This is a genomic window from Rhodanobacter sp. G2-10 (assembly GCF_055809185.1).
Genome location: NZ_CM147900.1, coordinates 857521 through 913914, shown reverse-complemented (window position 1 = coordinate 913914; position 56394 = coordinate 857521). Strand labels below are relative to the sequence as shown.

Annotated in this window: 58 protein-coding genes and 1 tRNA gene (2 of these 59 cut by a window edge); 13 read left to right on the top strand and 46 right to left on the bottom strand. The window is 64.6% G+C overall.

What is annotated here, in order from left to right:
• Both AC0L58_RS04020 and AC0L58_RS04015 read left to right on the top strand, forming a co-directional pair.
• Positions 1-938, top strand: partial view of a proline--tRNA ligase gene (locus AC0L58_RS04020; protein WP_473688558.1) — the 3' portion only. Its footprint begins 769 nt before the window's first position; only the last 938 of its 1707 coding nucleotides appear in the window; its start codon lies off the left edge, out of view; it ends in the stop codon at positions 936-938.
• 191 nt (positions 939-1129) lie between these two features.
• Positions 1130-1450: an H-NS histone family protein gene (locus AC0L58_RS04015; protein ID WP_473686928.1), complete on the top strand. Its 321-nt coding sequence runs from the start codon at positions 1130-1132 to the stop codon at positions 1448-1450.
• 247 nt (positions 1451-1697) lie between these two features.
• Here the strand turns inward: AC0L58_RS04015 and AC0L58_RS04010 are convergent, their stop codons facing one another.
• From AC0L58_RS04010 to AC0L58_RS04000, 3 genes are read right to left on the bottom strand one after another with little or no spacing between them, the layout of a single operon-like run.
• Positions 1698-2975 (bottom strand): threonine/serine exporter family protein, encoded by a 1278-nt coding sequence (locus AC0L58_RS04010; protein ID WP_473686926.1) that lies wholly within the window; start codon positions 2973-2975, stop codon positions 1698-1700.
• Positions 2972-3418, bottom strand: coding sequence for an NfeD family protein (locus AC0L58_RS04005; RefSeq protein WP_473686924.1), 447 nt, complete (start codon positions 3416-3418; stop codon positions 2972-2974). The genes AC0L58_RS04010 and AC0L58_RS04005 overlap by 4 nt, the downstream gene beginning before the upstream one ends.
• Before the next feature lie 19 nt (positions 3419-3437).
• Complete coding sequence (locus AC0L58_RS04000) at positions 3438-4382, bottom strand: SPFH domain-containing protein (protein ID WP_473686922.1); 945 nt, start codon at positions 4380-4382, stop codon at positions 3438-3440.
• A gap of 188 nt (positions 4383-4570) precedes the next feature.
• On the opposite strand from AC0L58_RS04000, the gene phoB reads away from it, so the two are divergent.
• Positions 4571-5275, top strand: a complete 705-nt coding sequence (gene phoB, locus AC0L58_RS03995) for a phosphate regulon transcriptional regulator PhoB (protein ID WP_473686920.1) — start codon at positions 4571-4573, stop codon at positions 5273-5275.
• A gap of 24 nt (positions 5276-5299) precedes the next feature.
• Positions 5300-6550, top strand: coding sequence for a phosphate regulon sensor histidine kinase PhoR (phoR, locus tag AC0L58_RS03990; protein WP_473686918.1), 1251 nt, complete (start codon positions 5300-5302; stop codon positions 6548-6550).
• 24 nt (positions 6551-6574) lie between these two features.
• On the opposite strand, the gene AC0L58_RS03985 is transcribed toward phoR, so the two are convergent.
• Entirely contained in the window at positions 6575-7804 is a 1230-nt protein-coding gene (locus AC0L58_RS03985) for a porin (protein WP_473686916.1), read from the bottom strand.
• Positions 7805-7963: 159 nt separating this feature from the next.
• Between AC0L58_RS03985 and pstS the strand changes: the two genes are divergently transcribed.
• The 5 genes from pstS (at position 7964) to phoU (ending at position 12644) form a co-directional block, all read left to right on the top strand.
• Positions 7964-9028 (top strand): phosphate ABC transporter substrate-binding protein PstS, encoded by a 1065-nt coding sequence (gene pstS / locus AC0L58_RS03980; protein WP_473686914.1) that lies wholly within the window; start codon positions 7964-7966, stop codon positions 9026-9028.
• A gap of 48 nt (positions 9029-9076) precedes the next feature.
• The gene (pstC, locus tag AC0L58_RS03975) at positions 9077-10096 is read left to right on the top strand and encodes a phosphate ABC transporter permease subunit PstC (protein ID WP_473688557.1); all 1020 of its coding nucleotides are present in this window, start codon (positions 9077-9079) and stop codon (positions 10094-10096) included.
• Positions 10093-10959 (top strand): phosphate ABC transporter permease PstA, encoded by an 867-nt coding sequence (gene pstA, locus AC0L58_RS03970; protein ID WP_473686912.1) that lies wholly within the window; start codon positions 10093-10095, stop codon positions 10957-10959. Before pstC ends, pstA begins: the two co-directional genes overlap by 4 nt.
• Complete coding sequence (gene pstB / locus AC0L58_RS03965) at positions 10952-11767, top strand: phosphate ABC transporter ATP-binding protein PstB (RefSeq protein WP_473686910.1); 816 nt, start codon at positions 10952-10954, stop codon at positions 11765-11767. Before pstA ends, pstB begins: the two co-directional genes overlap by 8 nt.
• A 139-nt stretch (positions 11768-11906) precedes the next feature.
• Positions 11907-12644, top strand: coding sequence for a phosphate signaling complex protein PhoU (phoU, locus tag AC0L58_RS03960; RefSeq protein WP_473686908.1), 738 nt, complete (start codon positions 11907-11909; stop codon positions 12642-12644).
• Here the strand turns inward: phoU and AC0L58_RS03955 are convergent, their stop codons facing one another.
• From AC0L58_RS03955 to AC0L58_RS03810, 30 genes are all read right to left on the bottom strand, one after another.
• The gene (locus AC0L58_RS03955; protein WP_473686906.1) at positions 12645-14066 is read right to left on the bottom strand and encodes a sensor histidine kinase; all 1422 of its coding nucleotides are present in this window, start codon (positions 14064-14066) and stop codon (positions 12645-12647) included. It abuts the gene before it with no gap.
• A gap of 31 nt (positions 14067-14097) precedes the next feature.
• Positions 14098-14436, bottom strand: coding sequence for a hypothetical protein (locus AC0L58_RS03950; RefSeq protein ID WP_473686904.1), 339 nt, complete (start codon positions 14434-14436; stop codon positions 14098-14100).
• Positions 14437-14503: 67 nt separating this feature from the next.
• A complete protein-coding gene (locus tag AC0L58_RS03945) occupies positions 14504-15847 on the bottom strand; it encodes a sigma-54-dependent transcriptional regulator (RefSeq protein WP_473686902.1) in 1344 nt (447 codons plus the stop codon).
• Positions 15848-16048: 201 nt separating this feature from the next.
• The gene (locus AC0L58_RS03940; protein ID WP_473686900.1) at positions 16049-16765 is read right to left on the bottom strand and encodes a DUF4097 family beta strand repeat-containing protein; all 717 of its coding nucleotides are present in this window, start codon (positions 16763-16765) and stop codon (positions 16049-16051) included.
• A 120-nt stretch (positions 16766-16885) separates the two neighbouring features.
• Positions 16886-18718 carry a DUF885 domain-containing protein gene (locus AC0L58_RS03935; protein WP_473686898.1) on the bottom strand — a complete coding sequence of 611 codons (1833 nt, stop codon included), beginning with the start codon at positions 18716-18718 and terminating at the stop codon, positions 16886-16888.
• Between the two features lie 221 nt (positions 18719-18939).
• Positions 18940-20208: an ABC transporter permease gene (locus AC0L58_RS03930; protein ID WP_473686896.1), complete on the bottom strand. Its 1269-nt coding sequence runs from the start codon at positions 20206-20208 to the stop codon at positions 18940-18942.
• 9 nt (positions 20209-20217) lie between these two features.
• The gene (locus tag AC0L58_RS03925; RefSeq protein WP_473686894.1) at positions 20218-21519 is read right to left on the bottom strand and encodes an ABC transporter permease; all 1302 of its coding nucleotides are present in this window, start codon (positions 21517-21519) and stop codon (positions 20218-20220) included.
• A 136-nt stretch (positions 21520-21655) separates the two neighbouring features.
• Positions 21656-22870 (bottom strand): ABC transporter permease, encoded by a 1215-nt coding sequence (locus AC0L58_RS03920; RefSeq protein WP_473686892.1) that lies wholly within the window; start codon positions 22868-22870, stop codon positions 21656-21658.
• 11 nt (positions 22871-22881) lie between these two features.
• A complete protein-coding gene (locus AC0L58_RS03915; protein WP_473686890.1) occupies positions 22882-24204 on the bottom strand; it encodes an ABC transporter permease in 1323 nt (440 codons plus the stop codon).
• Between the two features lie 136 nt (positions 24205-24340).
• Positions 24341-25573 (bottom strand): ABC transporter permease, encoded by a 1233-nt coding sequence (locus tag AC0L58_RS03910; RefSeq protein ID WP_473686888.1) that lies wholly within the window; start codon positions 25571-25573, stop codon positions 24341-24343.
• Positions 25574-25582: 9 nt separating this feature from the next.
• Complete coding sequence (locus tag AC0L58_RS03905) at positions 25583-26890, bottom strand: ABC transporter permease (RefSeq protein WP_473686886.1); 1308 nt, start codon at positions 26888-26890, stop codon at positions 25583-25585.
• A gap of 148 nt (positions 26891-27038) precedes the next feature.
• A complete protein-coding gene (locus AC0L58_RS03900; RefSeq protein ID WP_473686884.1) occupies positions 27039-28259 on the bottom strand; it encodes an ABC transporter permease in 1221 nt (406 codons plus the stop codon).
• Between the two features lie 9 nt (positions 28260-28268).
• Positions 28269-29570: an ABC transporter permease gene (locus AC0L58_RS03895; RefSeq protein WP_473686882.1), complete on the bottom strand. Its 1302-nt coding sequence runs from the start codon at positions 29568-29570 to the stop codon at positions 28269-28271.
• 150 nt (positions 29571-29720) lie between these two features.
• Positions 29721-30977: an ABC transporter permease gene (locus AC0L58_RS03890; protein WP_473686880.1), complete on the bottom strand. Its 1257-nt coding sequence runs from the start codon at positions 30975-30977 to the stop codon at positions 29721-29723.
• A 10-nt stretch (positions 30978-30987) separates the two neighbouring features.
• The gene (locus tag AC0L58_RS03885) at positions 30988-32304 is read right to left on the bottom strand and encodes an ABC transporter permease (RefSeq protein WP_473686878.1); all 1317 of its coding nucleotides are present in this window, start codon (positions 32302-32304) and stop codon (positions 30988-30990) included.
• Between the two features lie 141 nt (positions 32305-32445).
• The gene (locus tag AC0L58_RS03880; RefSeq protein ID WP_473686877.1) at positions 32446-33165 is read right to left on the bottom strand and encodes an ABC transporter ATP-binding protein; all 720 of its coding nucleotides are present in this window, start codon (positions 33163-33165) and stop codon (positions 32446-32448) included.
• A gap of 121 nt (positions 33166-33286) precedes the next feature.
• Entirely contained in the window at positions 33287-34558 is a 1272-nt protein-coding gene (locus AC0L58_RS03875; RefSeq protein ID WP_473686875.1) for an efflux RND transporter periplasmic adaptor subunit, read from the bottom strand.
• 209 nt (positions 34559-34767) lie between these two features.
• Positions 34768-35373, bottom strand: coding sequence for a hypothetical protein (locus tag AC0L58_RS03870; RefSeq protein WP_473686873.1), 606 nt, complete (start codon positions 35371-35373; stop codon positions 34768-34770).
• A gap of 8 nt (positions 35374-35381) precedes the next feature.
• The gene (gene hemP, locus AC0L58_RS03865) at positions 35382-35579 is read right to left on the bottom strand and encodes a hemin uptake protein HemP (protein ID WP_473686871.1); all 198 of its coding nucleotides are present in this window, start codon (positions 35577-35579) and stop codon (positions 35382-35384) included.
• A 211-nt stretch (positions 35580-35790) separates the two neighbouring features.
• Positions 35791-36762, bottom strand: coding sequence for a potassium channel beta subunit family protein (locus tag AC0L58_RS03860; RefSeq protein WP_473686869.1), 972 nt, complete (start codon positions 36760-36762; stop codon positions 35791-35793).
• Between the two features lie 326 nt (positions 36763-37088).
• Positions 37089-37478 carry a VOC family protein gene (locus tag AC0L58_RS03855; protein WP_473686867.1) on the bottom strand — a complete coding sequence of 130 codons (390 nt, stop codon included), beginning with the start codon at positions 37476-37478 and terminating at the stop codon, positions 37089-37091.
• Between the two features lie 122 nt (positions 37479-37600).
• The gene (locus tag AC0L58_RS03850) at positions 37601-37819 is read right to left on the bottom strand and encodes a hypothetical protein (RefSeq protein WP_473686865.1); all 219 of its coding nucleotides are present in this window, start codon (positions 37817-37819) and stop codon (positions 37601-37603) included.
• A gap of 79 nt (positions 37820-37898) precedes the next feature.
• Complete coding sequence (locus AC0L58_RS03845; protein WP_473686863.1) at positions 37899-38105, bottom strand: addiction module protein; 207 nt, start codon at positions 38103-38105, stop codon at positions 37899-37901.
• 58 nt (positions 38106-38163) lie between these two features.
• Positions 38164-38688, bottom strand: a complete 525-nt coding sequence (locus AC0L58_RS03840; RefSeq protein WP_473686861.1) for a phosphatidylglycerophosphatase A family protein — start codon at positions 38686-38688, stop codon at positions 38164-38166.
• Complete coding sequence (thiL, locus tag AC0L58_RS03835) at positions 38685-39653, bottom strand: thiamine-phosphate kinase (protein ID WP_473686859.1); 969 nt, start codon at positions 39651-39653, stop codon at positions 38685-38687. Before thiL ends, AC0L58_RS03840 begins: the two co-directional genes overlap by 4 nt.
• A 38-nt stretch (positions 39654-39691) precedes the next feature.
• Positions 39692-40195, bottom strand: coding sequence for a GNAT family N-acetyltransferase (locus AC0L58_RS03830; protein ID WP_473686857.1), 504 nt, complete (start codon positions 40193-40195; stop codon positions 39692-39694).
• Between the two features lie 44 nt (positions 40196-40239).
• The gene (gene nusB, locus AC0L58_RS03825) at positions 40240-40686 is read right to left on the bottom strand and encodes a transcription antitermination factor NusB (RefSeq protein ID WP_473686855.1); all 447 of its coding nucleotides are present in this window, start codon (positions 40684-40686) and stop codon (positions 40240-40242) included.
• A complete protein-coding gene (gene ribH, locus AC0L58_RS03820) occupies positions 40686-41147 on the bottom strand; it encodes a 6,7-dimethyl-8-ribityllumazine synthase (RefSeq protein ID WP_473686853.1) in 462 nt (153 codons plus the stop codon). The genes nusB and ribH overlap by 1 nt, the downstream gene beginning before the upstream one ends.
• A 41-nt stretch (positions 41148-41188) precedes the next feature.
• The gene (ldcA, locus tag AC0L58_RS03815; protein WP_473686851.1) at positions 41189-42139 is read right to left on the bottom strand and encodes a muramoyltetrapeptide carboxypeptidase; all 951 of its coding nucleotides are present in this window, start codon (positions 42137-42139) and stop codon (positions 41189-41191) included.
• A 32-nt stretch (positions 42140-42171) separates the two neighbouring features.
• Complete coding sequence (locus AC0L58_RS03810) at positions 42172-42450, bottom strand: putative signal transducing protein (protein WP_473686849.1); 279 nt, start codon at positions 42448-42450, stop codon at positions 42172-42174.
• A 120-nt stretch (positions 42451-42570) separates the two neighbouring features.
• On the opposite strand from AC0L58_RS03810, the gene AC0L58_RS03805 reads away from it, so the two are divergent.
• The 4 genes from AC0L58_RS03805 to AC0L58_RS03790 all read left to right on the top strand — a co-directional run bounded on the left by AC0L58_RS03805 (position 42571) and on the right by AC0L58_RS03790 (position 47633).
• Positions 42571-44334 (top strand): glutamine--tRNA ligase/YqeY domain fusion protein, encoded by a 1764-nt coding sequence (locus tag AC0L58_RS03805; protein WP_473686847.1) that lies wholly within the window; start codon positions 42571-42573, stop codon positions 44332-44334.
• A 12-nt stretch (positions 44335-44346) separates the two neighbouring features.
• Positions 44347-44907 (top strand): nucleoside deaminase, encoded by a 561-nt coding sequence (locus AC0L58_RS03800; protein WP_473686845.1) that lies wholly within the window; start codon positions 44347-44349, stop codon positions 44905-44907.
• Entirely contained in the window at positions 44904-45617 is a 714-nt protein-coding gene (locus tag AC0L58_RS03795; protein WP_473686843.1) for a TVP38/TMEM64 family protein, read from the top strand. The genes AC0L58_RS03800 and AC0L58_RS03795 overlap by 4 nt, the downstream gene beginning before the upstream one ends.
• 114 nt (positions 45618-45731) lie before the next feature.
• Positions 45732-47633: an ATP-binding response regulator gene (locus AC0L58_RS03790; RefSeq protein ID WP_473686841.1), complete on the top strand. Its 1902-nt coding sequence runs from the start codon at positions 45732-45734 to the stop codon at positions 47631-47633.
• Between the two features lie 42 nt (positions 47634-47675).
• On the opposite strand, the gene AC0L58_RS03785 is transcribed toward AC0L58_RS03790, so the two are convergent.
• From AC0L58_RS03785 to AC0L58_RS03730, 12 genes are all read right to left on the bottom strand, one after another.
• Positions 47676-47751 (bottom strand) — tRNA-Lys (locus AC0L58_RS03785).
• 85 nt (positions 47752-47836) lie between these two features.
• Positions 47837-48523, bottom strand: coding sequence for a 7-cyano-7-deazaguanine synthase QueC (gene queC, locus AC0L58_RS03780; protein WP_473686839.1), 687 nt, complete (start codon positions 48521-48523; stop codon positions 47837-47839).
• Positions 48524-48668: 145 nt separating this feature from the next.
• Positions 48669-49361, bottom strand: a complete 693-nt coding sequence (gene queE, locus AC0L58_RS03775) for a 7-carboxy-7-deazaguanine synthase QueE (RefSeq protein WP_473686837.1) — start codon at positions 49359-49361, stop codon at positions 48669-48671.
• An 8-nt stretch (positions 49362-49369) separates the two neighbouring features.
• Positions 49370-50179, bottom strand: a complete 810-nt coding sequence (gene ybgF, locus AC0L58_RS03770; protein ID WP_473686835.1) for a tol-pal system protein YbgF — start codon at positions 50177-50179, stop codon at positions 49370-49372.
• Positions 50180-50220: 41 nt separating this feature from the next.
• Positions 50221-50730, bottom strand: a complete 510-nt coding sequence (gene pal, locus AC0L58_RS03765) for a peptidoglycan-associated lipoprotein Pal (protein ID WP_473686833.1) — start codon at positions 50728-50730, stop codon at positions 50221-50223.
• A 253-nt stretch (positions 50731-50983) separates the two neighbouring features.
• Complete coding sequence (tolB, locus tag AC0L58_RS03760; RefSeq protein WP_473686831.1) at positions 50984-52300, bottom strand: Tol-Pal system beta propeller repeat protein TolB; 1317 nt, start codon at positions 52298-52300, stop codon at positions 50984-50986.
• A gap of 8 nt (positions 52301-52308) precedes the next feature.
• A complete protein-coding gene (gene tolA, locus AC0L58_RS03755; protein ID WP_473686829.1) occupies positions 52309-53253 on the bottom strand; it encodes a cell envelope integrity protein TolA in 945 nt (314 codons plus the stop codon).
• Positions 53240-53704 (bottom strand): protein TolR, encoded by a 465-nt coding sequence (tolR, locus tag AC0L58_RS03750; protein WP_473686827.1) that lies wholly within the window; start codon positions 53702-53704, stop codon positions 53240-53242. Before tolR ends, tolA begins: the two co-directional genes overlap by 14 nt.
• Before the next feature lie 14 nt (positions 53705-53718).
• Positions 53719-54405, bottom strand: coding sequence for a protein TolQ (gene tolQ / locus AC0L58_RS03745; protein WP_473686825.1), 687 nt, complete (start codon positions 54403-54405; stop codon positions 53719-53721).
• A 39-nt stretch (positions 54406-54444) separates the two neighbouring features.
• Positions 54445-54861, bottom strand: coding sequence for a tol-pal system-associated acyl-CoA thioesterase (ybgC, locus tag AC0L58_RS03740; protein ID WP_473686823.1), 417 nt, complete (start codon positions 54859-54861; stop codon positions 54445-54447).
• The gene (ruvB, locus tag AC0L58_RS03735) at positions 54854-55900 is read right to left on the bottom strand and encodes a Holliday junction branch migration DNA helicase RuvB (RefSeq protein WP_473686821.1); all 1047 of its coding nucleotides are present in this window, start codon (positions 55898-55900) and stop codon (positions 54854-54856) included. The genes ybgC and ruvB overlap by 8 nt, the downstream gene beginning before the upstream one ends.
• Positions 55901-56016: 116 nt before the next feature.
• A protein-coding gene (locus tag AC0L58_RS03730; protein ID WP_473686819.1) for a potassium transporter Kup crosses the window boundary here: on the bottom strand, positions 56017-56394 show its final stretch. The gene runs 1545 nt beyond the window's last position; the window shows 378 of its 1923 coding nt (coding positions 1546-1923); the start codon falls outside the window, past its right edge — the gene reads right to left on this strand; the stop codon is at positions 56017-56019.

The window sequence follows — 56394 nt, the reverse complement described above, 5'->3', positions numbered from 1 at the left end:
CCCCCACCCAGAAAACCATCAATGACGTTGCGGGTTTCCTCAAGGTGTCGCCGCAGCAATGCATCAAGACCCTGCTGGTACGGGGCAACGATGGCCTGGTGGCGCTTTGCCTGCGTGGCGACCATGAAATCAATGAGGTGAAAGCCGGCAAGCTGGCCGAGCTTCCTGGCATCTCCGTGCTGGCCAGCGAAGAGGAGATCCTCGCCGCCTGCGGCACCCGTCCCGGCTTCATCGGCCCGGTCGGCCTGCCCGATTCGGTTCCCGTCATCGTCGATCGCGATGCCGCGCTGCTGGCGGACTTCGTTTGCGGCGGCAATGCCGATGGCACGCACTACATCGGCGCGAACTGGGAGCGTGATGCCCGGATCAGTCGCATCGTCGACCTGCGCAACGTGGTCGAGGGCGATGCCTCGCCCGACGGCAAGGGCATCCTGCACATGGCACGCGGCATCGAGGTCGGCCACGTTTTCCAGCTTGGCCAGAAATACGCCGAGGCACTGAACGCCACCGTGATCGACGAGGAAGGCAAGGCCAAGGTGATGACCATGGGCTGCTACGGCGTGGGGGTCAGCCGCATCGTCGCCGCCGCCATCGAGCAGCGCCACGACGATGCCGGCATCATCTGGCCCGAGGCGATGGCCCCGTGGCGGGTGGCGGTGTGCGTGATCAATCCGAAGAATGCGTCCGCCGCCGTCAATGAAGCTGCCGAAACCCTCTACCAGGCACTGAATCAGCGCGGCATCGAAACCCTGCTGGACGACCGCGGCTTGCGTCCCGGCAGCATGTTTGCCGACATGGAATTGATCGGCATTCCGCACCGCGTCGTGGTGAGCGAGCGCGGATTGACCGCCGGCACGCTCGAATATCGCGCGCGGGAAGAGAGTGAAAACCGCACGGTCAGTCAGGACGAGTTGTTTGCATTGCTGGAAACACCCTGATTTATTCAACGCAGTCGTTCCTGCCTCGTTTGATAATCGCCGCGAAGATGAACCCGCGCGTACGGTAAACGGCGGTTTGCTTTACAATGATTTGACACGCGACGATAATCCGGCGTGTATCGGCGTACAGCGTGCCGGTATCGCCTCGATAATCGTCATCCCGCATTAATCAATCATTCCCGGAGTTTCGCATGGCCGTCGATATCAAGTCGCTCAACCACAACCAGCTCAATGACCTGATTGCCAAGGCACAGCAGCGCCAGGACGAAATGCGCAAGGAAAAGGTCGTCAAGCTGCGTCAAAAGATCAACAGCCTGATCAAGGCCGAGGGGTATACCTTCGAAGACATCTTCGGCACGGCGCGCAAGGCAAAACGCAGCGGCGGCAAGGTTGCACCGAAGTACCGCAATCCCGCCAACCCGGCGCAGACCTGGTCTGGTCGCGGCAAGCGTCCGCACTGGTTCAACGACGCGCTGAAGGCCGGCAAGAAGGAAAAGGATCTGGCGATCTGATTTTTCCCGCCATCGCTTGATGAAAACGCCGGCTTCGAGCCGGCGTTTTTGTGCGTATTGGGCATGGCGCATCGACATGCTGACAAGGGCCGGCGGGCAGAGCCCGCCCTACGCCATAACGATGCGAGAATTGAGGAATATCCGCGACACGAGACTGCAGGGCGGGCTCTGCCCGCCGGCCTTTATCCCAACGTCGATACCGATCAAGGAACAATCCTCGGAGAAGCGCCCCAAGGCGTCACATGTTCTACAACGACCGCCGGGGCGACACCAGCAGTTCACCGAACATCAGCCCCGCCACCAGCGACACCAGCAAGGTCAGCAACAACAGCGCGGTGTCCATGCCCAGATCAGTGTTGCGATCGAGCAGAAACGACATGCTCTGGAATCCGACGCTGCCGGGCACCAGCAGGATGATGCCGGGTTCGCGGATCACCGCACCAGGGCGATGCGCATAGCGTGCGTAGGCGTTCGCCATCGAGCTCAGCAGGAAGCCGCCGATGAATACACCGAAGGCGGCACCCGGCACCTTGCCCGAGATCTGCCCTCCCCAGCGCGTGGCCAGGTAGCCGACCACGACGGCGAACATCACCACCAGCCAGTCGCGCCGCGCGGCGCGGAACAGGATGGCGAAGCCGAACGCGCCAAGCAGCAGGACCGGGGCGTCCAGCCAGGCCGGCAGGGGCGGCAGCACGTAGTCCCGCGAGTGGATACCTGCAGCGGCGCACAGTTGCGTGGCAGCCACGGTACCGAAAGTCAGTTTGAGCATGGTGGTTACCGCACCACCCATCCTCGCCACGCCGGAGACCAGATGCTGGCTGGAAAGCTCGCGCACCGCGGTGGTCAGCGACATGCCCGGCACCAGCACGATCAGGCCGGCCAGCACTACCGCCTTGATCGCCAGAGGCACAATGAACGCGCTCACCAGGATGGCAATGAACGTTGCCGCCATCGCGCTGAGTGCCTCGCTGGCGATGGCCAGCCGCGGACGGCGTGCCGCCAGCACCGTGATGCTGCCGATGACCAGGCCGATGAAGCCCGCCGTGACCAGGTCGGGCCAGGAGCTGTGCAGGAACAAGGCCACGATGCTGGCCGCGGACAGGCCGTAGCTGGCGATCACCGCCGCCTGCGAAAGTCGGCTTTCCGGTCGGCTCAACTCGCGCAGTCGATGAAACCCTTCGCGCAGATCGAGGTCGCCGGTGATCACCTGGTCGGCGATCTCGTCAGCCTCGCACAGCCGCATCAGGTTCACGTCACCCGGCGCCAGCCGCATCACCTGGGTGCTCTGCGCCACGCCCTCTTCGCCCTGGGCCAGGTCGGCGAAGGAAATGATGATGGCGGTGGGACTGGACCACACGTCGGCCGCCAGACCCATCCGCTGCGCCGCGCCGGCGATCGCAATCTCCAGTCGCGGCGCGGTGGTGCCGTACTGGTGCAACCGGCGCGCCAGTTCAAGCAGGAACGCGATGCGCGTGTTGAGCGCAGCGGTGGCGAACAGCGGCGACATGGCCTCGCCCGGACTCATGCGGTCGCGCGTACCTTCAGCGTGCCGCCGTCGACGGCTATCACTTCCACCGTGCTGCCGACCGGCAGATCCGGCCCGCTGACCAGCCACTGGCCATCGCCCACGCGGGCCTTGCCGCGCCCGTTGACGATGGCCTCGATCAACTCGTAGCGCTGGCCGATCATCTGCTCGGCGCGACGATTCAGGCGCTCGCCGCCCGGGGCGCGCCGCTCCAGTTTCGGCCGCAGCCAGCGCGCGTAGGCAACACAGAAGGCAAATGCCAGCACGCCGAACACGATCGCCTGCGCCAGCAGGCCCATCGACGGCACGATCCACAGCAACACGCCCATCGCCGCGGCGGCGAGGCCTATCCACAACAGGAAATAGCCCGGCACCAGCAATTCGCTGGCAATCAACAGCAGGGCCAGAATCCACCACAGGTAATGCGCAGCCAGTTGCCACATGGTTGAAGGCTCCCGGTGATCAGCGCAGCGGCGGCTGGGCCGCCATGGATGTCTTTTGCTGACCCAGCGACTCCTTCGCCAGCTCGGCAATGCCGGCCATCGCACCGATCACGCCGGTGGCCTCGATCGGCAGCAGCAGCATTTTCTGGTTGGGCGAGTGGGCCATTTCCTTCAGCGCCTCGATGTAGTTGTTGGCGACAAAGTAGTTCAGCGCGTTGACGTTGCCGCTGGCAATCGCCTCGGAAACCATGGTGGTGGCCTTGGCCTCCGCCTCGGCAGTGCGCTCGCGCGCCTCGGCAGCCCGGAACGCGGCCTCCTTCTCGCCTTCAGCGGACAGGATCGCCGACTGCTTCTCGCCCTCGGCCTTGAGGATCGCGGCCTGGCGGAAGCCTTCGGCGTCCAGGATGTTCGCGCGCTTCTCGCGCTCGGCCTTCATCTGCCGCGCCATCGCGTCGATCAGGTCGCGCGGTGGCGCGATGTCCTTGATCTCGATCCGGTTGACCTTGACGCCCCACGGATGGGTCGCCTCGTCCACCACGCGCAGCAGCCGTGCGTTGATCTCGTCGCGCTTGCTCAGGCTTTCGTCCAGATCCATCGAGCCCAGCACGGTACGGATATTGGTCATCACCAGCGCCAGCGACGCCTGCTCCAGGTTCGCCACTTCATAGGCCGCCTTGGACGCGTCCAGCACCTGGTAGAACACCACGCCGTCGACACGCACCACGGCGTTGTCCTTGGTGATCACGTCCTGCGAGGGCACGTCGAGCACCTGTTCCATCATGTTCATCTTGTGCCCGATCGCCTGATAGATCGGAATCAGGAAATGCAGGCCGGGGCTCAACGTGCCGGTGTACTTGCCGAACGTCTCCACCGTCCACTCGAAACCCTGCGGCACGATGCGTACCAGCTTGACGATCGCCACCACCACCAGAAAAACGATGACCAGTGCAAGAATCTGTCCCATGTCTCCACCCCTTTCCCTGTAAGAAGCCTGCAGTATAGGCGAGTGCGCGGCTGTCGAGCAGCGGATTCCCGCGGCACGGCCCCTCGGCCGGATCATGCGCAGCGCCGCATGAGCATTGCTCCGCCCATGCGGTCATCGTCGCGTAACATGGTCATGCTGCAATAACGTGCGTAAACATCGGGCGACACATGCAAAAGCGCATCCTGATCATCGAAGACGAGGCTCCGATCCGCGACATGGTGGCGTTCGCGCTGCGCAGGGCGGACATGCTGCCGGTGGTCGCCGGCGACGCCGCCGCGGCTCAGCTGGCGATTGCCGAGGCGATGCCTGACCTGATCCTGCTCGACTGGATGCTGCCGGGCATCAGTGGCATGGATCTGGCCCGGCGCCTGCGTCGCGACAAACTGACCCGCGAGCTGCCGATCATCATGCTCACGGCGCGCGGCGAGGAAACCGACCGGGTTGCCGGCCTCGAGGCCGGCGTCGACGATTACGTGGTCAAGCCGTTTTCCACGCGCGAGCTGGTGGCACGGATCAAGGCGGTGCTGCGTCGCAGTCAGGGCGAAGACAGCTCCGGTGTGATCGAGCTCGGCGGTCTGCGCCTGGACGGCCTGGCGCACCGCCTGTTTGTCGGCGACGAGCAGGTGCACCTGGGGCCGACGGAGTACCGGCTGCTGCACTTCTTCATGACCCACGCCGAACGCGCGTACTCCCGCGCGCAGTTGCTCGACCATGTCTGGGGCGGCAGCGTGTACGTCGAGGAGCGCACCGTCGACGTGCATATCCGGCGCCTGCGCAAGGCACTGCAGGTCTGGAGCCTGGACAGCCTGATCCAGACCGTGCGCGGCACCGGTTATCGGTTTTCCGCCCAACCTGCGGCCACCCGGCCGTAGCGGCGAAGCCGTCGCATGCACAGCATGAACCCTCGAATTCCCGCATGGCCGGCGATCGTCCTGTGCCTCGTTCTGGCGCTGTCAGCCTCCATCGCGGCACTGCGCGGGCAGATGTGGTGGGCCTTCGGGATGGCGCTCGGCGGCCAGGTCGTCGTGCTGGCGTGGCTGGTCTTCGGGTCGAGAGCAAGGCGCCACGGCGCACACGACGCATGGCTGCGCTCGCGCACCCGGCGCGCGCGCCAGCATCGTCTGCTGGCGCAGCTGCGCGATGTCCGTGACGCCACGGGCTCCTTGCCGGATGCCGTGGTGCTGCTCGATCACCGGGGCAAGGTGCGCTGGCACAACGCGGCGGCCACCCGTCTGCTGGGCTTGCACCCGCGGCATACCGACGCGCCGCTGGCCGAACGACTGGTGGGTACCGAACTCGGCGCCTGGCTGCTCACCGACACCCGCCAGCCAGCCACCGACATGCCCGCGCCGGCCGATGCCTCGCTGCGCCTCGGTGTGACCATCATGCGGTTCGGAACCCATCTGCGCCTGCTGCTGGCCCGCGACATCAGCATGCTCAGTCGACTGGAACAGGTACGACGTGATTTCGTGGCCAACGTATCCCACGAGTTGCGCACGCCGCTGACGGTCATCCACGGTTATCTGGAGGCACTCGATCCGTCGGATATGCCGGAACTGGCGCCGGTACTCGGGGAAATGCGCCTGCAGTCGCGGCGGATGGGGCAGATCGTCGAGGATTTGCTGACCCTGTCGCGGCTGGAAACACGCGAGGCGCTTCCCGACGAAGAGGTGGACATGCCGCGACTGCTGGAGACCTTGCGGCGCGAGGCCGAAGCGCTGAGCCAGGGCCGCCACGTCATCACCGTCGATGCGGCCACCCGGGCCAACCTGCGTGGCTCGATCCACGACCTGCACAGCGCCTTCTCCAACCTGGTCAGCAACGCGGTCCGTTACACACCCGGCGGCGGCGAGATCGTCATCGGCTGGCGGCAGCGCGCAGACGGTGGCGCCGCCTTCTCGGTGCGCGACAGCGGGCTGGGCATTTCCGCTGAACATCTCAACCGTCTCACCGAGCGCTTCTACCGCGTATCGTCCAGTCGCTCGCGTGAGTCCGGCGGCACCGGCCTGGGGCTTTCGATCGTCAAACACATACTCAACCTGCACCAGGCACGCCTGGTGGTGGAAAGTGAGCCGGGACGCGGCTCGACGTTCTCCTGCCTGCTGGAGGCCTCGCGCGTATTGCCGCCCGGTGATGCGGTCCAGTGATATCGCGTTGGCTTGCGACCGTGGTCAGAACTTGACCTCGCCGAACAGGCCCACTTCGTCGGTTTTCACGTTTTGCACGTGCGGAAGGATCGGGGCCGTCACCGATCGGTCGCGCTTCTCGTGCTTGTACACGGCGGCGAGTTTGAAGCCCCGCGTAACCTGGTACTCGAGACCGAAGTTGTAATAGACGTCCGTGGCCTCCGGGTCGAGATGTTTGCTCAGCCGCGCGTGGTCGTAGCGCGCAAACAAGGCGAAATCGTCGGCCAGCTTCGCGCTGCTCCAGAACGAGTAGCCATCGGCCTTGTCGGTCAGCGGGCTCAGCACGTTGTTCCAGTTTCTGGCGGTGAAGTACTCGCCACCGAGGCGGAATTTCTCCCCGGCGTAGGCCACCAGCACATCGCCGCGCCGCGCCGTGTGGATGGCGTCGACACTCTGCGTTTCCTGTCCGCGATGACCGCTGTAGCCGCCCACGGCAATCACCATGTTCTCGAACGGCACGAAGCCGACCCGGCCCTCGACATCCATGCCCCTGCTTCGGCCCGGATTCTTGTAGCCGTTGCCGTTGACGACCGACACCGCATAGTTGAGGGATTTGCGCGCACCGATGTCGCCACCCAGGTGCAGGCCCCAGTCGGCCGAATTGGCGTACTTCAGGCGATCGGTGATCGAGTTTTCGACATAGCGAAAGCCGTAGTAGTGATCGACGAAGCCGATCCACGGCATGTCCGCCGAACCGGCACGAAACACCAGCGCCTGATCGAACCTGCCCTGCACATAGGCCTTCTTCACGAACAGGTTGGTCTGGCCGTCGTGGCTGACGTAGTTGAAATCGGTGGTGAGGTTGGCCGACCAGATGTCGTTGAACTCGTGGTCGATACCAAGATAGAAGCGCTTCACATCGAGGCCGATGCCCGACTTGTCGGTCTTGCCGGTATCGCTGTTGCGCTGGCTGATGTGGCTGAAATCGGCGTACATCTTGCCGGAGACCGATGTGTCGTCCACGATCTTTTCCAACCGGGCAAGGCGATCATCGTCGGCCGCCGCGACCCTGTGGCCGGCCGTGGGCGTTGCCTTGTCGCGCTGCTCCAGCATGTCGACCTGCGCCTGCAGCCGCGCCAGCTGTGCCTTCAACTGGGCCAGCTCGCCGCTGCTGGCCGATGCTGTCGTCTGATCCCCTGTCGGCGCGGCATGTACACCGAAGCTGCCTGTCCCCAGGGCAGCAACAACGGCGGCCACGAGCAATCTGGAACGCATGTGATTCTCCACGGTTGGGTTGTCTGAACGAACAGCGGCAGCTTGCCTGCGCCGGTTTACCGTTCCGTGCGAACACGATGACAGATTGATGACAGTTTTCGACCACTGTCATCTGCCTGAAACATTCCCCTCATTCCATTGCAACACGAAAGCCTTCCAATGGCGGTGTCATTTCAGCGACCCAGCCTAGGAGCCATCGTGTCGATCTCATCCAGAACCATCGCCGCAACCGCCCTGCTCGCCGTGACCTGCTCGCTCGGCGTAACCGCCCACGCCACCAGCATCACCGGCGCAGGGTCGAGCTTCGTCTATCCCGTGATGTCGAAATGGGCAGCCGCCTTCGCTGAAAAAACCGGCAACCGCCTCAACTACCAATCGGTCGGCTCGGGTGCGGGCATCGCCCAGATCAAGGCCGGCACCATCGATTTCGGTGCCTCCGACGCCCCGCTGAGTCCGCAGGAACTTGAGAAATCGGGCCTGGGCCAGTTCCCGCTGGTGGTCGGCGGCATCGTGCCGGTGGTCAACCTCGCCGGCATCCAGTCCGATCAGCTCACCCTCGACGGCCCGACGCTGGCTGCCATCTTCATGGGCAGGATCACCCGTTGGAACGACCCGAAGATTGCAGCGCTCAACGGCAACCTGGACTTGCCGGCGGGCCAGATCACCGTCGTCCATCGCTCCGATGGTTCGGGCACCAGCTACAACTTCACCAATTACCTGTCCAAGGTCAGTCCCGCATGGGCCGCGCAGGTGAAGTTCGGTACCGCCGTCGACTGGCCCACGGGCGTGGGTGGCAAGGGCAACGAAGGCGTGTCTCAGTACGTCAAGCAGATCAAGGGATCCATCGGCTACGTGGAATACGCCTACGCGCTGAAAAACAAGATCAGCTGGATCGACCTGAAGAACGCCAGCGGCAAGGTAATCAAACCCGGCGCCGAAGCGTTTGCCGCTGCCGCGGCCACCGCCGACTGGTCGCAGGCGCAGGACTTCAACCTGGTGATGACCAACGCGCCTGGCAGCGAGGCGTGGCCGATCACCGCCACCACGTGGGTGATCATGTACAAGCAGCCGCGCAACCCCGAGCGCAGCGCCGTCGCTCTCGATTTTTTCCGATGGGCCTTTGCGCATGGCCAGGCCGACGCCGCCTCGCTCGACTACGTGCCGCTGCCGGCCAACCTGACCAATCAGATCGAGGCGTACTGGACCGCCGAGTTCAAGCGGTAAGCGCTCCCGCACCGTCAACGATCACACCGACAGGGTATTTCCGTGGCCATTCCAGCCATCAGCATCCACTCCAGCACAGACGTGCTGGAACGGCGCAGTCGCCGTGACGCGCGTCATGACCGGCATTTCGGCTGGCTGCTCAAGGCATGTGCATTGCTGGTGCTGGCCTCGCTGCTCGGTGCTGCCGGCGCCACCTTGTGGGGAGGTCGCGAAGCCTTCGCCACGTTCGGCTGGCACTTCCTGGTCAGCGCGGAGTGGGATCCGGGCAACAATGTCTTCGGTGCCCTGGTGCCGGTCTACGGCACCCTGGTCACCTCGTTCATCGCCCTGCTCATCGCCGTGCCGATCAGTTTCGGGATTGCGCTGTATCTGTCCGAAGTCGCGCCAGCGTGGTTGCGCACGCCGGTCGCGGCGGCGATCGAGTTGCTGGCAGGGATTCCCTCGATCATCTACGGCATGTGGGGCCTGTTCATTTTCGCGCCGTTCTTCGCGACCCATATCAAACCCTGGCTGACCAACTATCTGGGCAACGATCCGGACGACGGCAAGCTTTCCTGGGTGGCGCAGCACGTGCCCTTCGTCGGTGAGCTGTTCGGCACCAGCTACCCGTTTGGCGCCAGCGTACTGACGGCCGGCATCGTGCTGGCAGTCATGATCATCCCGTTCATCACCTCGGTGATGCGCGAGGTATTCCTGACCGTGCCGGCGCGGCTGAAGGAGTCGGCCTACGCGCTGGGCTCGACCACGTGGGAAGTCTCCTGGGACATCGTGCTGCCCTACACCCGTTCGGCGGTGATCGGCGGCATCTTCCTGGGGCTGGGGCGGGCACTGGGCGAAACCATGGCCGTGACCTTCGTGCTCGGCAACGCGATGAACCTGTCGGCCTCGCTGCTCGATCCGGGTGCCTCGATCGCCTCGACCATCGCCAATCAGTTCGGGGAAGCCGTGGGTCTGCAGATGTCCACGCTGATGGCGCTGGCCTTCCTGCTGTTCGTGGTCACCTTCATCGTGCTGCTGATCGCACGGCTGATGCTGGGTCGGCTGGCCCGGCGCGAGGGCACACGATGAGCGCGCGCTACCTGCGCCGACGCATCAGCAACGGCATCGCGATGGTGCTGAGCGTGACCGCCACGCTGATCGGGCTGGGCTTCCTGGGCTGGATACTGTGGGAGACCCTGCGCCAGGGCATCAGCGCGCTCAACCTGAAACTGTTCACCACGATTACCGCCCATGGCGCTGACGGCGGCTTGTCCAACGCCATCGTGGGCAGCCTGGTCATCGACCTGATCGGTATCGTCATCGCCACGCCGATCGGCGTGCTGGCGGGCACCTGGCTGGCCGAGTATGCCAACCGCACGCGGCTGGGCGAGACGATCCGTTTCCTCAACGACATCCTGCTCTCGGCGCCGTCGATCGTGATGGGCTTGTTCGTCTACGCCATCATCGTGCTGCCAAGTACCGCATTGAGCGATGGCGCAACCACGTTCTCCGGCCTTGCCGGCGGCGTGGCCCTCGCGCTGATTGCGCTGCCCGTGATCGTGCGCACTACCGACGAGATGTTGCGGCTGGTGCCTTCCACCCTGCGCGAAGCCGCGCTGTCACTGGGCGTGCCGCAGTGGAAGCTGACCACGCAGATCCTGATCCGCTCCGCCCGCTCCGGCATCGTCACCGGCGTGCTGCTGGCGCTGGCGCGGATCAGCGGCGAAACCGCGCCGCTGCTGTTCACCGCGTTCGGCAACAACTTCATGACCTTCAACCCGCTGGACAAGATGTCCAGCCTGCCGCAGATCATCTATCAGTACGCCAACGACCCCGGCGCCGACATGCATGCCCTGGCGTGGGCCGGCGCGTTCGTGGTGACGATGTTCGTGTTGCTGCTCAGCCTCGTTTCCCGCCTGATCTTCTCTCGTACCAGGGTGTCCCATGACTGAGACCGCCATCGCCGACAGGCCCGCACAGATTGCCGGTTCGATCCAACCGTCCGCGCCACCCAAGCTCACGGTGAGCGACCTGCACTTCCATTACCACGGCTTCCGGGCGCTGAAAGGGATCAGCATGAACATCCCGGAGCATCGGGTAACCGCCATCATCGGCCCGTCCGGCTGCGGCAAGTCCACCCTGCTGCGGGTGTTCAACCGTATCTACGCCATCTATCCCGGACTTCAAGCCACCGGCGAGATACGCATGGGCGGCGAGAACATCCTGGACTCCCGCTATTCGATGAACCGGCTGCGCAGCAAGATCGGCATGGTGTTCCAGAAGCCGGTGCCTTTCCCGATGACCATTTTCGAGAACGTCGCTTACGGCATCCGCCACCATCAGAAACTATCGAAGATGGACATGGCCGAACGGGTGGAAGAAGCACTGCGCAGCGCCGCGCTGTGGGACGAGGTCAAGGACAAGCTGAAGCAGAATGCGCTGAGCCTGTCCGGCGGCCAGCAGCAACGGCTGTGCATTGCCCGCGCGATTGCCCTCAAGCCCGAGGTGTTGTTGCTCGACGAGCCGACCTCCGCCCTCGATCCGATCGCCACCGGCCGCATCGAACAACTGGTGGAAGAACTGAAGAGTCGGTTCACCATCGTCATGGTCACCCACAACATGCAGCAGGCCGCGCGCTGTTCCGACCAGACTGCGTTGATGTACCTGGGCGAGTTGGTCGAATTCGACCAGACCGAAAAAATCTTCACCAAGCCGGACAAGAAGCAGACCGAGGATTACATCACCGGGCGGTTTGGGTGACATTCGCCTCACCGGGCAAGAGCCGGCGGGCAGAGCCCGCCCTACGGCGCGGCGATCGTAGGGCGGGCTCTGCCCGCCGGCTCTTGCCAGGTGAAAGATCCGACCGTCACGCGTACCAACCTGATACAGGCAAATCATGATGAATATCCACAAAGACCACATCATCAAAAGCTACGACACCGAACTGGGCCGGCTCACCACCGAGATCGTGCGCATGGGCGAGTTGTCCGTGAAGCAGCTGGAGGCGGCGATCGACGTCGTCGGGCGTCGCGACGAGCGTGCCGCGCAGCGCGTGGTTGACAACGACGACGCGATCGACCAGATGGAACAGGACATCAGCCACGATGTGGTGCGGTTGCTGGCACTGCGGGCACCGATGGCTGGCGACCTGCGCAACGTGTTCGCCGCGCTGCGCATCGCGGCGGATATCGAGCGGATCGGTGACTACGCCGCCAACGTGGCCAAGCGCTCGATCCCGCTGTCGATGGTGGCGCCGGTGCAGCCGGCCGCAGGGCTCGAACAGCTGGCGAGACTGGCAGCCATCGGCGTGCGTGATGTGCTGGTGGCCTATCAGGATCGCGACGCCGAACGCGCACACGCGGTGTGGAAAAACGATACCGTGCTGGACGAGGCCTATACCGGCTACTTCCGCCAATTGCTGACCTACATGATGGAAGATCCGCGCAACATCACGCCGTGCACGCACCTGTTGTTCATGGCCAAGAACATCGAACGCATCGGCGACCACGCCACCAACATTGCCGAGAACGTGTGGTTCCAGGTCACCGGCGAGCCCTTGTCGGCCCAGCGCAAGAAGCTGGACCAAACCGCCAGCGCGGATTTCTCCGGTCTCGCGGTCAAGCCCGACAAATCGTAGTCAACTCCGATGCAGCCGGCTGGTGGTTGGCAGCAACAACGTCACCCGCAGGCCACCACCCTCGCGATTGGCCAGCAACACGCGCCCGCCGTGCGCCTCGCTGATCTCGCGCGCCAGCGCCAGGCCCAGGCCGGTGCCGGAGCGCTTGGTCGAATAGAACGGCAGCAGGGCCTGCGAAAGCACGGCCTCGCTCATGCCCGGCCCGCGGTCGGCCACCTCGATGCGCAGCTCGTTGGCTGATTCCATGATGGCCAGCGTGACTTCGTCGTCCGCGCCGCCAGCCTCATGCGCGTTCTTGATCAGGTTGATCAGCACCTGCTCGATCTGCACCGGGTCGAAACGCCCGGGCCGTTGCGGCAATGGCGTGGCCAGACGGTAGTGGCAATGCAGCGACAGGCCATCGAGGAATGACTGCCAGTCGACGGCCGCCACCTGCGGCGTGGGCAGCTTGGCGAAACTCGCGTAGCCGGCAATGAATCCGTGCAGATGGCGGGCGCGTTCGCCGATGGTGGCAAACACGCTGGGCAGCCGCTCCACGTTGCCGCGCCGCGCCAGTTCGGCACCGGAATGGGCCAGCGACGAGATCGGCGCCAGCGAATTGTTGAGCTCGTGACTGATCACCCGGATCACCCGCTTCCAGGTCGCCACCTCCTGTCGAGACAACTCGCGCGTCATGCGCCGGAACGATTGCAGCCGGTGCGGCCGTCCCTGCAGCCGGAACGTGCGCTGCGACAGGTGAAAGGTTTCCTCGCCGCCGTCCATCTCCACCGTGAGCAAGGCGTCTTCGCCGCTGTCCACCGCCTGCCGCAGCACCTCCGGCGCATCGGCCAGCAATTCGGAGAAATCGAGCCCGGTGAGGCTGCGGCCTTCGTTGAACAGATGCCGCGAAGCAATATTCGCGTAGGCGACGCGACCGGACGCATCGGTCAACACCAGCGCTACCGGCGTGTTCTGCACCACCGTATCCAGCAGCAGTTCGCGCTGCGCCAGATGCTGGCGCTGCTCGCGCAGGGTGCTGCCCAGATCGTTGTGCATGCGGATCAACTGGCCCAGCTCGTCGCGCCGGGTGGCGGCGATGGAGAAACTGAAATCCCCGTCGCGATAGCTGGCCACGGCACCTTCCAGCGCGCGCAGCAGGCGACTCACCGGGGCCATCGCCCTCCCGCCCAGCCAGATCGCAGCCAGCAGCAGCAGGATCAGTCCCACGGCCAGCGCGGTATAGGAATCCAGATGGGGCTCGGAGACCGCCTTGGCTGGCGCGATTGCCGCGTCACCCTTGACCGCCAACAGGGCCTGCAACCAGCCCAGGAATTGCGGCAGCGGCCACTGCATCACCGCTGCGTAGATCAGCGCACCCGCCACGCCGGCGGCGAACAGCAGCAGGCTCAGGCGTGCACGCAGCGAATTCAGGGAGCGCCACATGGCCCGTGACTCCCGAACCGGAACAAACCGCTCAATGGCATGCCGGATCCCTCGGATCCAGCGCGCAGTCCACCGGGGGGCGCCCGTTCTGCCATGGCCGTTGCTTGCCCATGATGGCGGCCTTGTCATTGGCCTGCGGCGGCGGCTTGTAGGCCGGGCCGGTCTTGGCCGGCTCCCTGAACTTGAACGGACTCTCACTGCTGGCGGCCGTACCCGGCAGTACCCGATCGGCCCGATAGCCGGTCGAACTGGCCGCCGGCGGCATCTCCCAACGGTCTTCTTGGGTGGTGGGGCTGGGCGCCGTGGATTGTGCGGCGACACTTCCGGCCAGCAGGGTGGCGCAGACCATCAGCAGACCTCGGAACAGCATGGCATTTCTCCTGCGTTTCAATCACTCATCTTTCTACGCCAATCGCGCCGCAGCAAGCACGCCGTGCTCAGCTCGAAGACGCCAGCCCATAGCGTTCCATCCGCCGGTACAACGCCTGCCGCGACAGGCCGAGTTGCCGTGCCGCGCGACTGACCACGCCGCCGGCCTGCAGCAACGCCTCCTCGACCACGTCGCGACTGGGCTCGTCCAGATCACGACTGGCGGCCGAAACATGCTGCGGCAGGTTGAGCAGCTCGGGTGTGATCGGGTTGCCGCCCGCCAGCAAGGCCGCACGCTCGATCGCATTTTTCAGCTCGCGCACATTGCCCGGCCACGGATAGCCGAGCAAGGCCTCGCGCGCGGCATCGCCCAGTTCACCCCGGCCATCGAGAAAGAATTCGGCCAGCGGCAGGATGTCATCGTTGCGCTCGCTCAGAGGCGGCAGGTTCACCTCGATCACGTTGAGGCGGTAGTACAGATCCTCGCGAAAGGTGCCGGCGCGGATCATTCCCTTGAGGTCGGCATTGGTCGCACTGAGCACCCGCACCTTGGCCTGGCGTGTCTTGCCGGAACCGAGCCGCTCGAACTGGCCGGTTTCCAGCACGCGCAGCAGCTTCATCTGGCCAGGCAGCGGCAGGTTGCCAATCTCGTCCAGGAACAGCGTGCCGCCATCGGCGAGTTCGAAGCGGCCCTCGCGCGCCTTGTTCGCACCGGTATAGGCGCCCGCCTCCGCCCCGAACAGCTCCGCCTCGATCAGCTCGCCCGGCAGCGCACCGCAATTGACCGCAACGAACGGGCCACGCGACACCGGCGAATTGGCATGCATGATCGTGGCAATGCGCTCCTTGCCGGTGCCATTGGGACCGGTGATCAGCACCGACACGTCGGAACGGGCCACCTGGCAGGCCAGGTCCAGCGTGCGCGCCATCGCCTCGGAAGCGAACACCAGGCCGTCCAGCTCGTACTTCTTGCGCAACTGTTCGCGCCGCTGACGGCGCTCCCGCCGGCTGCGGCTGATCTCGCGGCTGGATTCGGACAACTCCAGCAGGTTCTCCACCGTGGCCAGCAGCTTGTTGTCGTCCCACGGCTTGGCCAGGTAATCGGCTGCGCCGGCCTTGACCAGTTCCACCGCGGTTTCCAGATGCGTCCACGCGGTGAGCAGGATCACCGGCAGATCGGGATGGCGCTCGCGGATCGAACGGAACAACGCCACCCCTTCCTTGCCCGAGGTGGTGTCGGCGGTGAAGTTCATGTCCTGGATCACCACGTCGACTGCCTCGCGCTCCAGCGTGGCCAGCCCGTCCTTCGGCGTGAGCGCCGTCAACGGGTTGATCTCGTGCAGCGACAGCGCCAGCGACAATGCCTCGCCCACGGCCGGGTTGTCATCGATGATCAGTACGGTACGGGTCATTCGTTTTCTGCACATGTGGACATGGATGCCGCTCCTGCCGACAAGGTTGCCATGACTAGTGGACTATGCAAGGAACGGCAGATGGCAGGTGCGAGATTGATGGCAGAACAATATTGATGCAAACCGGAAGCGCAGCCGCGCCAGACAGTGACTCGCGCTCCCGCGGACGTTCAGCACATGGTGAGGGTTGCGCGGGCCAAGTCATCGCGAGACAGCGGTCTCCTTGTGCACCGCCCAATCACCGTGTGCAGGATCAGGCTCACCCTGCAACGCCGGAGCCGCACCATCGAACCATTCCACTGAAATACCGCTGACCGCACCGATCTTCGCCTTTCGGCTCACCTTGAGCACGCCACCGCGAGTGGCCACGATAGGACCGTCCACGACCACGCCCGGCCCGATCACCAATACCGGCAATCGTCGCTCCTCATGATGGTTCACCGTCATCGACGGGTCCGGCTTGGGTAACACGATACCCTTCGCCACGTGGGTGGTCCCGGTCAGCCGCACGCGACCGGCGACCGTTTCCAACTGGCCACCGATGTAAGCGTTGTCGGCATCGATGGTGCCGGTCACGGTATGCACGCCTCCGTCGACCCGCACGCCATCCGCCAGCTGGATATGGCCCGTCACCGATTTGACGTCGCCGGTGCAAACGACGCCGCGGTCGAGCTCGATGCGTCCGTCGACGCTGCGCAGGCCCGATGCGTGAGCTCCGCTGCCGAGCAAAATGTCACCGTCCACCACACTGATCTTGCGCACGTGCGCCATGGGCTGCACGCGCACGTTGCCGTCCACGGAATACACCGAACCATGAAGCTCGCCGCTTTTCAGCGTCGTGGCGCGGTCGATGTGAAACGAACATCCAACCAGGGTCAGCACACTCAACGGTATGACCAGCCGCAGCATCCGAATCATCTTTGAACTCCTTTTGCGGGCGAGAGAGTCGGCCGCAGCCACGCATTGCGCGTTCGCATCGCCGTCCCGTGCCCGCTGAACAAACGCGCTGCCCGGCATCATCCGGGCAGCGCCGTCATGTCACCCCGCCACAGCCACCGGATGCGCGGGTGCCTTGCCCGCCTTCACCGCCGCGATCCAGTTGTCGACGCGGGCTTCCAGCACGTCCAGCGGCAGCGCACCGCCGCTCAGGATCTCGTCGTGGAAGGCACGGATGTCGAACTGGTCGCCCAGCGCCTTTTTCGCCCGCGCACGCAGTTCGAGGATCTTCAACTCGCCGGTCTTGTAGGCCAGCGCCTGGCCGGGCCAGGTGATGTAGCGATCCGTCTCGGCCTGCACGTCCGGCTCATCCTCGCTGGAATGGGCGTGGAAAAAGTCGACCATCTGCTGACGCGTCCAGTGCTTGTAGTGCACGCCGGTGTCCAGCACCAGCCGGTCGGCGCGCAGCAATTCGTCGGACAGGCGGCCGTAGTCGGACAGCGGGTCCTTGTAAAAACCGACCTCCTTGCCCAGTTGTTCGGCATACAGCGCCCAGCCCTCGATGTATGCGTTGTAGCCAGCCTGCTGGCGGAATGGCGGCAGCTTCGGCAGCGTCTGCGCGATCGAAAGTTGCAGGTGATGACCGGGGATGCCTTCGTGATACGCGGTCGATTCGATGGTCAGTATGCTGCGGTTGGCGAAGTCGCCGGTGTTGACGAAAATCTGCCCTGGCCGCGAGCCGTCCGGCGTGCCGGGATGGTACTCGGCCGCTGCGGCCTCCTTCTCGCGGAACTTCTCCACCGGCTTGACCACGACCTCGGTCTTCGGCAACAGACCGAACAGCTTGGGCAGCTCCGGCTCCATGCCGGCGATGTAGGCGCGGTAGCGGTCGAGAATGCCCTCGCGTGATTTGGCATGCGTCTTTGGATTCGTCTTCAGCGAGGCGCGGAAGCTGGCCAGATCCTTGAAGCCCTGGGCGTGGGCGATCTTGGTCATCTCGCCTTCGATGCGCTTGACCTCGGCCAGGCCGATCTGGTGGATTTGCTCCGGCGTCTCGTTGGTGGTGGTCATCTGCGCAACGTCATAGCGGTAGATCTCATCGCCATTTGGCAAATCCCACACGCCCGGATGGCTGCGTCCGTGCGGCGCGTAGTCATCCGCCACGAACTTGCCGAGCTTTGCGTAGGCCGGGCGTACATCGTTGTCGATCGCCGCAAGAATCTCATCGTGCAGCCGCTTCTGATCCGCTGCCGACACCGATTTCGGGAAATGCTTCAGCGGCTCGGCAAACACGCTGTCCATGCCGGCCGGCTTCTCGATGCTGTCGATCTGCGTCACCACCTTTTCCAGCAGGTACTTCGGCGGCATCATCTTGTCGCGCATGCCCAGGCGCGCCACCTCGGTGACTTGGTCGAACAGCTTCGGCACCGCCTTCAGGCGCGCCAGGTAATCCTCGTACTCCTTGGTATTGTGGAACGGGATCGAGCTGACAAAACCGGCCAGCGCAATATGCACACCGCTCATCTGGTCCAGTGGCATCTCGTAGAGCTTGAGCTGGTAACCGCGCAGCTCATCCTTCAGCTGACGCACCATCAATTGCTGGTTGAGCTTGTCGCTGTCCGAAAAACCGGTGGTGTCGATCGCCTCGAAACGCTTGAGAAAATCCTGCGTCGCCTTGTGGTCGGCGGCCATGTGCGCCAACGAAGCGTCGGTCCAGCGATCGTTGTAGCGCAGGTCGCCCAACATGGTGGCGAACTCGGGGCTGTTCTTCAGGTTGTACTGCCACTGCTCGGTCAGCAGCGCATTAAGCGCCTGCACCCGGCTGCCGACATCGCCCTTGGCGATGGATTGCTGCGCGGGCGCAGCATGCAATGGGGCAGCGAAGGTCACCGAGCCCATCAGGGCCGCACAGATCAGCAATGGCAAGGTTTTCATCAGGCAGCATCCTTGAGGGGTTGTGGTGGATGAATACGGTGGATTGTGACGCCGACCGGGCCCGGACAGCCCGTGCCAGAGTGCATGGATTCATATGGACCCCGCCACTGGTGGGCCAGTACGTAGGGCGGGCTCCGCCCGCCGCTCGGCCCCGGCGCAAACCGATATTCCTCCGGCGGCCAGAGCCCGCCCTGCGCGTGGGTGATTCATGTGCTCATTCATCACACGCTCCGCGTCGCCACCACCGGCGGCACCGCGCTGGCGCGTAGCGCCGGGCTCAGCACCGCCAGCTGGCCCAGCAACCACATCGCCGCGGCGCCGATCGGCAGATAGAACAACGGCAGCCGTGGCAACTCGTACTGGCGCATCAGCAGAAGATTCAATGCCAGCGCCAGCAGCACGCCAAGCACCACGCCAGCGCCCACGATCAGGAAGTTCTCGGTCTGGAAATAGTGAAGGATGTCGCCGCGTCGGGCACCGATCGCGCGGCGGATGCCGATGCTGCGGGTGCGTTGCTGCACCCAGAAGCTGGCCAGTCCGGCAATACCCAGTGCGGTGACGAAAAGCAGGCCAAGGCCCGACGCCAGCAGCAGGCTGATCATGGTGGTGTCGCCTTGAAAGTAGCTGGCACGCATGTGCTCGTAGGTTTGCGCATCATCGGCGGCAACCTGTCGACCCGGATTGCTCTTGTTGAGCGCAGCCACGGCTGCCTTCATCACCGCGCTCCGCTGCGAAGGCTTGCTGCGCAAGGCGAACAGCGCGCGTCCTTCATTCGGCTCCAGTGGCAGCAGTGCCGACTGGTCGTCACTGCCATTGCCGGACACATTGGCCTGGTGCAGGTGCGCGACCACACCCACGATGCGGGTCGGCTGGCCTTGCATCAGTCCCTCACCGAAATACACGTCGCGACCGACGACGTGATCCGGATGTTCGGGGTACAGGCGCCGCGCAAACGCCTGCGTGACGATCATCGCGGAGGTGACCACGGACTGGCCGGCGGGTTTGTCCGGCACATACTCGTCGGCAGCAAACATTCGCCCTGCTACCAGCGTCAGGCCCAGCGTGCGCAGCGTGTCGGGCGTACCGGAGTAGACATCCGCCTGCGCACAACCGGGCACGTTCAGGGATTGTGCCTTCATGACGGCATGAACAGCGGCAAGCGAGGTGCAACCACCCGAGCCGTGCTCACTGTTCGAAAAGGGCACGTTGCTGATCAGTGCCGCCGATGCGACCCCTGAAAGCTTGCGCAGTGCAGCAAGATCAGCCTCGTGCAGCGCCAGCGCGTTGACACCGGCATCCAGGTCGTCGACTTCCAACAGCGACAAGGTGCGCTCGTCCAGCCCGCTCGGCGTGGTCACTCGCTGTACCCGCTGGACAACCAGGAACACCGCGTTGGTGATGATGGCGCAGCTGAAGGCCACCTGCAGCACCAGCAGCAGCGCCGTCAATTTATGGTGTTTGAGCGAGGCGAGTACCGGTTTCAGTTGCATGGCCGTTCCCTATAGCGCTTTCAATCGCAAGGCCGGCGCAATGCGGCAGGCCCGCCACGCCGGCAACAAGCCGGCCAGCAGGCTGACGACGATGGCCAGCACGACGGTGGCAATCAACATGGCACCGTTCATCCGTGCCAGATGGGCATAATCGTTGGGCCGCTGACGCACTGCCCAAAGGCCCAACTCAGCCAGGCCAATGCCGAGCACGCCGCCGGCCAGCCCGATCAGCGCCGACTCGACCCCCAACTGGCGAAAGACATCGCGGCGACGCGCACCCAACGCACGACGCACGCTGATTTCGCCGCCCTTGCGCAGGAACTTGGCCAGTAGCAGGGCGACGATGTTGACCAGGCAGACGAAAAGAAAGCCCAGCGCCAGCCATGTCTGCAGCAACACGTCGTTCGGCACCAGGCCCTCGTGATGCAGCCACTGCGTCAGGCCATAAAGTTTGGCCTCGCTCGCAGGGCGCTCGTAGCGTCCCAGCTCCTTTTGCCGTGCCGAGTAGTCGACCAGGAATCGCCGATACGCGCTGACCTGCGCCGGGCTGTCCAGCTCCACCCAGAACGATAGCCAGCTCACGGTCGGACTGGTCGGCGAAGAATCCTTGCCCCATCCGTTGTCCCAATTGTGGTCCAGGCGCAACGCCATGGCGGTGGACAAGGGCAGGAAAAACTGGTCGCCGTCATCGAAGTTGGTGCCGATGATGGCGTAAAAGAGAGGCTGCGGATGCCAGTCGTCGACCACGCCGATCACCTGGAAATCATGCTTGCCCAGATGGGCCGTCCTGCCCACGGCGGATGCGGTTCCGAACAATCGTTCCGCCAGCTTCCTGGTCACCACCACCACCGGGGCGGCATCGACATCGTCCTGCCCTGACCACCCGCGGCCTGCCACGAACGGCACGCCAAACATGGAGAAGAAATCATGCGTGGTGAAACTGCCAGCGACGGATTTTGGGGCCGCGCCGGAATGATCGGACCGCGCCGTCAGGTACCCACGCGCCATCGCCGCCTGGCGCACGCCCCTGTGCGCGTCAAGCAACGCCTTTGCATCGGGCCAGGTCAACGCCGTCGTGGGGCCGCCGACCGTGCCGGGCTTGTAGTGATAATCCAGCGGCAACGGATTGAGCCGAGGCCGGTAGATATGTGCGCTTCGCCCCGGCAACGGATCGCGCGTCATGACGTTGAGCACGGTCAGCATGGTCATCGACGCGCCAATCCCCAGCCCGATCGCCAGCACCATCAACGAAGTGAGGATCGGGCTGCGCCTCAAGCTGCGCAGGGCCATGGCGATGTAGTAACCAAACATCATTGGCCTCCTTCGCAGACGAGAACAGACAATGCGCGTAGGGCGGGCTCTGCCCGCCACACGGGCTCGACGCGACCCGGGGCACCTTTGGCGGGCAGAGCCCGCCCTACGGGTGAGCGGACCATTGGCGTATTCATCACACGCTTCTGGTCGCGACCACTGGCGGCACCGCCGCCGCGCGGAGTGCGGGACCAAGTACCGCCAGTTGACCAAGCGTCCACAACACCGATGCGCCTATCGGCAGGTAGTACAGCGGCAGGCGCGCCAGTTCGTAATGCTGCATCAACAGCAGGTTGAGCACGTAGGCCAGCGCCATGCCCAGCACGATGCCGAAGCTGACGATGAGAAAGTTCTCGGTCTGGAAGTAATGCAGGATGTCGCCGCGCGTCGCGCCGATGGCGCGGCGGATCCCGATCTGTCGTCGTCGCTGCTGCACCCAGAAGCTGGCCAGGCCGATGATGCCCAGCGCGGTAACCAGCAGCAGCGCGGCGATCACGCCAACGAGGATGCCGGCCATCAGGCGATCCTGCCGGAAATAGTTCTCGCGCAGTGTGCCAATGGTCTGGCTGGCCTTGCTGTCCACCACCGTCTCCGGCGCAATGGTGGCGATCGCGGTCCGTGCGTCGCGCAAGACGCGCGGCAAGTCAGCCGGTTCAGCCCGCAACAGATAGACGCCCGCGAGTTGATCGCCCGGCTCGGCGGGCACGTAGACGGACCATTCGATCGTGCTCGGACCGCCTTCTCCGCCATACGGCCGCGCCAGGTGCGCCAGCACGCCGCCCACGCGGAAGTGGAGTTTGCCGGTCCAGAACTCCTTGCCCAGCGGGTCGGCGCCCGGCCACAGATGCTCGGCCAGCGCGCGGGTTACCCACACGGTGGCATCCTTCGGGAAGTAGGTGCCGATAGGTCGGAAGTCGCTGGCTTGCGGCGCGCTTCCGGCAACCAGCTGCAAACCCAGGGCCTTGAAGCTGCCGGGGCCACCGACATAGAAGTCCACCACGCCGGCCTGGCGCTTGCCCTCGGCATCGGTGCTGATGCCGGCGGTGCCCGCATGGTCGCCGAACGGCACCGCGTTGATCACGTTGACCGATTGCACGCCGGGAATCTTCGCCAGACCGCTGAGTACGCGCGCGTTGAGGTCGATATTGTTCGCCTTGTCGAAACCGGTCAGCTTCACCACCGCCAACGCGTTTTCGTCAACGCCGCTGTTGACGCGGGACTGCTGCATGCGGGTGATGATGAGGAACGTGGCATTGCACAGCACTGCACAGGCCAGCGCGATCTCCAGCGCGATCAGCAAGGTGGCCAGACGATGCTTGCGCAGCGCGGCGAGAATGGGTTGGATCTGCATAGGGCCTGTCCTCACAGCGTCTTGAGTTGAATCGCCGGCGTGATGCGACTGGCGCGCAGCGCCGGCAGCAACCCGGCCAGCAGGCTGGCCGCGATCGCCAGCACGAAAGTGACCAGGAACATCGTCGGATCCAGACGCACCAGGTCGGCATACTCGATCGGCTGACGGCGGATCAGCCACAGCCCGAGCTGGGTCAGCAACAAACCACCGAGGCCGCCCAGCAAACCGATCAGCCCCGCCTCGACCAGGCATTGCGCGAACACCGCCGAACGACTCGCACCCAGCGCGCGGCGTACGCCGATCTCGCCGGAGCGACGCAGGAATTTCGCCAGCAGCAGGCCGACCGTGTTGAACAGGCAGATCGCCAGGAACGCGAACGCGAGCCAGGTCTGCAGGCGCACGTCGCTGGGCACCACCTGGTTGAGGTCAAGCCACTGCATCAGGCTGGGCATGTCGGTGTTGTCCGCATGCACGAAGCGGCCGAGCGCCTTCTGCTGGGCGGCGTACGACGCAATGTAACGCCGATACGCGTCAACTTTGGCCGGGGTATCCAGTTGCACCCACAACGCCACCCACACGCACGGTGAGTTCCTCAGGTCCGTGAGGTCTTCCGGCATGCGCCAGCAGGTGAACGCATTCAAGCTGCCAGGATCCACATCCAGTGCGCTCTGGAACGGCATGAACACGTCTTCCGGCGAGCTGTAGAAGCTGGCCGTATCGCCGTCGGCGTAGCGGCCGCCCGCCACATCGTAAAATTGCGGCGATGGCCGCCAGGGGGCCAGCACGCCGATGATGCGCACGTCGCTGTCCTTCAATCGCAAGGTGCGGCCGACGCTGTCCTCGCCGTGGAACAGCTTGTCGTTGAGATCGGCCGAGATGACAGCCACCCTTGCGCGGCTGGTATCGTCCTGCGCCGTCCACGCATTGCCGTAGCGAAACGGCACCTCGAACATCGGAAAGAAGTCACTGGTGGTTGCCAGCATCTGCGCCATCAGCGGTGGCTGGTTCACACCGGGCACCGTCATCCGCACCGCACCGTTCGCGACCATCGCCTGCCGGTCGGCGCGATGAGCACTCCACAGATCCAGTGCCGAGCGATAGTCCATCTTGTCCCACGGTTTGTGGTTCTTGCCGGGGTGCGGACTCGGATCCACCTGCGGATAGAAGATGTGCTGGCTGCGCCCCGGCAGCGGATCACCGGACAGCAGGTGCATCACGGTCAGCGTGGTCATGCTGGCACCGATGCCCACCGCGATGGCGAGGATCATCAACGCCGTGAGCATCCTGTTGCGCTTGAGGCTGCGCAGTGCGAGGTCAAGGTAATAGCCAAACATCATTGACCCCCATGGAAAACAGAAACAAGCAATGCACGTAGGGCGGGCTCTGCCCGCCATGGGCGCATCGGACAGCGTCGGGCACATGCGGCGGGCAGAGCCCGCCCTGCGGGTGGATGATCGATGCGGGTCGTCATCACACGCTCCGCGTCGCAACGACGGGCGGGACTGCCGCGGCCCGCAGCGCCGGGCCCAACACCGCGAGTTGCCCGATCAGCCACAGCGCGATGGCGCCGACCGGAAAATAGATGGCGGGCAAGCGCGGCAATTCGTAATGCAGCATCAGGAACAGGTTGATGGCGTAGGCGAGCACCATGCCGAGCGCAATACCGATCGTGGCCAGCAGGAAGTTCTCGGTCTGGAAGTAATGCAGGATGTTGCTGCGGGTGGCGCCCAGGGCACGACGCACGCCGATAGTGCGACGCCGCTGAGAGACCCAGAAGCTGGCCAGGCCGACGATGCCCAGCGCAGTCACGACAAGCAGCGCCGCAATCACGCCCACCAGGATGCCGGCCATGGCGCGGTCATCCCGGAAGAACCTGCGCCTGATCTCGTCGAACGTGCGCTGGGTGGTCACCACGCGTCTGGGGTCGACCTTTTTCAACGCAGCCACGGCGGCGGCCAACACTTGCGCGCGCTGTTGCGGTTGGGTCCGGAGGATGTAGCTCTGGTCCTTGTTGGCGCCCATGCGCAGTGGCGCCACCATGGTGTATTGGGCTGTCCCGATATCGTAGGCGTTCGGCCGGACCAGGCTGTCCAGCACACCAACGACCCGCAGACCCACCGTCGGCGTGAGGTACATGATGCGGCCCAGCGGGTTCTCCCCCGGCCACAAACGCTCGCCCAATGCCTGCGTAATCAGGGCCACGCCGGGCAGGTCCTTGGTGTCGCCGCTGGCCAGCGCCTTCATGACCACGTCCGCATCCATGAAGTCATCCGACCGCAGATCGCGACCGGCGATCAGATGCGTACCCAGCGTCTCGGGCAGGTTCTCGCCGAAATAGGTAGTCGCACTCAGGGTACGGTCTTGCTGGCCGGGAGTAAGCCGAATGTTGGCATTGGAAGAGGAGAAGCCGAAGGGAACCTGATTGGAGGTGGCGACCGAAATCACCCCCGGCACCCGCCGAAGTGCGGCAACATCCTCTGCCGCGCGTGCATACGGATTGGCGGAACGTGTCACGTCGGCCACCTGGATCTGCAGCAATTCGTGCTCGGCCACGCCGCTCGGCATGTCCATGCGATCCAGACGCTGACCGATCAGGAACACGGCATTGCACACGATGGCGCAGGTGAGCGCGATCTCCATGATCAGCAGCCACGCGGTCAGTTTGTGCCTGCGCAGGGTCGAAAGAATGGGCAGTATGTCCATGGCAGGCTCCTAATTGCTTTTCAGTTGCAAGGCCGGCGCAACCTGGCAGGCGCGCAACGCGGGCAACAGGCCGGCCAGCAAGGTGGCAAGCACGGCCATAACGAAGGTGGTGAACAGCATGCCCAGGTCCAGGTGCGCCAGCGCCGCGTATTCGGAGGGTCGCTGCCTTACCAGCCACAAACCGAACACGGCCAGCAACAACCCGCCCACGCCGCCGGCCAGCCCGATCACGCCAGACTCCATCAGCAGCTGCGCAAACAAGGCCTTTCTCGACGCACCCAGCGCCCGCCGCACGCTCAGCTCGCCCGCGTAGCGCATGAACTTGGCCAGCATCAGGCCTACGGTGTTGACCAGACACACCAGCAAGAAGCCGAACGCCAGCATCGTCTGCAGCTTCACATCGTCTGGTACCACACCGTTGTGATCGAGCCATTGCATGAGGCTGCGCAGGCGCACGTTCGGCGCGCGCTGGAAGCGCCCGAGGGCCTTTTGTTCCTCGGAGTAATGCACCAGGAACTGCCGATACGCCGCCACCTTGGCCGGGCTGTCCAGTTGCACCCAGAACTGCAGCCACACGCAGGTCGCCGAAGGCAGGATGCCGCTGACGCCACCACCGCCATTGCCCCAGCAGTCGTTGGAACCGTTGTGCTCCAGGCGCAGGTCGACCATCGTTTGCAACGGCAGGAAAATCTGCTCGGTCGAGTCGTAACTGCCAGTGTACAGGTCGTAGAAATGCGGGTTCGGCGCCCAGTGGTCGAGCACCCCGATAACGCGGAAAGTGGTGCCGGCAATATCCAGCGTGCGCCCGACGCTGTTCACTCCGCCAAACAGCTTTTCGTTCAATGCGCGTGCCAGCACCACGTCGCGCGCATGAGCCTCGTCGTCGGCCGCGTTCCAGCCACGGCCGTACAGGAATGGCGTGCCGAACATGGCGAAAAAATCCGCCGTGGTATAGCGCGCGGACACATAAAACGGATCCATCGTCGCCTGCGGCGGCAGGATTGGCGCCTCGCCACCTGTCATCAAGGCCTGGCGATCGGCTCGACCTGCGTGCAGCAGGTTCAGACCGTCGATCAAGGTCACCTGCATCGGCGGTTCCTTGCCCGGCACCATGCCGCGGAGATCCTGCGGGTCGATCTGCGGGTAGTACAGATGCGCACTGCGCCCCGGCAACGGATCGCCCGACAGCACATGCAACACCGTCAGCGTGGTCATGCTGGCCCCGATGCCCAGCGCAATCGCCAGCACCATCAGCGCCGTGAGCACCTTGTTGCGCTTGAGGCTGCGCAAGGCCAGATCCAAGTAGTACCCGAACATCAGCACGCACCTCCGACACTTGAGACGAGCCACGAGATTCCGGTCGCACGTAGGGCGGGCTCCGCCCGCCGCAAGCCCGCCAGGCGGCGCCGAGTCCGGACGGCGGGCAGAGCCCGCCCTACGTGGGAATGATCGATGGGCATGTGCATCACGCCGACCTCGTCGCCACGACCGGCGGGACATTGGCCGCGCGCCGCGCAGGCCCGGAAACTGCCAGCTGGCCCAGCAGCCACAACGCCACCGCACCACCTGGCAGGTAGTACCAGGGCATGCGCGGGAGCTCGTAGTGCTGCATCAGGTACAGGTTGATGCCATAGGCGAGCATCATGCCGAGCAACACGCCGACCGTGCTGAGCAGGAAGTTCTCGGTACGGAAGTAGCTCTGGATGTGGCCGCGGCTGGCGCCGATGGCGCGACGTATGCCGATCTGCCGACGCCGCTGGCCAACCCAGAAGCTGGTGAGTCCGACGATGCCGAAGGCGGTGACCGCCAGCATGATCACGCAGACCAGCACCAGCAGCCATGCCATCGAGCGCGTGTCCGCGAAGAATTTGTCGCGCAGCTCGGTGAAGGTGATGCCCTTGACGACCGCGGTGGGCGCCAGTTTCGCCAGGCCTTCCGTAGCGGTGCGCACAACCCGGTCGCGATCACGCGGCGCACTGCGGACGACATAGAAGTTCAAACCCTTGCTTTCGCTCAAGGGAAAGAAGGCGCTGTAGTAGAAGCTGCGACCACCTTCCATGTTGCGTTGCGGCCGCAGCACATCGGCCACCACGCCGACAACCGTATAGCTGAGTTTGTCCACGTACGCCCGCTTGCCGAGTGCCGATTGCCCGGGCCACAGGCGCGTCGCCAAGCTTTGCGTGACGATCATCACATGCGCGCTGGGCATGAACGAATCGCCCAGCGCGCTGTTGGCATACTCGTCGTCGCTGAACCAGCGTCCCTGCAGCAGACTCAAGCCCAGCGCCTTCTCGCCACCGCGGGTGTACAGGTACTCGGAAGCGTTGACGTTGCCCTTCGCAGACAACTGTTGATCCGGCGTGGTGCTGAGGCCGGTGTTCCAGTCGTTGCGGCTCAGTGGCACGGCATTGATTGCCGCCACCGCCTGCACGCCGGGAATACCGCGCAGATACGCGAGATCGCGCGGAATGTCGCTCGTCGCCTGCTGCGGATCGTTGCCGTTGACATAGGCCAGCGACAGGCCCTGCTCGTCCATGGCATTGGGCAAATGGATGTCCCCGACGCGCTGCGCGATCATGAACACGGAGTTGCACAACACCGCGCAGGCCAGCGCGATCTCCAACACGATCAGGATCGCCGGAATACGATGCTTGCGCAGGCTGGCCAGGATGGGACGGATTTCCATGCTCGATCCTCAGGCAGCCTTCAGTTGTGGAGCGGGCGCAACCACGCAGGCACGCCACGCAGGCAGGATGCCGGCCACCAGGCTTGCGGTCAGCGCCACCACGAAGGTGAAGAAAAACATCGACAGGTCGAGATGGGCGAGGCTCGCGTATTGCGCTGGCTGATGACGAATCGCCCACAGGCCGAGCTGGGCGAATACCAGTCCCAGCACGCCCCCGGCCAGCCCGATCATCGCGGCCTCGACCATGAACTGGGCGAAGATCGCCGCGCGCGATGCACCGAGCGCACGCCGCACGCCGATCTCGCGCGAGCGACGCAGGCACTTGGCCAGCAACAGTCCCACCGTGTTAACCACGCAGATCAACAGGAAGCCAAAGGCCAGGCCGGCCTGCAGACGCACGTCGTCCGGCACGATCTGCATGGAACGCAGCCACGGCATCAATGCCGGCAACGCCACCTCGGGACGGTGCATGCGGCCCAGCGCGATCTGTTGCTGCACGTAGTTCGACAGGAAGGACTTGTACGCCGCCGCGTCGGACGCATCGCGCAATTCCACCCACATGCCCAGCCACATGCAGGGCGCCGTTTCCAGCTTGCTCACGTCTCCCATGGCGAAGCAATTGACGCTGCCCGGATCCATGCCGTCGGCACGGGCCGATTCCAGCGGCATGAATACCGCGTCGCCATCGCCATAGTTGCGGCTGCCCAGCATGTGCGCATAGAAACGTGGCTGGGGCGACCAGGGCTTGAGCACGCCGATGACGCGGTAGTCATGCTCGTTGACGCGGATGACCTTGCCGACGCTGTTTGCGCCGTCGAACAATTTGTCGTTGAGGAAACCGGCGATGACAGCGACGCGCGCGTGATCGCGCTCCTCGGCGACGCTCCAGCCACTGCCGTATTGAAAAGGCACGTCGAACATCGGGAAAAAATCGGAGGTGGTCATCACCCCGTCGCTGAAGAACGGGTGCCGATCTGCCTGCGACGGCGAAATCTTGGCGCGCGTCAACGCGGTCACGACTTCGCGCTCGGCCTTGTGGGCATGCAGCAGGTTCATCGCGTCCACGTAGCTCAAGGTGTCCTGCGGCCTGGATTCCCCGGCCACATAGCCGGCCAGCGGCATCGGGTCGATCTGCGGATAGAACAGGCGCGAGCTCTTCTGCGGCATCGGGTCGCCGGACAGCAGCTTCAGCACTGTCAACGTGGTGATGCACGCGCCTATGCCCAGCGCCAGCGCCAGCACCATCAAGGTGGTGAGCACACGGTTGCGCTTGAGACTGCGTAGAGCCAGGTCAAGGTAGTAGGCGAACATGCGTCATCCCCGTATGGTGGCGTCTTTGCGCATGGCTGTAGGAGCGCACCCTGTGCGCGATGCTTTTTGTTCGGTCGTGCATGACGCTCGTGGCTGCATCGTGCCAAGAGCAATCGCGCACAAGGTGCGCTCCTACAGGTTCGTCGTTCATCACACCGCCCTCGTCGCTGAGACCGGCGACACGTTCGAGGCACGGCGCGCAGGCACGAACACCGCGGCCTGGCCCAGCAACAGGATTGCGACCACGCCGACCAGCACGTACGGCACCGGCAGGTGATCCATCTCGTAGCGGGTGATCAGCCACAGGTTCAGGCCGATCGCCAGCAGCACACCGAGCACCGCGCCGATGCCGGCGATCAGCAGGTTCTCGATCTGGAAGTAGCGCAGGATGTCGAGCTTGCGTGCGCCCAACGCACGGCGCACGCCGATCTGTCGATGGCGCTGGCCGACCCAGAAGCTGGTGAGGCCGACGATGCCCGCGGCGGTCACCGCGATCAGGATCAGGCAGATCACACCCATCAAGACCGCCATGCCCACGTCCGCGCGATAGGCCTTGGCCCGGATATCGGAAAAAGGCCGGACGCTGTCGTCATCGAGCACGCGCAACGAATTCACCTTGTACAGCAACGGCGCTACCGCCCGCATTGCCGCATCCAGCTGACCGGGCTTGGTGCGCACGGCGTAGCGTGCGAAGTTCGCGTCCAGCCGGGTCGGCACCAGGGTGGAATACCATGCGAAACCGCTGCCAAAACTGCCACTGGAGGGAATTTGCAGACGCTCCACCACGCCGATGATGGTGCTCGGCGAGTTGCTGCCATCGGAGTAGATCACCTTCCCCACCGCACTGCCCTGCGGGAACAGCTTGTCCGCCAGCGCCTTGGAAATGATCACGACCGGTCGCGGCGGACTGTCGCGAAACCCCTGGTGCTTCACGTCGCCAGCGTTGAAGGCACGCCCCGCCACCAGCTTCAGTCCGAGCGTGGGCAGCACCTGCTCGTCAGTGAAGTAGTACGCCGTGCGCGTATTGTCCTTGCCGCCAATCTGGGCTCCGGGTGCATGCGATACCGACCCCGTCCACGACGAATTGAGCAGGGGCAGCGAATTGATCGGCGTCACCGCGGCAACCCCGGGCAGGCGGCGCAGCGCGGCAAGATCCTCGCGCTGCATGGCGTCGAGCCTTTCCACACCGGCAGCGGTGTCGGCACTTGGCGCGCCAACCCACTGCTGGCTGACAAAGAACAGATTGCTCTCGTCCAGACCGGTGGGCCGATTCACCCGCTCGATGCGTTGACCGATGATGAAGATCGCGTTGCACACGATGGCAAGGGTCAGCGCGATCTGCAAAGCGATCAGCACCGTGCCGGCCTTGTGCTTGCGCAATGCCGCGAGGATGGGATGCAGTGTCATGCGGCGCTCCTCAATTGCTCTTCAACTGCCACGCGGGTTGCACGCGCGAGGCTCGATAGGTGGGATAGAGGCCGGCCAGGGTGGTGGCGATTACTGCCACCAGCAGGGTCAGCACGAGCAGTGATACGTCCACGCGGGCCAGCGCGGCGATGTCCCTGGGCAACACCCAGCCGACGCTGGCCACGCCGACACCGGTGAGCAGCACACCAAGCACGCCACCGGCTGCGCCGACGATGCCCGCCTCGGTGAGGAATTGCGCATAGATCGAGGCGCGCGGCGCACCAAGCGCGCGGCGCACGCCGATCTCGCTGCTGCGGCGCAGGAACTTGGCCAGCAACAGGCCCACCGTGTTCACCAGGCAAACCAGCAGCAGACCCAGCGCCACCAGCAGCGACACCTTGGTGTCACTGGGCACCACGTGCTGGCTTTCCAGCCACTCCGGCAGACTCCGCAATCGATTGTTCGGCGGCCAGCTGAAACGCCCTGCCGCCTGCTGGTTGCGTGCATAGCCGTCGAGATAGTTGCGATAGGAAGTTACCGCAGCCGCGTCGTCCAGCTCGGCCATGAAAGCAATCCAGGCGCAAGGAGAACGCTGCAGGCCAACGAAGCCCGGCTCGTCCGGCACGGCGTTGCAGTTGGTATTGCCATCATTGGAAATGCCGGCCTGAATGGCCGTCTGGAACGGCAGGAACACCTCGTCGGTACCCGTGGAGAAGCCGCCGCTGTTGACCACATCGTAGTAGCGCGGCTGCGGGTTCCAGTCGTCGAGCACCCCGACCACCCGGTAATCCTTGCCTTCGAGGTTGACGGATCTGCCCACGCTGTTGGCGCCCCCGAACAGCTTCTGATTGAGCTTGCTGGCGATCACCACTACCTGGGCGCGATTGGTGTCGTCGCTGGCGCTCCAGCCGCTGCCGTACTGGAACGGCACATCCAGCATCGGGAAGAACTCGCTGTACACCGCATGTCCGCCCACGTTGAGCGGGTGCTTGCCGGCCTCGGCAGGCACGATGGATGGCGAGATCTGGTAAATCGCCGATTGCAGTTTCGCGCGATGGTCGCGCATCAGGGCAACCGCGTCGGTGTAGTCCATCGCATCGGGAGGCTCGCCGTCGGGGCCTCGGCCATTCGGGCCCCACATGTCGACCTGCGGCACGAAGAGCTTCGCGGATTTCCAGGGAATCGGATCACCCGACACCGCACGGAAGACAGACCACGAGGTCATCGACGCAGCCACGCCGAAGCCGATCGCCAGCACCATCAGCACAGTCAGCCCAGGACTGCGCTTGAGGCTGCGGAGTGCAAGTTCCAGGTAGTAACCGAACATCGAAATATACCTATGCGGTGGTATTCATCAGAAAGCCCTGCAGGAGCCGACGTCACAAGGGGCTTTCTTCGGTCGTGCGCGAGCCTTTTGCCAATCACCAGAAGGCTTTCGCGCACAGGGTGCGCTCCTGCAACACGCGGCTCAGGTTTGGGAGTGCGCGGCCTCGGCGGCATGCGTGTGGAAACGCGGTTCCTCGGCCAGATCCACCACCTGGCCGTCGATGATGTGCACGTTGCGCTGGGCGCGCGCGGCCAGCTCCGGGTCATGCGTCACCATCACGATGGTGGCGCCGTCGCGGTGGATTTCCTCCAGCAGTTCCATCACGCCGCGTGCCATCTGCGTATCCAGGTTGCCGGTGGGCTCATCCGCCAGCAGCAGGCGCGGGCTGCCGGCCAGCGCGCGGGCGATCGCCACGCGTTGCTGCTGGCCACCGGAGAGCTCGGCCGGGTAGTGCTTGGCGCGGGAGGCCAGGCCGACACGCTCCAGCGAACCCATGATGCGCTGCTTGCGTTCGGCCGACTTCATGCCGCGGTAGCGCAGCGGCACCTCGATGTTGTCGAACACGTTGAGGTCGGGGATAAGGTTGAACGCCTGGAAGATGAAACCGATCTTCTCGTTGCGGATCTTCGAGCGCGCATTGTCGTTGAGGTTGCTGACCTCGATACCGTCGAGGTGGTATTCGCCACCGGAGAAGGTTTCCAGCAGACCGGCAATCGTCAGGAAGGTGGTCTTGCCCGAACCGGACGGCCCGGTGACGGCGACGAACTCGCCCTCTTTCACGTTGATGTTGAAATCGCGCAACGCGTAAGTCTCCACCACTTCGGTGCGGTAGACCTTGGACAGGTGGGTCATTTTGAGCATGGTGGGTTCCTTGGTGGTTGGAGCTGGTTTTCGGTTTTCGGTGTTCAGTGTTCGGTGACGGGCGTTGCGGTCGGTGAAGCGGCTCTTGCTGAAAGCTGAAAGCCGAACACCGAACACTGCCTCAATTGCTGATCGCGACCTTGGCCGCACCCTTGAAATTGTCCGTCCCCGAAATCACGATCTTGTCGCCTTCCTTCAGGCCTTCGAGGATCTCGACCTTGTCGATGCTGGAGGCGCCGAGGCGGATCGGGGTCTTGGTGGCGATGCCGTCGCGTACCACGTAGGCGTAGCTGCCGCCGGATTCGTCGACGAAGGAGCCGCGCTGCACGGTGAGCACGTTGCTGCGCTTGTCCAGCAGCACGCGCACCGACAGGCGCTGGTTCTGGCGAAGCTGTTTGGGCGTGGCGCCATCGAAGCGCAGGCGGGCGGCCACCTGGCCGTTGACCACCTCGGGCGAGATCGCGCTGACGATGCCTTTCCAGGTATGGCCGTTGCCGCTGATCTCGCCGGTCATGCCGATGCCCAGGTCACGCGCGAAGCTTTCCGGCACCTGCATCTCGACTTGCAGAGCGGACAGGTCGATCACGCTGAGCAACTGCGCGTCCTTGGCCACGTTGGCCTTTTCGGCAATGAACAGCTGGCCGACCTGCCCGTCCACCGGGGACTTCACGTTGAGATCGTCGACCTGCCGCTTGAGGTCGGCGACCAGCAGCAACTGGCGATCGTGGGCCAGCTTCTTGGACTGGATATCGAAGTTGAGACTGGCATTGTCCATGCCCAGATCGCTGCGGGCGTGCTCGACCGTGAGCCTGGCCTTGTCCAGGGCATCCTTCGCGCGATCGACATCCATGCCCGGCACGGCGCCCTTGTCGAAGGCCTTCTGGTAGCGATCCAGGTCACGCTTCGCGGTCTGCACGTCGATCTTGGCGTTGTCGAATGCCTTCTGCAGCGCCGAACGCTGCTTGCGTGCATCGACCTGGGCACGCAGGAAATCAACCTGCATCGCATCGGCGTTGCTCTGTTCCTGGGCCAGCTTGTTGGTCAGCTCGGGGCTGTCAATGGTGGCCAGCACCTGGCCCTTTTTCACGGTGTCGCCGGCGTGCACCTTGAGTGTCACCGCGCCACCCGAGGTTGCATACAAGGTCGGGCTGACGGCGGCGACGACCTTGCCCTCGGCCGCGATGTCGCGCACGAACGGCCCGCGCTCGACCGTGGCAAACGACAGGCGCGAGGCGCTCACGGAACCGGAGGCGGAGAACAACCGGCCGATGCCGGGAGCCAGCCACACCAGCAGCGCCACGACCACGACGCCAATCCCGGCCAGGATCAACTGTCGTTTGCGATTGGGTTTGACCTCGACCAGACGGTCGGTTGCGGAGGTGTCGCGGATCATCGTGCAGTTCCCCGCCGCGCGTGTTGCGGCTGTCCACGGGTATTTTGCAATCCGCGTGCCAGCGATGGATCGCCGGGCAAACTTCCGCTATTTCAACGAGATAGGAATTCCTCGCACGACGCAAAAGGTGTCCGCGGACACTTGCCGGACGGCCGGACGCAGCGGGTTTGCCCGGACGCCGGACACCGCCGGCCGGGCCCTGCAAAAACTCAACGGATGGCGACTTCTTCGCAGGCTATGCGCGCGGCCAGAGTCCGGCCCAGCCACGAGGCACCCGTGCCCGCCTCGGCGCCGAGTACCTGCATGCCAGCCATATGGCGCAGGCGGAAGCGCAACAGGCGCGCGCTGGTCGGGTGCCACGACGCCGCGTCAATGCTTGCGCCACGCTCGCACGGCGCCTCCGTGGCCACGTGCAGGGCATCCCATGCCAGGTAATCCGTGTCGGGCAGCAGGTAGAGGCGCGCCATGACGCGCCCATCTGCGCACAGGCATTCCACCCATTCGCGCGGACCTTCCGGAGTGATGGTGCTGGCAGCCACCAACGCCTGCACGTGCTGGAGTGGCGCGAGCTCGACCGACTCCACCAGCATGCGTGGCGCCACCCCTTTCCGGGCGGCGCAATGCATGCGGCAAGGCAGATAGAGCACATCGCCGAGTGCTGGCAGGCCGGCTATCCACTCGGTCGCGGTGACACGCAGTCGCGTGCGGCAGACACTCGCCTCTTCGGCGGGGCAGCAGGTCGTGACCAGGTGTCCGGCGACGGGACCGAGCGCACCCGCCACACGACGCAGCAAACTGGCATGGTCGATGCGCATGTCCACGCCTACTTGGTCAGGATCAGTTTGTCGTTTCGAGTCAGGCGCAAGTGATACTCGCTGCCCTGATGCTGGATCACCAGCTCGCGATGGCCGTCAAGCAGCAGCTCGCTGGCTACGCGTCGCGTGAATGTCGCCGCGGGCTGGAGGGATGAACGTGGCGGCATGGCAGGAAAGGAAGGCGAACGCAAGAACAGGACGGACATGGGGGCTCCGGCAGCAGGTCGGTGACGTTCAAATGATAATCGTTCTCATTTGAGAGTCAAGCGCCGCGTGCGCCAGAAGCCGGCGGGCGGAGCCCGCCCTACGCAGCACTGCTGGCCGCGCGTAGGGCGGGCTCCGCCCGCCGGCTTCTGGCGACGGATCAACAGACCAACCGCGGGCGCGACACCAAGACAGGTTGCCCTGCCATTAGCCTCATCCCTCGACAACCTGACGCACGCGCTTCGCGATCGACGCATCCAGTCGGGGCAGCAGCTCCAGCGCGTCCAGATTCTGCGCCAGCTGCTCGCGCTTGCTGGCCCCCAGCATCACCGTGGACACATGCGGATTGAGCAGGCACCAGGCGATTGCCAGTGACGCGAGGCTGGCACGCAGTTCGTCGGCGATCGGTTGCAGCGCTCGCACCTTGCCCAGGCGTTCGTCGCCCTCGCCCAGCACGCTCTTGCGCAACCATTCGTATCCCGGCTGCGCCAGCCGAGAGTCCTCGGGAATGCCATGGTTGTACTTGCCACTCAACAGGCCCGAGCACAGCGGCGACCAGATCGTGGTGCCCATGCCGTACTTCTCGTACAACGGCGCGTATTCCTCCTCCACCCGCTCGCGATGCAGCAGGTTGTATTGCGGCTGCTCGACGATTGGGGCGTAGAAGTGGTTTTCGCGTGCCACGCGATGCGCCTCCTCGATGGCCTCCGCCGGCCATTCACTGGTGCCCCAGTACAGCACCTTGCCCTGGCGGATCAGCGTGTCCATCGCGGCCACCGTTTCGACGATCGGCGTATCCGGATCGGGCCGATGGCAGAAGTACAGGTCCAGATAGTCCACGCGCAGCCGCTGCAGGGCTTGGTGGCAAGCTTCCATCACATGTTTGCGCGAGAGCCCGCGCTGGGTCGGACGCGGATCGTCGACGGCACCGAAGAAGACCTTGCTGGACACGCAATAGCTGTCACGCGGAAAACGCAGATCCGCCAGCACATCGCCCATCACCTGCTCGGCCACGCCGTTGTTGTAAGTCTCGGCGTTGTCGAAATAGTTCACCCCGCGATCGTGCGCCAGCGCCAGCATGTCGCGCGCTTGCGCACGCCCCACCTGTTTGCCGAAAGTGACCCAGGCACCAAAGGACAACGCGGAAAGCTGCAAGCCGGATGTGCCAACGCGACGGTATTGCATGGGAAACTCCTTGTGGGAAGGGGAATGGGGAATGGGGAATGGGGAACCGAAAACTGAAAGCTGAAAAATGAAAACCCGAAACATCAAGCATGACAGCCCCACCGTCACGGCCATGTTCACGCCACCCAGGAGCCTGTCGGACTTTGGTGGTCGAGGCGAGAATTCGGCTGTGCGAGGATAGATTTTCGACGGTTCGCCGGCCCATGGTGGTTCCATGGGCCAAGAATCGGCGGAAATATAGACCGCACAGGCGGATTCGCAGGTCGGCCAACCAAAGCCCGACAGACTCCCAGGACCAGCCGCCCCGCAGAAGTTCTGCCAGCGACTCAGTCTGCGTCAAGCGCACTGATCATCACGCAATACCCGTCGGGATCACGCAGTGCAAACTCCCGCGTCCCCGTATTGGGATTCACGCTCGGCTCCTGTTCGAGCGCGGTCACCAGGTCGCGTGCGCGTCGCAGTGCGTCATCGAAGTCATCGACGCGAAAGAACAGCAGCAGTCCATTGCCAGGCTCAGCGTGTTCCGGGCTGGTCAGCGACGGGTGGTCGTGCGCTCCCCACTGGTGCAGGCAAAGCAGCACCGTGCCATCCGTATCGAGCAGCTGCCCCCAGTAATCGTGCGCAGGCCGTGTTTCCGGATGACCAAACAGCGATTGATACCAATTGAAGCTGCGCGCAACGTCGGCAACGCCAATGATGGTCCAAGTGCGTTTCATCCCTTTCTCCTGTGGCCTGATGCTGAAGTTGACCCGTACACCCGAGCCTGCCGGGGAGGGTCAGCCGATGAATTCCGTTTTCCCCGGCACGATGTGGCGTGCTGTCGTTCCTTCTCGACGAGTCAGCCGCTGACATTCTTCAGCCAAGAGCCGGGCTTGCGCCGATGATGGGAGAACGAGTCTACCAAGAGCCCGGATTCGGCCGGGTGGTAGATGATCGAGTACGGAACTTTGCGTGTCATGACGTGCCGAAAAACCTCGTCAATCACCGGGGATGCGAGCGGCGTACGGAGCGAGCGTGCAAGGGCGACATCGGCCGCGCGGGCGATCTCAAGCGCCAAGCCAGGTGATCTTTGCGCTCATACCAGGCCTGGGCCTCCGGGAGCTCGACTTGAGCCTCTGGCCGGAACAACAACTCCATCAAGCCTGATCCTCGAACAGGCTTGCGTGAACTTGCTCCCAAGGGACGCTGCTGGATGGGTCTGCGCGATGGGCAGCCAATCTTCGATGCAACTCGGCGCGCTGTTCTGGCGACAACTGAACAGGAGCAGTTGTTTCCTCGGCAATGCTGTCCGGGATCTCCTCAACCAGATACCTGCGAAAAATGCCGCTGGCGCGGTGATGCACCGATGGTGAGGCGCAATGTGTACAGGTCGGCGATTCCGTCGGTCAGTTCGAACCGAGTTCAAGGCAACCACTGAAGCACGAGAAGGAGTACAAAAGCAGCAAACACTCCGGCGATCACGTCGTCGATCATCACGCCAAAGCCGCCCTTGACCCGACGATCCAGCCAGCGGATCGGCCACGGCTTCCACACGTCGAACAGGCGGAACAGGACGAAGCCGAGCGCAAGCATCCACCAGTGGAAGCCGCTGGTCGGGAGCCATGCAGGGAGCAGCAGCGGAAGCAGCGCGACCCACTGGCCGATGAATTCGTCCCAGACCAGGCTGCGGTGGTCGTCAACGCCGAGGGCGCGGCCGGCCACGTTGCACGCCCTCACGCCGATGATGAAGCCAACCAACAACACGATCAGGTAGATCCACAGCGGCAGCTCGCGCAGCAGCAGCCAGGGAATCAGTGCGGCCAGTGAACCGAACGTGCCTTGCGCCACCGGCGTGAGGCCGGAGCCGAAGCCGCAGGCGAGCCAGCCGGCCGGGGTGGCGAGCAAGGCGCGACGTTGTTCACGGCTCAACTGCTTTTTCGCACTCATGCGAAATGCTCCCAGCCGGATGCGCGCGGTTCCAGCCATGCACCGTCATGGCCGCGCACGCGAACGCCCTCACCCGCCACGATGCGACCGATGCGGGTGGCGCCGCCGCCGAGACGCGACAGATCCGCCTGCACCTGGCCCAACTGGTTGGCCGGCACGCAGAAACACAGTTCGTAATCGTCGCCGCCGCTCAGTGCGAACTGCAGCGCGGTGGCATCATCGTGCAGGCCCAGCAAGGCCGACGAACGCGGCAACAACGCGGCATCGATCTCGGCGCCGACCCCGCTGGCGCTGCAGACGTGGCCCAGATCGGCGAGGAGGCCATCAGAGACATCGACACAGGCGTGCGCCTGATCGCGCAAGGCAATGCCGGCAGCCAGGCGTGGCGTGGGGCGGTTGAGCCGATCGATCAGATACTCGCGCAGCTTGCTGGTGTCCGGATCGGGCCTGGCGGATGGTTGCAGTGCGTGCAGGCCGGCCGCAGCATCGCCGAGCGTACCGGTGACCAACACCACGTCGCCGACCCGCGCCCCCTGCCGGGTCAGCGCCTTGCCCGGCGGCACGAAACCATGCACGGCGACGCTGACGGTCAGCGGACCGCGCGTGGTGTCGCCACCGACCAGGGCCAGCCGATTCGGTTGGGCCAGCTGGGCAAAACCCTCGACGAAGCCCTCCACGAAGTCCTGGTCCGCCTGGGGCAAGGTCAGGCTCAGCAAGGCCCACGCGGGACTGGCGCCCATCGCGGCCATGTCGGACAGGTTCACGGCCAGCGCCTTCCAGCCGATGTCGGCCGCAGCGGTATGACGCGGGAAGTGGACGCCGTCGACCAGGGTGTCGATCGCCACCACCAACTCCTGCCCTGCCGGCACGGCCAGCACGGCGGCGTCGTCGCCGATGCCCAGCCGCACGTCATCGCGCGGTTGCGCGGTGCGCTGGCGGATCAGTTCGATCAGATCGAATTCCATGGGCGTCGCTCAATTCCCGGCGAAGTTGAAGCTGGCGATCAGCAGGTGAACAGCAGCACGGTATCGCCCATGTACGTCGCTTGCTCGCGCAAGGTGAAACCGGCCTTGGTCGCCACGCGAATCGAGGCGGCATTGCGCGGATCGATGATGCAAGCCGCCGTGTGCTCACCCAGATTCGTGCGCCCCCACGCCATCACGGCGGCCAGCGCTTCGCTGGCATAGCCCTTGCCATGGCTGTCGGAGGCCAGCACCCAGCCGAGCTCGGGCATGCCATCGAGTGACGGCGTGATGTCGCGTTTGAAGTCCGCGTAACCGATATCGCCAATGCAACGGCCGCTGGATTTCTCCTCGATCGCCCAGTAGCCGTAGCCGAGCACGCACCACAAGCCCGGGTAACGCAGCAGACGCAACCAGGCTTCCTGTGCGGTGGACGGCTTGCCACCGATATGGCGGACCACGATCGGGTCTGACCAGATCGCCAGCAAGGCGGCATGATCGTCGGCACGATGCCCGCGCAGACGCAGCCGCGGTGTCTCGATCACGGGCACCGGATCATTGGGCGCGGGCCCGCTGCCGGACCGTGGCATCAGCCGCGCTTCTCGATCGCGCGCAAATCAGCGGCGAGTTTGTCCAGCACGCCGTTGACGTAGCTGTGGCCATGATCGGCGCCGAAGCGCTTGGTCACCTCGATCGCCTCGTTGAGCACCACCCGATAGGGAACGTCGGGGCGGTACTTCAATTCGTAGGCGGCCAGCCGCAACGCCGCGCGCTCGATCGGATCGACCTGTGCCACCTCGCGATCGAGATGCGGACGCAGGCAGATATCGAGCGCGTCGACGTTCTTTTCCACGCCACGCAGCAGATCCTCGAAATACTCCAGGTCGGCCACTTCCATGTCCTGCTCGTGGCGGAACTGCTCGATCACCGCGTTCATGTGGCTGCCACTGAGCTGCCAGGCGTACAGCGCCTGCAGCGCGCGGCGGCGGGCGCGCGAGCGCGCCTGCAGATCCAGGCCATGCACCGGCTGCGCCATCACAGCTTCCCGTAGAGGTTGACCATCTCCAGCGCGGCCAGCGCGGCATCGGCACCCTTGTTGCCGGCCTTGGTGCCCGAGCGTTCGATCGCCTGCTCGATGCTGTCGGTGGTCAGCACACCGAACGCCACCGGCACGCCGGAGCCGTAGGCGGCCTGCGCCAGGCCCTTGGCGCATTCGCCGGCGACGAAGTCGAAATGCGGCGTGGCACCGCGGATGACCGCGCCCAGCGCGATCACCGCGTCGTAATGGCCGGAATGCGCCAACTTGTGCGCGACCAGCGCGATCTCCCACGCGCCCGGCACGCGGACCAGCTCGATTGCATCATCCTTCACCCCATGACGTACCAGCACGTCGCGGGCGCCGGCCACGAGTGGCTCCACGACGAAACCGTTGAAGCGGCCGGCGACGATGGCAAAACGGCCCTTGGGCGTGGCGAAATCGCCTTCGATGGTCTTCATTATGCGGTTTCCTGGTGGCAAGCCCGTGTGGGCCGGCTATTTTACGGGTTTTCGGCGCCGCTGGCCGGGACGGCGACATCCAGCTGCGGATAGCCGCTCACCGCCAGCCGCGCCGCAACGCCTGCCACACGCAGCCGCGCAGGCGCGCCGAACGGCAGGGTGAGCTGTCGGGCTGCATGGCCGTGCGGCAATCCGTCGATCACCGGGATGCCCGCCACGGCGCGGATCTGGGCAAACGCGGCGACCAGGTCGTAGCCATTGTCGCGGCCACCGGGTTCGCACTGGCTGAAGCTGCCCAGCAGCAAGGCCTGCTGCCGACCCAGCACGCCGGACTGATGCAATTGGTAGAGCATGCGCTCGACCCGGTACGGCGCCTCGCAGATATCTTCGACGAACAGGATGCCGCCCTCGATCACGGGGAACCAGGGCGTGCCGAGCAGGCTGCACAACACCGCGAGGTTGCCGCCCCACAGCGGGCCGGCCAGCTCCAGGTCGGCGTCGACGCTGGCCTCCCACGCCACCCTGGTGACGGGCGCTGTCAGCGTGCTCCAGAAGTGCCGCCAGCTGGCGTCGCTGCGCGGCTCGGCACCGAGATCGGCCAGCAACGGGCCGCTGAAGGTGCACAGGCCGCTTCTGGCATGCAGCGCCAACTGCAGCGCGGTGAAATCGCTGTGCCCCACCAGTGCGACCGGTGCCTTGCCCAGGCGCTCGCGCAAGGCGTCGTAATGCAGGTGCGGCAGCAAGCGCACTGCGCCGTAGCCGCCGCGCGTCGCCAGCGCGATGTCCGGCAGGGAATCCAGCGTTGCCAGTGCATTGATGTCCGCTGCGCGCTCGGCATCGCTGCCGGCAAAACGCAATTCGGTGCGTTCAAGCACTTCCAGTCCGTCCACGCTGCAGCCTGCATCACGCAGGCGCGCCACGCCACGCGCCATCGCGGCAGGGTCGTGGGCGTGTCCGGAAGGGGCAATCAGTCGGATGTGCGCTGGATGCATCGGGGGGCTCTTGTCGATCGGTCGCCGGGATCTCAGCAGGGCAGGATCAACGGATCGTCAGGCAGCCGATCGATATCCTGGATCGCGGCACGCGCTTCGCTCAGCGTGGCCTCGACCTCGCGCACGACATCCTGGGCCCGGGGCAAGCTCGATTCGGGCACCATCACCGCGATGTAATCCATCGCCGGCAGCTGGCCAACGCCGCCGGTAAGGTACTCGCCGGCGATGTGCGCCGGGATCTCCGCAGCCGTCAGCGCATCCTTGACCAGATGCGCATCGAACAGGTTTTCGGCGCGGTAGACGATATGCATGTTCGCAAGCTAACCCGCGGCGCGCGCCGTAGCAAGCCGCCCGGGACGCGCGGCCCTGCGCCTGACACGGGCGACGGGGTAAACTTGGCGGCTCCCGTCACCGCTCGCGAGCGTCGCCCGATGTCGAACGAAAACCCCATCCTCGAGTCCACTCCGGCTGAAGCGGCCGCGGCTCCGCAGGATTTCATCCGGCAAATCGTGCGGGACGACCTGGCTTCGGGCAAACATGTGGCGATCCACACGCGCTTCCCGCCCGAACCGAACGGTTATCTGCACATCGGCCACGCCAAGGCGATCTGCCTGAGTTTCAGCATCGCCAGGGAGTTCGGCGGCTGGTGCAACCTGCGTCTGGACGACACCAACCCCGGCAAGGAGAACCCCGAGTTCGTCGAAGGCATCAAGGACGACGTGCGCTGGCTCGGCTTCGAATGGCATGCACTGCGCCACGCCTCGGACTATTTCGAGGTGTTCTACCGCGCCGCCTGCAAGCTGATCGAAGACGGCGTGGCCTATGTCGACGACCTGGACGCCGAGCAGATGCGCGCCTATCGCGGCACGCTGACCGAGCCCGGCCGTCACTCGCCGCACCGCGAGCGTTCGGTGGAAGAGAACCTGGACCTGTTCCGGCGCATGCGCATGGGCCAATTCGCCGACGGCAGCAAGACCCTGCGCGCCAAGATCGACATGGCCTCGGGCAACATCAACATGCGCGATCCGGCGATTTATCGCGTGCGCAAGGTCACCCACCAGAACACCGGCGATGCGTGGCCGATCTACCCGATGTACGACTACGCGCATTGCCTGTCCGATGCGCTGGAAGGCATCACCCACTCGCTGTGCACGCTGGAGTTCGAGGATCACCGCCCGCTGTACGACTGGTTCGTCGACAGGGTCGACCTGCCCAACCATCCCGAGCTGTGGCAGCCGCTGCTCGACGCCGGCCTGCCCACCCAGCCGGCCAAGCCACGCCAGATCGAGTTCTCCCGCCTCAACCTCAGCCACTGCATCACCAGCAAGCGCAAGCTGGCGCAACTGGTCAGCGAGAAGCTCGTGGATGGCTGGGACGATCCGCGCATGAACACGCTGCGGGGCCTGCGCCGCCGCGGCTTCACGCCGGCAGGATTGCGCCTGCTGATCGAGCGCGTGGGCGTGAGCAAGCAGAACAGCGTGATCGATTACGCCGTGCTGGAAGGCTGCATCCGCGAGGACCTCGACGCCACCGCGGCACGCCGCATGGCCGTGCTCGATCCGCTCAAGCTGGTGCTGAGCAACCTGCCCGAAGATCACGAGGAAACGCTGAGCTTTCCCAATCATCCCAAAGATGAAGGCTTCGGCCGGCGCGAGGTGCCGTTCTCGCGCGAGGTCTGGATCGAGCGCGACGACTTTGCCGAAGTGCCGCCGAAAGGCTTCCACCGGCTCAAGCCCGAGGGCGAAGTCCGCCTGCGCGGCGTCGGCATCGTGAAGTGCACGGACGTCATCAAGGACGCCGATGGCAACGTGACCGGGTTGCACGGAACCCTCGACCCGGAAAGCCGCCAGGGACTTCCCGGCGCCGACCGCAAGGTGAAGGGGACCATCCATTGGGTCAGCGCGAAACACGCGGTTGCCACCGAGGTGCGCCTGTTCGACCGCTTGTTCAACGTATCCGCGCCGGACAGCGAGGAGGACGGCAAGAGCTGGCTGGACCACATCAATCCCGAGGCCAAGCGCGTGGTGCAGGGCTGGCTGGAGCCGGCAGCAGCCTCGGTCGATCCGGAGCAGCGCTTCCAGTTCGAGCGACTGGGCTACTTCGTGGCCGACCGCGTCGATCATCGCGCCGAGGCGCCGGTATTCAACCGCACCGTGACCCTGCGCGACGTGTGGGCGCGCAGCGCGGGCCAGTAACCGGAGAACAGCATGCTGCCGCTGCAACTGCACCTGACCCTGCCGCCGTGGATCGGCGACGTGGCCAACACCAACCAGCGCTACCAGAGCGATGAGGAACGCGTCGGCCTGGCGATCGAGTTGTCGCGGCAGAACGTGGATCGCGGGGGTGGCGGCCCGTTCGGTGCAGCGGTGTTCAACAACCACAGCGGGCGGCTGGTCGCCGTCGGCGTGAATCGGGTGGTGCCGCAAAGCTGCTCGGTCGCCCACGCGGAAATCATGGCGCTGATGATCGCGCAGCAGCGCCTCAGCCGGCACCGCCTGAACGAGGATGGGGGCCACTACGTGCTTGCCACCAGCTCGCAACCCTGTTGCCAGTGCTACGGTGCCAGCGTCTGGGCCGGCATCGACGAATTGCTGATCGGCGCACGTGCGGAGGATGTGGAGGAACTGACCGAGTTCGACGAAGGCCCATTGCCGGCCGACTGGATCGGCGAGCTCGAACGCCGCCACATCACCGTCCGCCGCGACATCCTGCGCGACCAGGCCCGCCAGGTGCTTGCCACCTACGGTGCCAGCGGCGCGTCCTATTGAAACGCTGGCGCGCCACGCTGCCGCTGGTCCTGCTGTTGCTGGCCGGGGTCGTGCTGTTCGCCTCCGGCTCGCTGCATGCGCTGACGCCACACCAACTGATAGCCCATCAGGACGAGCTGCATGAGCAGATCGTCCGGCACCCGTGGCTGAGCCGGCTGGCCTACATCGGCCTGCTGACGCTGAGCGTCGCCACCGGCATCCCCGGCACCATCGTGATCATCCTCGCCGGCGGGTTTGCTTTCGGCGTGGTCGATGCCACCCTGACCTCCTCGGTCGGACTCACCCTCGGTTCGCTGATCCTGTACCTCGCCAGCCGCTACGCGTTCGGTCCGGGCAGTCGGCAGCCGCCGGCCCTGGTGGCCAGGCTGCACCAGGGGTTCGAACGGCATCCGGTCAGTTACACCCTGTTTCTGCGTTTCGTCCCGGTGCTGCCGTTCGGCGCGGTCACGGTGGCACTGGCCTGGTTGCGCTGCCCGCTTTGGCTGTTCCTCGGCGCCAGCTGGCTGGGCGGCACGGTGTCGCTGGTGTTCGAGACCTCGGTCGGTGCCGGCTTGAGGAATGCGATGAGCCATAGCGACCGGTTCGGCATCGACCTGCTGTTGAACCGCGAAGTGCTGCTGCCGCTCGGCGCCATCGCCCTGCTGGTTTTGCTTGCCCTGTTGGTCAATCAGCTGGCCGCGCGCCGGCGCAGCCGCGGCATGATCGACTGAAGCGGGCGTCGTGCGCCTCCGGGCGGCTGTCAATCAGGCCATTTCGGGTTAGTGTTGGGCCGCGGCCGGGCTGGCACCGACTTGCAGGTGACGAGCGATCCGACAGAGGTGAACATGGACCAAAGGGCGAACGCGTGGCTGGCGCAATTGTGGCAGCGCACCTCGCTGCTGCAGCGCATGGCCTTTGTCGCCCTGGTACCGACCCTGATCACGGCGGGGTTGTTGGTGACCCTGTTGACCCAGCGCCAACTGGGGACCCTGCGCGAGATGGCGCAGAACAGCGCCGACGCGATTGCCACCCAGACCGCCTCGGTGTGCGTTCAGCCTTTGCAGGCGATGCGTCTGCGCGAACTGTTGCGCATTGCGGATTCCATCGGCGAACTGCCGCACGTGACGCGAGTGCAGATCCGCACGGCGGACGGCCAGATCCTTGCCGACCATCGAGCCGCGGACGACAACCCGCGCGATGTCATCAGCGTCGTCCGCCAGATCGTCGACACCCAACAGGGCACGCCCACGGTGCTGGGTTCGGTGCTGGTGAACGTAAGCTTGCACGATGCCCTCGCGGCTCAGCGCGGCAGTCTTCGACATGCATTGCTCGCCCTGTTGTTGAGCCTGCTGGTGGCCGGCGTGATCGGTTGGCAGGCAGCGCGCTGGATCAGTGCGCCGCTACGCCGTCTGGCCGGCGCGGTGCAGCAGCTCGGCCGGGACGACAAGCCGATCAGCGTGGCGATTACCGATCGCACCGAGATCGGCGAGCTGCAGCGCGGACTCAACCACGCCGCCGCCGAACTGTTCCAGCATCGGCGCAGCCTGCAACAACGGATCGAGCAGGCCACGCGGGAACTGGAGCTGAAAAACGCCGCGCTGGAAGCCGCCAGCGAAAGCCGCTCGCGTTTTCTCGCCGCCGCCTCGCACGACCTGCGCCAGCCGCTGTACGCGCTGACGCTTTTCTCCGCCGCACTGGCCGTCGATGAACTCGATCCGCAACGCCTGGATCGCATTGCCCACATCCAGGAATGCGTGCAATCGCTCGACCACCTTTTCAGCGAACTGCTCGACCTGTCGCGACTGGAGGCGGGTGCCGTCCAGGTCGAGATCAGCGACTTCCCGCTGGACCGCGTCTTTGCCGAGGTCAGTCGCACGTTCAGCATGGTGGCCGAACAGCGCGGACTGACGCTGAAGACGCCTTCGACCCGATACTGGCTGCGCAGCGACCGCGTGATGCTCACGCGCATGCTCAACAACCTGGTCGGCAACGCGCTGCGCTTCACGTCGCAAGGCGGCGCCCTGGTCGGTGCCCGCCGCAGCGGCCCGGGCCGCCTGAGAATCGAGGTGTGGGATACCGGCAGTGGGATCGCGCCGGATCACTTGCCACACGTGTTCGACGAGTTCTACCGCATCGACGACCAGGGCGGCGCGGGACTGGACGACGGCTCGCGCTCCGGCCTGGGTCTGGGCCTGGCCACGGTGCAACGGCTGGCACGCCTGCTCGACACTGACGTGCAGGTCAGGTCACGGGTCGGGCACGGCAGTGTCTTCCGGTTCGAATTGCCACTGGCCGATACGGGCACGTTGCCGCCGGTGGTGGAGGAAGAGCCTTCCGACGAACTGGTCGATCGGCGCGTGCTGGTGGTCGACAACGATCCCGCCATTCTGTCCGGTATCCGCTTCCTGTTGCGCAGTTGGGGTTGCGAAGTGGCGGTGGCCGAGGATCGCCAGCAAGCGCTGGAGGCGGTCGAGAACTGGCCAGCACCGGCCGACATCGTCATCTGCGATCTGCACCTGCGTTCGGGCGAGCAAGGTCCCGACCTTTTCGCGGAACTCGACCGCCTCTACGAGCGCGATGGCGAAACGCGTTTCGCGCGTTTGCTGGTCACCGGAGAAACTCGCGCCGACTACCTTCGCGACGTCATCGCGATGAAGATCCCGCTGCTGTACAAGCCGGTGTCGCCGCAGCAATTGCGCAGGGCGATGCTGGAAGCCCTGGCTGCCCGCAGCGAGAGCTGCTCGTAGCGACATGAAAAAAACGGGGTGCCAGTGCGGCACCCTGAAAACTGGTGGGTCGTCCGGGACTCGAACCCGGGACCAATAGATTAAAAGTCTACTGCTCTACCAACTGAGCTAACGACCCAGATGTTGCGAAACTTCAACCGGCGAAGCCAGGTCAAGCCGACGATTTTACGGGCTGCGCCATGGCGGCACAAGGCAACGCCGACTCAGACGTAACGGGTGGGGTCGGCAAGGCCGGCATCACGGAATCCCTGCGCGCGCAGGCGGCATGCATCGCAATGACCGCAGGCCCGCCCCTGGTCGTCGGCCTTGTAGCAACTGACCGTGACCGAGAAATCCACGCCCAGGCGCCTTCCCTCGCTCGCAATGTCGGCCTTGCTCATGTGCATCAGCGGCGCGTGGACCCGGATGCCTGCGCCCTCGACGCCAGCCTTGGTGGCGACATTGGCCAACGCATCGAACGCCTCGATGAAGGCCGGGCGGCAATCCGGGTAGCCGGAATAGTCGACCGCATTCACGCCGCACCATATGTCGCTGGAGCCGAGCACTTCGGCCCAGCCCAGCGCGATCGACAGCATGATCGTGTTGCGCGCCGGCACGTAGGTCACCGGGATGTCGCTGCTGTCGCCCGTGTCGAGCGGCACGTCGATGTCGGCGGTGAGCGCCGAACCGCCGATGCTGCGCAAATCGATCGCCACCGTCTTGTGTTCGACCGCGCCAAGCATGGTGGCGACGCGATCCGCGGCCGCCAGCTCGGAGCTGTGGCGCTGGCCGTACGACACGCTCAGCGCGTGGACCTGGTAACCCTGTTCTCGCGCCAGCGCCACCACCACGGCCGAATCCATGCCACCGGAAACCAGCACGACGGCCTTGCGGGAAAGTTTGTCAGACATGTGTTGCATCCACTGAAGTGCGGCCGGTCACCGGCCGGAAAGCGCCACCGGCAGCACAGGCCGGCGCGCGTGAAGCAGGAGTGAGTGAAGAGGAGTGAGAAGTGAGAGGAATGCGCGCGCGAACAATCTTCACTCACTCCTCGCCTCAATGCCCGGCTGCATCGTCCCAGAGCAGTTTGTGCAGCTGCATCTGGAAACGCACGGGCAACTTGTCGGCGAGGATCCACTCAGCCAGATCACGCGGTTGCACGGCGCCGTGCACGGGCGAGAACAGCACCATGCAGCGCGCGGCCAGGTCATGCTCGGCCAACTGCGCGCGCGCCCACTCGTAGTCGCTGCGACTGGCGATGACGATCTTGATCTGATCATGTGCCAACAGGTGGTCGAGATTCGACCACAGATTGCGCTTGCTCTCGCCTGAATCCGGCGCCTTGAGATCCATCACCTTGCGCACGCGTGGGTCGACCGGGCCAACGTCCAGCGCCCCGGAGGTTTCCAGTGACACCTCGTAGTCGGCATCGCACAACTTGCGCAGCAGGATCAGGCAGCGCTTCTGTGCCAGGGGCTCGCCGCCGGTGACGCAGACATGCCTTGCGCCGTGCGTGGCCACCTCGGCCAGGATGTCGTCGATGGCATGCCAGTCGCCGCCATGGAACGAATATTCGGTATCGCACCAGACACAGCGCAGCGGACAACCGGTAAGCCGGATGAACACGGTGCGCCAGCCGATGGCGTCGGCCTCGCCCTGGATCGAGTGGAAAATCTCGGTGATGCGCAGGCGTTCGGGAGCACCCGCGACAGCCGTGGTGGATTCCACCGGTGCTTCCTCGCCGATCATCGCGAAACTCAGTTGCCGGACTGGAGCTGCAGGCGCTGCAGACGCTCCTGCGCCAGATTGGCCGAGTCCGAACCCGGATACTTGGCGATCACCTGCTTCAACGTCGACTCGGCGGCAGCGGTCTGCTTCAGCTCGATCTGGCAATAACCGACCTTGAGCAGCGCATCGGGCAGCTTCTCGCTTTGCGGGTACTGGCTGATCAGCTGTTTGAAGGCATCCAGCGCCACCGAATAATTGGTGGTAACGAAGTACGACTGCCCCAACCAGTACCAGGCGTTCGGCACCAGTGGATAGTTCGGATACTGCTTGATGAACGCACGGAATTCGCGCGAGGCGGCCGCATAGTTGCCGGCCCGAATCGACTGGAAAGCCGTATCGTAGGCAGCCTGGGCTGCCTGGGGATCAGCGACCGCGCTACTGGCCGCGGGGGCCGGCTGACCCGAGGAAGCGGTCGCATTGGTGGCTGCGGTCGCCGCGGCCGCCGGATTGGCGGACGGCGCCTGCGGGCTGTTGCCCGATGCAGCACTGGTGCCCGCACCACCCTCGAGACGCGCCAGACGGGCGTCGAGATCGGCGTACTGAGCCTTGTTCTTGTCATCGAGCTGCTGCAGTTGGTGCTGCAACTCCTCGATCTGTCCCTGCAGCTGGCGCACCTGCGCCTGCAACTGCTGCATCTGATTGACCATGGCGACGCCGCCCTGGTCCTTGTTCTGCGCCTGTTGCTCCAGCAGCGCGACCCGGTCGGCCAGGCTCAAGCGCGAGTTCTGGGCAAACACCGGGGACGCAAACAGCATGGCGGACGCTATCGCGCCCGCCATGCCATATCTGGCCACAAGACTATTAGCCAGTTGCTTCATCATTACTGCGCCGTGTAGACGATCTCGACGCGGCGATTCTTGCTCCAGCAATCCTCATTGTGCTGACGGCACACGGGCTTTTCCTTGCCGTAGCTGATCACGTTCATCTGGCTGGCCGAAGCGCCATTGGCCTGCAGCGCGCTGGCGACGGCATTGCCACGACGCTCACCCAGACCCAGGTTGTACTCGCGGGTGCCGCGCTCGTCGGTGTTGCCTTCCAGACGCATCTGCGCGGTCGGGCGATCCTGCAGGTACTTGGCGTGGCACGCCATGATCTGCTGGAACTCCGGCTTGATTTCGCTCTTGTCGAAATCGAAGTACACCACGCGCTGACGCAGGCAGGCATCGGTATCGAGATCGGCCGGGGTGTACTTGCCGTTGTCCACGGGGGCCTGCGGCTGGGTCGGCTGCTCCACCGGCGGCGGTGTCGGCTTGACTTCCTGCTTCTTGGAGCAAGCGGCCGCGCCTACGCAAAGCAGGGCGACCAGGGCAATGCGAACAGACTTATTCATGATGACGTTTCCTTAAGGATTGAGTTCCGACAAACAGACGATGGTTGGGGTAACGGGACAGCTTTCGCCGGTCTACCGGCTGTTATTTTCACATCTGAAAGATCGACAATGCGTGAGGCTGCACGGTCGCTCTCACTGGTGAAGCCGCGACTAGCGCGTCCTCGCCGGAAACCGAAACGCGCCAATGGCGTCGTTCGGGTCCACTCCCTGGACATGGTGCCACCGTACAGATTGCTGCACGGCAGCACGAAAATCAACGCTCGCGATAAGGCCCCCAGGCGGGCTCCTGGACGTTGCCATCGGCGAGTTTCAGACGCTGTCGAACCAGGCCATCGCTGGATACGGAGTACAGGACTCCATGGGTTCCTTCGGTTGCCGAATACAACAGCATGCTGGCATTGGGTGCGAAGCTGACGGAATCGTCCAGCGGGCCGGGAGATACGAACCGCTGCTGTCCGCCCAGGCTTTGATCCTGAATGACAATACGATACACGTTCCCGCTGCCCTGCACCATCGCGATTTGCTTGCCGTCGTAGCTCACCGACGCCTTGGCGTTGTACTGCCCCTGGAACGTGATTCGCTGGGGCGTGCCACCAGTCACCGGGATCTGGTAGATCTGCGGCCGACCGGAACGATCCGAGGTGAAGTAGATGCTCTGGCCATCAGGCGCCCATTGCGGCTCGGTATCGATCGCCAGGTTGTGGGTAATGCGGGTTGCCTGGTGGCTGGCCAGGTCGATCACGAAGATTTCCGGATTGCCGACGTAGGACAACGACACCGCCAGCTTCTTGCCGTCAGGAGACCAGGCTGGCGCACCGTTGATGCCCTTGCGTGCTGACACCAGCTGGCGCGCACCGGTGAGGATGTTCTGGATGCGGATCGACGAATTGCCGTCCTCGAACGAGACGTAGGCGATGCTGGACCCGTCGGGGGACCACGACGGCGACAGCAGCGACTCGCGCGAGCGCACCGCGACTTGCGGGTTGTAGCCATCCGAATCGGCCACGATCAGCGAATAGGTGGTCTTGTCGCCAAGGCCCACCGCGGTGATGTACGCAATGCGGGTCCAGAAGGCTCCGCGCACGCCGGTGATCTTTTCGTAGATCTTGTCCGCCATCCGGTGCGCCACGCTACGCAGGTCGCCTGCCGACGTGGTGAAGGTGCCGCCCAGCAGCTCCTGCTGCTTGTTGACGTCCCACAACTCGTAGGTGACGTTGAGCGTGCCGTTGCCGGCATCGTTGATGCGGCCGACTACGATGTAGTCCTGCTTGAGCAGGCGCCAGGTGGCGAACTTGATGTCCGAACCCTGCGACGGAGTCTCTACGATGTCGCTCTTGGCCAGCGCACGAAACTTGCCCGAGCGATTGAAGTCGTTGCGCATCACGTCGGAGACATCGGTCGTCAAGGGCGTGCCGCCCTGCTGCGCAAACGGCACCACCACGATCGGCGTGGCGGTCTTGACGCCGCCCACGATGTCGACGGTCAGCGGCGACTGCGCCGCGACAGGACCGCCGAACCATGCTGCCGCGACCAGCAGGATGATGGCAAAGCGTGGGCTGAATTTGCGCATGGACTTGATCATTGCGGCCTGAAGATGAGAGTGAGGTTACGTCGGAACACGCTTTCGAAACCCTTGTACGGCAGCGTTTTGGTGCGCAGTACCGCGTTTTCCAGCGAGCGCCGACCGGCGTCGTCATACGGGCAGCTGGAATCCACGTTCGCACTCAATACGTCACCACCGGGTGATTGCACGATGTGAACCTTGCACGGAACCTCAGGCATGTTATCCGGTCGCAGCCAGTTCGGCGTGACCGCATTCTGAATGGCCGCCGCGTATTCGTCCGACAGATTGCTGGTCTGGCTGTTGTTTCCGGTCTGTCGCTGGTTCGCTGCCGGCAGGTCAGGCTGGCCGTCGTCCTGCGCGTTCTTGAGGTCTTCCAGTTGCTGCCTGGCCTGCTTGGCCTTGCTGTCCAGCTGCTTGGTCTGGGCCGATGCGGCATCCATCTTGGCAAACAATGCGTCAAGCTGTTTCTTTTTCTCCGCTTTCTTCTTGGCCGCCTGCGCGTCCAGCTCGGACTGGCGCTGACGCTCCTTCTCTTCCTGCAGCTTCTTGGCCTCCTCCGCCTTCAACGCGGCATCCTCGACCACGCGCTCCTGGTCCTTCGTATCCGGATGCTTGGGTGGTGGCGGCAATTGGCTGACCGCCGGCTTCTCCGGCGGCGGTGGCGTTGGCGGCGGCACGGTGGGTGGCGGCGGCACGGTGTTGGGCACCGGTTTGACCTTCACCGCCTTGGGCGGCGGGCTGCCGGTGGGGCCGATCAGGGTCGCCTCGATGATCGGACCCTGCAGCTGCAGCGGCGTCGAGCAAGTGATCGGATTCATCGACGATGGCAAACCCAGCGCCGTGATGAACGCCTCGTATTTCGAGCACGGCAGCACCGCGAGGAACAGGAACCCCACGATGCCGATGTGCAGGACGGCGGAGAGTACGACCGCCTTCGGCGTCGCCCTACTTTCGTCCATGGGACGTGCTCTTGCCCTGGTCATCCGGGGCGCCCGGCTGACCCATCAGGCCCACCTTGGCCACGCCAGCCTGCTGCAGGTCGGCCAGCACCTGGAACACGCCGCCATAGGAGCCGCGTTCATCGCCGCCCACCAGGACGCTGACATCGGGGTTCTCGCGCACGAAGGCGCCTACTTTGAGCTTGAGCGTGTCCTCGTCGACCAGCTCCTTCTTCGCGCCGCTGAGGGTCAGGTAGAGCTGGCCGTCCTGCAGCACCGAGACCAGCACCGGATCCTTCTTCTGCTGCAGCGACTTGGCGTTGGACTGCGGCAATTGCACGTCGACGCTGTTGTTGAGCATCGGCGTGGTGACCATGAAGATGATCAACAGCACCAGCATCACGTCGATGTACGGCACGACGTTGATCTCTGATTTCAACTTGTAGCGCTTGTGGCGCCTGGCATTACGCATGACTGCTGCTCCGCTCAGGCCGCGTCGTCGGTCTGGATCTGCCGCTGCAGCACGGAGGAAAACTCTTCCTGGAACACGTCGTAGCGCGACGCGATGCGTTCGACCTTGGTGGCATAGCGGTTGTAGGCCCACTGCGCCGGGATCGCGGCGAACAGGCCCATGGCGGTGGCGATCAGCGCTTCGGAAATGTGCGGCGCGACTACCGCGATGGTCACGTCCTTCATGTCGCCCAGGCCCTGGAACGCGCCCATGATCCCCCACACCGTACCGAACAGGCCCACATAGGGACTGATGGAGCCGACGTTGGCCAGAAACTCCAGGTTGCGTTCGAGCAGGCCCACTTCACGCGTCCCGGCCACCTGCATCGCGCGCTCTGAGCTTTCGATGGCGGCGCGCCCGTCGTGGGTCTTGCGCTGGCGCTGGCGCGCGAACTCGCGAAAGCCCGATTCGAAGATGTTCTCGATGCCGCCGTTCTCGCCGCTGCGGCCGCTCACCTCGCGGAACAACTGGGCCAGATCGCCACCGGACCAGAAACGCTCCTCGAATTCCTCGGCGTCTTCCAGCGCCGCCTTGGTCTGCGTGTACTTGCGGATGATGATCACCCAGGACAGGAACGAGAACACCAGCAGGATCAACAGCACCAGTTGGACCGGCAGGCTCGAATCCGCGATCAGCGTGAAGATGTTCAGTCCACTGTTCATTGCTTGCAATTTCTCCGCCGGCTTGGCTTGGGTCAGTTCTTAAGGTGCGGGTTGCGGGATCAGGTCGGCGGGAATCGGTGCCGGGCACATGCGCGCAAGATCCACGCACGCCACCCGCACACTCGCCTTGATCAGGCACGTACCGCCAGCCTTTGTGATGGTCTGGGTGAACAGGATACTGGCTGAACGCCAGGCTTTGACTTCAACCGTTACCGACAGTTCATCATCCAGCAGGGCTGGCTTGAGGAAGTCGATCTGCATGTCGCGCACCATGAAGGCCAGTCCGGTGGCCTGCTTGAATGCCATCTGGTCCACGCCCAGCGCGCGCATCCATTCGGTTCGGGCGCGCTCCATGAAACGCACGTAGCCTGCGTGGTAGACAACTCCACCGGCGTCGGTGTCTTCCCAGTAGACCCGGACCGGCCAGCGGAATGGCTCGGCAACCGACTCAGACATCGTCGGCCGCCGCGCTGAACAGGTCCGCCGGTGGCGTCTGGCGCGGAATCGGCAGGCCCAGGTAGCGCCAGCCCTTGTTGCTGATCATGCGCCCGCGCGCGGTGCGTATCAGATAGCCCTGCTGGATGAGATATGGCTCGACCACGTCTTCCAGCGTGCCGCGATCCTCGCTCAACGCGGCCGCCAGCGATTCCACGCCGACCGGGCCACCGTCGAAGTTTTCCACGATCAGGCCGAGCAGGCGGCGGTCCAGTTCGTCGAAACCTTCGGGATCGATCTTCAGCATGTCCAGCGCGGCCTGGGCTGCCGCCAGCGTGATCTCGCCCTCTGCGCGCACCTCGGCATAGTCGCGCACCCGACGCAGCAGGCGGTTGGCGATGCGCGGCGTGCCACGTGAGCGCCGGGCGATTTCGCGGGCACCCTCCGGCGCGCAGACGATGCCCAGGATACGCGCCGCACGACGCACGATCGCGGTGAGTTCCTCCGCCGAATAGAACTCCAGCCGTTGCACGATGCCGAAACGGTCGCGCAGCGGCGCAGTGAGCATGCCGGCCCGGGTAGTCGCCCCGATCAGGGTGAACGGCGGCAGGTCGAGCTTGATCGAGCGCGCGGCGGGACCCTCGCCGATCATGATGTCGATCTGGAAATCCTCCATCGCCGGATAGAGCACCTCCTCGACCACCGGCGACAGACGATGGATCTCGTCGACGAACAACACGTCGTTCGCCTCGAGATTGGTCAGCAATGCCGCCAGATCGCCGGCGCGTTCAAGCACCGGGCCCGAAGTCGAGCGCAGGTTCACGCCCAGTTCGTTGGCAATCACGTGCGAAAGCGTGGTCTTGCCCAGCCCCGGTGGACCGAAGATCAGCACGTGGTCGAGCGCACCGCCCCGCTTCCTGGCGGCCTCGATGTAGATCGAAAGCTGCTCACGCACTGCCTGCTGGCCGAGGTACTCGGCCAGCCGCTTCGGCCGGATGGTCGCCTCCAGCGCGTCGTCGTCGAGCTGCGCTGCAGCGGTGATGATGCGGGGTTCGGTCATGGGGGGGGATTATGGCAGGCCAGTGCGATCCCTGTAGGAGCGCACCCTGTGCGCGAGCTCTTTCATCACGTCACCCAGGAGCTTCGCGCACAGGGTGCGCTCCTACAGGGGTTGCGTCAGATCTCCACCTGCGCTCCCAGCTCGATGAGCCGGTTGCCGGGAATCTGGAAGAAGGCGGTGGCGGGCAGCGCGTTGCGGGCCATGAAGGCGAACAGCTTGTCGCGCCAGCGCGCCATGCCGGGACGACGTTCGTTGGAGACGATGCTTTCGCGCGACAGGAAGAAGGTGGTGTCCATCATGTCGAAGCCGAGGCCCTCGCGGGTACACAACGACAGCGCCAGCGGGATATTCGGATCCTCGGCGAAGCCGAAGCGCAGCTCCAGCCCGTAGAAATCATCGCTCATCGGAGCGATCTGGATGCGCTCCTCGGCGTCGGCCACCGGGGTTTCCAGGATCGCCACGGTCAGCAATACGTTGCGTTCGTGCAGCACCTT

Bases quoted from the DNA above. Each gene is read 5' to 3' on its own strand.
- AC0L58_RS04015 (WP_473686928.1), top strand. From the start codon at position 1,130: ATGGCCGTCGATATCAAGTCGCTCAACCACAACCAGCTCAATGACCTG.
- AC0L58_RS04010 (WP_473686926.1), bottom strand. From the start codon at position 2,975: ATGAGTCCGGGCGAGGCCATGTCGCCGCTGTTCGCCACCGCTGCGCTC.
- AC0L58_RS04005 (WP_473686924.1), bottom strand. From the start codon at position 3,418: ATGTGGCAACTGGCTGCGCATTACCTGTGGTGGATTCTGGCCCTGCTG.
- AC0L58_RS04000 (WP_473686922.1), bottom strand. From the start codon at position 4,382: ATGGGACAGATTCTTGCACTGGTCATCGTTTTTCTGGTGGTGGTGGCG.
- phoB (WP_473686920.1), top strand. From the start codon at position 4,571: ATGCAAAAGCGCATCCTGATCATCGAAGACGAGGCTCCGATCCGCGAC.
- phoR (WP_473686918.1), top strand. From the start codon at position 5,300: ATGAACCCTCGAATTCCCGCATGGCCGGCGATCGTCCTGTGCCTCGTT.
- AC0L58_RS03985 (WP_473686916.1), bottom strand. From the start codon at position 7,804: ATGCGTTCCAGATTGCTCGTGGCCGCCGTTGTTGCTGCCCTGGGGACA.
- pstS (WP_473686914.1), top strand. From the start codon at position 7,964: ATGGCGGTGTCATTTCAGCGACCCAGCCTAGGAGCCATCGTGTCGATC.
- pstA (WP_473686912.1), top strand. From the start codon at position 10,093: ATGAGCGCGCGCTACCTGCGCCGACGCATCAGCAACGGCATCGCGATG.
- pstB (WP_473686910.1), top strand. From the start codon at position 10,952: ATGACTGAGACCGCCATCGCCGACAGGCCCGCACAGATTGCCGGTTCG.
- phoU (WP_473686908.1), top strand. From the start codon at position 11,907: ATGAATATCCACAAAGACCACATCATCAAAAGCTACGACACCGAACTG.
- AC0L58_RS03955 (WP_473686906.1), bottom strand. From the start codon at position 14,066: ATGTGGCGCTCCCTGAATTCGCTGCGTGCACGCCTGAGCCTGCTGCTG.
- AC0L58_RS03950 (WP_473686904.1), bottom strand. From the start codon at position 14,436: ATGCTGTTCCGAGGTCTGCTGATGGTCTGCGCCACCCTGCTGGCCGGA.
- AC0L58_RS03945 (WP_473686902.1), bottom strand. From the start codon at position 15,847: ATGACCCGTACCGTACTGATCATCGATGACAACCCGGCCGTGGGCGAG.
- AC0L58_RS03940 (WP_473686900.1), bottom strand. From the start codon at position 16,765: ATGATTCGGATGCTGCGGCTGGTCATACCGTTGAGTGTGCTGACCCTG.
- AC0L58_RS03935 (WP_473686898.1), bottom strand. From the start codon at position 18,718: ATGAAAACCTTGCCATTGCTGATCTGTGCGGCCCTGATGGGCTCGGTG.
- AC0L58_RS03930 (WP_473686896.1), bottom strand. From the start codon at position 20,208: ATGCAACTGAAACCGGTACTCGCCTCGCTCAAACACCATAAATTGACG.
- AC0L58_RS03925 (WP_473686894.1), bottom strand. From the start codon at position 21,519: ATGTTTGGTTACTACATCGCCATGGCCCTGCGCAGCTTGAGGCGCAGC.
- AC0L58_RS03920 (WP_473686892.1), bottom strand. From the start codon at position 22,870: ATGCAGATCCAACCCATTCTCGCCGCGCTGCGCAAGCATCGTCTGGCC.
- AC0L58_RS03915 (WP_473686890.1), bottom strand. From the start codon at position 24,204: ATGTTTGGCTATTACCTTGACCTCGCACTGCGCAGCCTCAAGCGCAAC.
- AC0L58_RS03910 (WP_473686888.1), bottom strand. From the start codon at position 25,573: ATGGACATACTGCCCATTCTTTCGACCCTGCGCAGGCACAAACTGACC.
- AC0L58_RS03905 (WP_473686886.1), bottom strand. From the start codon at position 26,890: ATGTTCGGGTACTACTTGGATCTGGCCTTGCGCAGCCTCAAGCGCAAC.
- AC0L58_RS03900 (WP_473686884.1), bottom strand. From the start codon at position 28,259: ATGGAAATCCGTCCCATCCTGGCCAGCCTGCGCAAGCATCGTATTCCG.
- AC0L58_RS03895 (WP_473686882.1), bottom strand. From the start codon at position 29,570: ATGTTCGCCTACTACCTTGACCTGGCTCTACGCAGTCTCAAGCGCAAC.
- AC0L58_RS03890 (WP_473686880.1), bottom strand. From the start codon at position 30,977: ATGACACTGCATCCCATCCTCGCGGCATTGCGCAAGCACAAGGCCGGC.
- AC0L58_RS03885 (WP_473686878.1), bottom strand. From the start codon at position 32,304: ATGTTCGGTTACTACCTGGAACTTGCACTCCGCAGCCTCAAGCGCAGT.
- AC0L58_RS03880 (WP_473686877.1), bottom strand. From the start codon at position 33,165: ATGCTCAAAATGACCCACCTGTCCAAGGTCTACCGCACCGAAGTGGTG.
- AC0L58_RS03875 (WP_473686875.1), bottom strand. From the start codon at position 34,558: ATGATCCGCGACACCTCCGCAACCGACCGTCTGGTCGAGGTCAAACCC.
- AC0L58_RS03870 (WP_473686873.1), bottom strand. From the start codon at position 35,373: ATGCGCATCGACCATGCCAGTTTGCTGCGTCGTGTGGCGGGTGCGCTC.
- hemP (WP_473686871.1), bottom strand. From the start codon at position 35,579: ATGTCCGTCCTGTTCTTGCGTTCGCCTTCCTTTCCTGCCATGCCGCCA.
- AC0L58_RS03860 (WP_473686869.1), bottom strand. From the start codon at position 36,762: ATGCAATACCGTCGCGTTGGCACATCCGGCTTGCAGCTTTCCGCGTTG.
- AC0L58_RS03855 (WP_473686867.1), bottom strand. From the start codon at position 37,478: ATGAAACGCACTTGGACCATCATTGGCGTTGCCGACGTTGCGCGCAGC.
- AC0L58_RS03840 (WP_473686861.1), bottom strand. From the start codon at position 38,688: ATGAGTGCGAAAAAGCAGTTGAGCCGTGAACAACGTCGCGCCTTGCTC.
- thiL (WP_473686859.1), bottom strand. From the start codon at position 39,653: ATGGAATTCGATCTGATCGAACTGATCCGCCAGCGCACCGCGCAACCG.
- nusB (WP_473686855.1), bottom strand. From the start codon at position 40,686: ATGGCGCAGCCGGTGCATGGCCTGGATCTGCAGGCGCGCTCGCGCGCC.
- ribH (WP_473686853.1), bottom strand. From the start codon at position 41,147: ATGAAGACCATCGAAGGCGATTTCGCCACGCCCAAGGGCCGTTTTGCC.
- ldcA (WP_473686851.1), bottom strand. From the start codon at position 42,139: ATGCATCCAGCGCACATCCGACTGATTGCCCCTTCCGGACACGCCCAC.
- AC0L58_RS03810 (WP_473686849.1), bottom strand. From the start codon at position 42,450: ATGCATATCGTCTACCGCGCCGAAAACCTGTTCGATGCGCATCTGGTC.
- AC0L58_RS03805 (WP_473686847.1), top strand. From the start codon at position 42,571: ATGTCGAACGAAAACCCCATCCTCGAGTCCACTCCGGCTGAAGCGGCC.
- AC0L58_RS03800 (WP_473686845.1), top strand. From the start codon at position 44,347: ATGCTGCCGCTGCAACTGCACCTGACCCTGCCGCCGTGGATCGGCGAC.
- AC0L58_RS03790 (WP_473686841.1), top strand. From the start codon at position 45,732: ATGGACCAAAGGGCGAACGCGTGGCTGGCGCAATTGTGGCAGCGCACC.
- queC (WP_473686839.1), bottom strand. From the start codon at position 48,523: ATGTCTGACAAACTTTCCCGCAAGGCCGTCGTGCTGGTTTCCGGTGGC.
- queE (WP_473686837.1), bottom strand. From the start codon at position 49,361: ATGATCGGCGAGGAAGCACCGGTGGAATCCACCACGGCTGTCGCGGGT.
- ybgF (WP_473686835.1), bottom strand. From the start codon at position 50,179: ATGGCGGGCGCGATAGCGTCCGCCATGCTGTTTGCGTCCCCGGTGTTT.
- pal (WP_473686833.1), bottom strand. From the start codon at position 50,730: ATGAATAAGTCTGTTCGCATTGCCCTGGTCGCCCTGCTTTGCGTAGGC.
- tolB (WP_473686831.1), bottom strand. From the start codon at position 52,300: ATGCGCAAATTCAGCCCACGCTTTGCCATCATCCTGCTGGTCGCGGCA.
- tolA (WP_473686829.1), bottom strand. From the start codon at position 53,253: ATGGACGAAAGTAGGGCGACGCCGAAGGCGGTCGTACTCTCCGCCGTC.
- tolR (WP_473686827.1), bottom strand. From the start codon at position 53,704: ATGCGTAATGCCAGGCGCCACAAGCGCTACAAGTTGAAATCAGAGATC.
- tolQ (WP_473686825.1), bottom strand. From the start codon at position 54,405: ATGAACAGTGGACTGAACATCTTCACGCTGATCGCGGATTCGAGCCTG.
- ybgC (WP_473686823.1), bottom strand. From the start codon at position 54,861: ATGTCTGAGTCGGTTGCCGAGCCATTCCGCTGGCCGGTCCGGGTCTAC.
- ruvB (WP_473686821.1), bottom strand. From the start codon at position 55,900: ATGACCGAACCCCGCATCATCACCGCTGCAGCGCAGCTCGACGACGAC.